Annotated in this window: 49 protein-coding genes, 5 tRNA genes and 1 pseudogene (1 of these 55 running past the window's edge); 27 read left to right on the top strand and 28 right to left on the bottom strand. The window is 72.3% G+C overall.

Translation table 11 applies throughout. The annotated features are described in order from the left end of the window. A pseudogene (locus AB0B85_RS16265) lies at window positions 1–107 on the bottom strand (mechanosensitive ion channel domain-containing protein); the annotation flags it as partial. A 458-nt stretch (window positions 108–565) separates the two neighbouring features. On the opposite strand from AB0B85_RS16265, the gene AB0B85_RS16270 reads away from it, so the two are divergent. Continuing rightward, entirely contained in the window at window positions 566–886 is a 321-nt protein-coding gene (locus AB0B85_RS16270; protein ID WP_357407916.1) for a multidrug efflux SMR transporter, read from the top strand. Window positions 887–930: 44 nt separating this feature from the next. Here AB0B85_RS16270 and AB0B85_RS16275 read toward each other — a convergent pair whose 3' ends face one another. Further along, window positions 931–1350, bottom strand: coding sequence for a hypothetical protein (locus AB0B85_RS16275; protein ID WP_357407917.1), 420 nt, complete (start codon window positions 1348–1350; stop codon window positions 931–933). A 144-nt stretch (window positions 1351–1494) separates the two neighbouring features. Continuing rightward, window positions 1495–2886: a cellulase family glycosylhydrolase gene (locus AB0B85_RS16280; RefSeq protein WP_357407919.1), complete on the bottom strand. Its 1392-nt coding sequence runs from the start codon at window positions 2884–2886 to the stop codon at window positions 1495–1497. Between the two features lie 376 nt (window positions 2887–3262). On the opposite strand from AB0B85_RS16280, the gene AB0B85_RS16285 reads away from it, so the two are divergent. From AB0B85_RS16285 to AB0B85_RS16295, 3 genes are all read left to right on the top strand, one after another. Then, on the top strand, window positions 3263–4225 hold the full coding sequence (locus tag AB0B85_RS16285; protein ID WP_357408133.1) for a TIGR03557 family F420-dependent LLM class oxidoreductase: 963 nt from the start codon (window positions 3263–3265) through the stop codon (window positions 4223–4225). Between the two features lie 74 nt (window positions 4226–4299). Next, on the top strand, window positions 4300–5061 hold the full coding sequence (locus tag AB0B85_RS16290) for an alpha/beta hydrolase (RefSeq protein ID WP_357407921.1): 762 nt from the start codon (window positions 4300–4302) through the stop codon (window positions 5059–5061). Beyond that, window positions 5058–5186, top strand: coding sequence for a hypothetical protein (locus tag AB0B85_RS16295; RefSeq protein WP_357408147.1), 129 nt, complete (start codon window positions 5058–5060; stop codon window positions 5184–5186). The genes AB0B85_RS16290 and AB0B85_RS16295 overlap by 4 nt, the downstream gene beginning before the upstream one ends. A 9-nt stretch (window positions 5187–5195) precedes the next feature. On the opposite strand, the gene AB0B85_RS16300 is transcribed toward AB0B85_RS16295, so the two are convergent. The 7 genes from AB0B85_RS16300 to AB0B85_RS16330 all read right to left on the bottom strand — a co-directional run bounded on the left by AB0B85_RS16300 (window position 5196) and on the right by AB0B85_RS16330 (window position 11543). Then, window positions 5196–6212: a hypothetical protein gene (locus AB0B85_RS16300; protein WP_357407923.1), complete on the bottom strand. Its 1017-nt coding sequence runs from the start codon at window positions 6210–6212 to the stop codon at window positions 5196–5198. Between the two features lie 31 nt (window positions 6213–6243). Further along, window positions 6244–7065 (bottom strand): endonuclease/exonuclease/phosphatase family protein, encoded by an 822-nt coding sequence (locus AB0B85_RS16305; RefSeq protein WP_357407924.1) that lies wholly within the window; start codon window positions 7063–7065, stop codon window positions 6244–6246. A gap of 8 nt (window positions 7066–7073) precedes the next feature. Beyond that, window positions 7074–8564 carry a phosphatase PAP2 family protein gene (locus tag AB0B85_RS16310; RefSeq protein WP_357407926.1) on the bottom strand — a complete coding sequence of 497 codons (1491 nt, stop codon included), beginning with the start codon at window positions 8562–8564 and terminating at the stop codon, window positions 7074–7076. Between the two features lie 68 nt (window positions 8565–8632). Then, on the bottom strand, window positions 8633–9634 hold the full coding sequence (locus AB0B85_RS16315; protein ID WP_357407928.1) for a YihY/virulence factor BrkB family protein: 1002 nt from the start codon (window positions 9632–9634) through the stop codon (window positions 8633–8635). Continuing rightward, window positions 9627–10631: a diacylglycerol kinase family protein gene (locus tag AB0B85_RS16320; protein ID WP_357407930.1), complete on the bottom strand. Its 1005-nt coding sequence runs from the start codon at window positions 10629–10631 to the stop codon at window positions 9627–9629. The genes AB0B85_RS16315 and AB0B85_RS16320 overlap by 8 nt, the downstream gene beginning before the upstream one ends. A 94-nt stretch (window positions 10632–10725) precedes the next feature. After that, window positions 10726–11307, bottom strand: a complete 582-nt coding sequence (locus tag AB0B85_RS16325; protein WP_357408135.1) for a Clp protease N-terminal domain-containing protein — start codon at window positions 11305–11307, stop codon at window positions 10726–10728. Next, window positions 11307–11543 (bottom strand): HTH domain-containing protein, encoded by a 237-nt coding sequence (locus AB0B85_RS16330; protein WP_357407932.1) that lies wholly within the window; start codon window positions 11541–11543, stop codon window positions 11307–11309. The genes AB0B85_RS16325 and AB0B85_RS16330 overlap by 1 nt, the downstream gene beginning before the upstream one ends. A 175-nt stretch (window positions 11544–11718) precedes the next feature. Between AB0B85_RS16330 and AB0B85_RS16335 the strand changes: the two genes are divergently transcribed. Continuing rightward, entirely contained in the window at window positions 11719–12612 is an 894-nt protein-coding gene (locus tag AB0B85_RS16335) for a DUF1963 domain-containing protein (RefSeq protein ID WP_357407934.1), read from the top strand. A gap of 178 nt (window positions 12613–12790) precedes the next feature. Next, the gene (locus tag AB0B85_RS16340; protein ID WP_357407936.1) at window positions 12791–13651 is read left to right on the top strand and encodes a universal stress protein; all 861 of its coding nucleotides are present in this window, start codon (window positions 12791–12793) and stop codon (window positions 13649–13651) included. Window positions 13652–13756: 105 nt separating this feature from the next. Here the strand turns inward: AB0B85_RS16340 and AB0B85_RS16345 are convergent, their stop codons facing one another. Next, the gene (locus AB0B85_RS16345; RefSeq protein WP_357407938.1) at window positions 13757–16282 is read right to left on the bottom strand and encodes a GDSL-type esterase/lipase family protein; all 2526 of its coding nucleotides are present in this window, start codon (window positions 16280–16282) and stop codon (window positions 13757–13759) included. A 609-nt stretch (window positions 16283–16891) separates the two neighbouring features. Here AB0B85_RS16345 and AB0B85_RS16350 point away from each other — a divergent pair. Next, window positions 16892–19285, top strand: a complete 2394-nt coding sequence (locus AB0B85_RS16350; protein WP_357407940.1) for a phosphoketolase family protein — start codon at window positions 16892–16894, stop codon at window positions 19283–19285. Between the two features lie 10 nt (window positions 19286–19295). Then, window positions 19296–20141: a universal stress protein gene (locus AB0B85_RS16355; protein WP_357407942.1), complete on the top strand. Its 846-nt coding sequence runs from the start codon at window positions 19296–19298 to the stop codon at window positions 20139–20141. Between the two features lie 56 nt (window positions 20142–20197). On the opposite strand, the gene AB0B85_RS16360 is transcribed toward AB0B85_RS16355, so the two are convergent. Beyond that, the gene (locus AB0B85_RS16360) at window positions 20198–22543 is read right to left on the bottom strand and encodes a heavy metal translocating P-type ATPase (protein ID WP_357407944.1); all 2346 of its coding nucleotides are present in this window, start codon (window positions 22541–22543) and stop codon (window positions 20198–20200) included. 266 nt (window positions 22544–22809) lie between these two features. On the opposite strand from AB0B85_RS16360, the gene AB0B85_RS16365 reads away from it, so the two are divergent. Beyond that, window positions 22810–23820 carry a nitroreductase gene (locus tag AB0B85_RS16365; protein ID WP_357407946.1) on the top strand — a complete coding sequence of 337 codons (1011 nt, stop codon included), beginning with the start codon at window positions 22810–22812 and terminating at the stop codon, window positions 23818–23820. 40 nt (window positions 23821–23860) lie between these two features. Further along, the gene (locus tag AB0B85_RS16370) at window positions 23861–25594 is read left to right on the top strand and encodes a GAF domain-containing sensor histidine kinase (protein ID WP_357407948.1); all 1734 of its coding nucleotides are present in this window, start codon (window positions 23861–23863) and stop codon (window positions 25592–25594) included. 15 nt (window positions 25595–25609) lie between these two features. On the opposite strand, the gene AB0B85_RS16375 is transcribed toward AB0B85_RS16370, so the two are convergent. Further along, window positions 25610–26248, bottom strand: coding sequence for a response regulator transcription factor (locus AB0B85_RS16375; protein WP_357407950.1), 639 nt, complete (start codon window positions 26246–26248; stop codon window positions 25610–25612). Window positions 26249–26445: 197 nt separating this feature from the next. Between AB0B85_RS16375 and AB0B85_RS16380 the strand changes: the two genes are divergently transcribed. Next, a complete protein-coding gene (locus AB0B85_RS16380) occupies window positions 26446–27420 on the top strand; it encodes a nitroreductase (RefSeq protein ID WP_357407952.1) in 975 nt (324 codons plus the stop codon). A 15-nt stretch (window positions 27421–27435) separates the two neighbouring features. Here the strand turns inward: AB0B85_RS16380 and AB0B85_RS16385 are convergent, their stop codons facing one another. Then, on the bottom strand, window positions 27436–28428 hold the full coding sequence (locus AB0B85_RS16385) for an NAD-dependent epimerase/dehydratase family protein (RefSeq protein WP_357407954.1): 993 nt from the start codon (window positions 28426–28428) through the stop codon (window positions 27436–27438). 176 nt (window positions 28429–28604) lie between these two features. Here AB0B85_RS16385 and AB0B85_RS16390 point away from each other — a divergent pair, with 176 nt between their 5' ends. The 4 genes from AB0B85_RS16390 to AB0B85_RS16405 are packed head-to-tail and all read left to right on the top strand — an operon-like array spanning window position 28605 to window position 36184. Beyond that, window positions 28605–29537: an ABC transporter ATP-binding protein gene (locus AB0B85_RS16390; RefSeq protein ID WP_357407956.1), complete on the top strand. Its 933-nt coding sequence runs from the start codon at window positions 28605–28607 to the stop codon at window positions 29535–29537. Further along, entirely contained in the window at window positions 29534–30256 is a 723-nt protein-coding gene (locus AB0B85_RS16395) for an ABC transporter ATP-binding protein (protein ID WP_357407958.1), read from the top strand. The genes AB0B85_RS16390 and AB0B85_RS16395 overlap by 4 nt, the downstream gene beginning before the upstream one ends. A gap of 7 nt (window positions 30257–30263) precedes the next feature. Beyond that, window positions 30264–33431, top strand: a complete 3168-nt coding sequence (locus AB0B85_RS16400; RefSeq protein ID WP_357407960.1) for an FtsX-like permease family protein — start codon at window positions 30264–30266, stop codon at window positions 33429–33431. After that, window positions 33428–36184 (top strand): ABC transporter permease, encoded by a 2757-nt coding sequence (locus tag AB0B85_RS16405; protein ID WP_357407963.1) that lies wholly within the window; start codon window positions 33428–33430, stop codon window positions 36182–36184. Before AB0B85_RS16400 ends, AB0B85_RS16405 begins: the two co-directional genes overlap by 4 nt. A gap of 83 nt (window positions 36185–36267) precedes the next feature. On the opposite strand, the gene AB0B85_RS16410 is transcribed toward AB0B85_RS16405, so the two are convergent. Both AB0B85_RS16410 and AB0B85_RS16415 read right to left on the bottom strand, forming a co-directional pair. Then, window positions 36268–36342: transfer RNA gene (locus AB0B85_RS16410), tRNA-Val, on the bottom strand. A gap of 48 nt (window positions 36343–36390) precedes the next feature. Further along, a tRNA-Gly gene (locus tag AB0B85_RS16415) sits at window positions 36391–36463 on the bottom strand. Window positions 36464–36610: 147 nt separating this feature from the next. On the opposite strand from AB0B85_RS16415, the gene AB0B85_RS16420 reads away from it, so the two are divergent. Next, window positions 36611–36853 carry a DUF6458 family protein gene (locus tag AB0B85_RS16420; RefSeq protein WP_357407965.1) on the top strand — a complete coding sequence of 81 codons (243 nt, stop codon included), beginning with the start codon at window positions 36611–36613 and terminating at the stop codon, window positions 36851–36853. Between the two features lie 164 nt (window positions 36854–37017). Here the strand turns inward: AB0B85_RS16420 and AB0B85_RS16425 are convergent, their stop codons facing one another. Then, window positions 37018–37599: a TetR/AcrR family transcriptional regulator gene (locus tag AB0B85_RS16425; protein WP_357407967.1), complete on the bottom strand. Its 582-nt coding sequence runs from the start codon at window positions 37597–37599 to the stop codon at window positions 37018–37020. Window positions 37600–37794: 195 nt separating this feature from the next. Between AB0B85_RS16425 and AB0B85_RS16430 the strand changes: the two genes are divergently transcribed. Next, window positions 37795–38301: a winged helix-turn-helix domain-containing protein gene (locus AB0B85_RS16430; RefSeq protein WP_357408137.1), complete on the top strand. Its 507-nt coding sequence runs from the start codon at window positions 37795–37797 to the stop codon at window positions 38299–38301. 74 nt (window positions 38302–38375) lie between these two features. On the opposite strand, the gene AB0B85_RS16435 is transcribed toward AB0B85_RS16430, so the two are convergent. From AB0B85_RS16435 to AB0B85_RS16445, 3 genes are all read right to left on the bottom strand, one after another. Next, window positions 38376–38450 (bottom strand) — tRNA-Val (locus tag AB0B85_RS16435). Between the two features lie 13 nt (window positions 38451–38463). Then, window positions 38464–38534 (bottom strand) — tRNA-Cys (locus AB0B85_RS16440). Between the two features lie 34 nt (window positions 38535–38568). Then, a tRNA-Gly gene (locus AB0B85_RS16445) sits at window positions 38569–38641 on the bottom strand. A 389-nt stretch (window positions 38642–39030) separates the two neighbouring features. Here AB0B85_RS16445 and AB0B85_RS16450 point away from each other — a divergent pair. Together AB0B85_RS16450 and AB0B85_RS16455 are read left to right on the top strand one after the other, a co-directional pair. Beyond that, the gene (locus tag AB0B85_RS16450) at window positions 39031–39633 is read left to right on the top strand and encodes a TetR/AcrR family transcriptional regulator (protein WP_357407969.1); all 603 of its coding nucleotides are present in this window, start codon (window positions 39031–39033) and stop codon (window positions 39631–39633) included. Between the two features lie 80 nt (window positions 39634–39713). After that, a complete protein-coding gene (locus AB0B85_RS16455) occupies window positions 39714–40295 on the top strand; it encodes a TIGR03086 family metal-binding protein (RefSeq protein WP_357407971.1) in 582 nt (193 codons plus the stop codon). Between the two features lie 150 nt (window positions 40296–40445). On the opposite strand, the gene AB0B85_RS16460 is transcribed toward AB0B85_RS16455, so the two are convergent. Further along, the gene (locus tag AB0B85_RS16460) at window positions 40446–41300 is read right to left on the bottom strand and encodes a hypothetical protein (protein WP_357407973.1); all 855 of its coding nucleotides are present in this window, start codon (window positions 41298–41300) and stop codon (window positions 40446–40448) included. A gap of 183 nt (window positions 41301–41483) precedes the next feature. Between AB0B85_RS16460 and AB0B85_RS16465 the strand changes: the two genes are divergently transcribed. From AB0B85_RS16465 to AB0B85_RS16485, 5 genes are all read left to right on the top strand, one after another. Continuing rightward, window positions 41484–42152 (top strand): 50S ribosomal protein L11 methyltransferase, encoded by a 669-nt coding sequence (locus AB0B85_RS16465; RefSeq protein WP_357407975.1) that lies wholly within the window; start codon window positions 41484–41486, stop codon window positions 42150–42152. Window positions 42153–42185: 33 nt separating this feature from the next. Next, the gene (locus AB0B85_RS16470) at window positions 42186–43340 is read left to right on the top strand and encodes a cytochrome P450 (protein WP_357408139.1); all 1155 of its coding nucleotides are present in this window, start codon (window positions 42186–42188) and stop codon (window positions 43338–43340) included. Window positions 43341–43375: 35 nt separating this feature from the next. Beyond that, window positions 43376–44209 (top strand): polysaccharide deacetylase family protein, encoded by an 834-nt coding sequence (locus AB0B85_RS16475; RefSeq protein WP_357407977.1) that lies wholly within the window; start codon window positions 43376–43378, stop codon window positions 44207–44209. An 87-nt stretch (window positions 44210–44296) separates the two neighbouring features. Further along, window positions 44297–45229, top strand: a complete 933-nt coding sequence (locus tag AB0B85_RS16480; protein WP_357407979.1) for an ATP-binding cassette domain-containing protein — start codon at window positions 44297–44299, stop codon at window positions 45227–45229. After that, a complete protein-coding gene (locus AB0B85_RS16485) occupies window positions 45226–46047 on the top strand; it encodes an ABC transporter permease (RefSeq protein WP_357407981.1) in 822 nt (273 codons plus the stop codon). The genes AB0B85_RS16480 and AB0B85_RS16485 overlap by 4 nt, the downstream gene beginning before the upstream one ends. A gap of 37 nt (window positions 46048–46084) precedes the next feature. Here the strand turns inward: AB0B85_RS16485 and AB0B85_RS16490 are convergent, their stop codons facing one another. Genes AB0B85_RS16490 through AB0B85_RS16505 form a run of 4 tightly spaced genes read right to left on the bottom strand, consistent with a single transcriptional unit; the run spans window position 46085 to window position 50280 of the window. Next, entirely contained in the window at window positions 46085–46756 is a 672-nt protein-coding gene (locus tag AB0B85_RS16490; protein ID WP_357407983.1) for a response regulator transcription factor, read from the bottom strand. Then, a complete protein-coding gene (locus AB0B85_RS16495; RefSeq protein ID WP_357407985.1) occupies window positions 46756–48315 on the bottom strand; it encodes a histidine kinase in 1560 nt (519 codons plus the stop codon). Before AB0B85_RS16495 ends, AB0B85_RS16490 begins: the two co-directional genes overlap by 1 nt. Window positions 48316–48368: 53 nt before the next feature. Continuing rightward, window positions 48369–49094 (bottom strand): dethiobiotin synthase, encoded by a 726-nt coding sequence (bioD, locus tag AB0B85_RS16500; RefSeq protein ID WP_357407987.1) that lies wholly within the window; start codon window positions 49092–49094, stop codon window positions 48369–48371. 49 nt (window positions 49095–49143) lie between these two features. After that, on the bottom strand, window positions 49144–50280 hold the full coding sequence (locus AB0B85_RS16505) for an 8-amino-7-oxononanoate synthase (RefSeq protein ID WP_357407989.1): 1137 nt from the start codon (window positions 50278–50280) through the stop codon (window positions 49144–49146). Between the two features lie 156 nt (window positions 50281–50436). On the opposite strand from AB0B85_RS16505, the gene bioB reads away from it, so the two are divergent. Genes bioB through AB0B85_RS16520 form a run of 3 tightly spaced genes read left to right on the top strand, consistent with a single transcriptional unit; the run spans window position 50437 to window position 52163 of the window. Next, window positions 50437–51432, top strand: coding sequence for a biotin synthase BioB (gene bioB / locus AB0B85_RS16510; protein WP_357407991.1), 996 nt, complete (start codon window positions 50437–50439; stop codon window positions 51430–51432). A gap of 4 nt (window positions 51433–51436) precedes the next feature. Further along, window positions 51437–51652 (top strand): hypothetical protein, encoded by a 216-nt coding sequence (locus AB0B85_RS16515; RefSeq protein ID WP_357408141.1) that lies wholly within the window; start codon window positions 51437–51439, stop codon window positions 51650–51652. Window positions 51653–51656: 4 nt separating this feature from the next. Next, window positions 51657–52163, top strand: coding sequence for a GNAT family protein (locus AB0B85_RS16520; protein ID WP_357407993.1), 507 nt, complete (start codon window positions 51657–51659; stop codon window positions 52161–52163). Window position 52164: 1 nt separating this feature from the next. Here AB0B85_RS16520 and AB0B85_RS16525 read toward each other — a convergent pair whose 3' ends face one another. The 3 genes from AB0B85_RS16525 to AB0B85_RS16535 form a co-directional block, all read right to left on the bottom strand. Next, entirely contained in the window at window positions 52165–52692 is a 528-nt protein-coding gene (locus AB0B85_RS16525; RefSeq protein WP_357407995.1) for a DUF488 domain-containing protein, read from the bottom strand. Window positions 52693–52863: 171 nt separating this feature from the next. After that, window positions 52864–55341, bottom strand: coding sequence for a non-reducing end alpha-L-arabinofuranosidase family hydrolase (locus AB0B85_RS16530; RefSeq protein ID WP_357407997.1), 2478 nt, complete (start codon window positions 55339–55341; stop codon window positions 52864–52866). Between the two features lie 202 nt (window positions 55342–55543). Next, window positions 55544–57671: the 3' portion of a glycoside hydrolase family 9 protein gene (locus AB0B85_RS16535; RefSeq protein WP_357407999.1), read on the bottom strand. The gene runs 767 nt beyond the window's last position; only the last 2128 of its 2895 coding nucleotides appear in the window; the start codon falls outside the window, past its right edge — the gene reads right to left on this strand; the stop codon is at window positions 55544–55546.

Genomic DNA, 57671 nt, shown 5'->3' on the forward strand with positions numbered 1-57671 from the left:
ACCACCCGGGACTCGTTCCGGGTCCAGTTCTGGAACGGCCGCTCGGTGAAGTACGTCGTCGGCAGGATGAGCATCCGCTCGTCCCAGAGCCGGATGTCGTAAACGAATCACCCGCCGAACGAGTATCGACGCTTGGCCAGCAGGACCGGCATCCGGACCCACGACGCTGTCCAGCCCGGGCAGCGCACTGGCACCCAGCAGCGTCACTCTGCGGGCCTTGGCATTCAGGCCGACAGCCCGGCCAGTCGGGAGGTCAGCGCTGACGAACGGGGCAAGCGGCCGACCGCCCAGGCAGGCCGGGCAACCGGGCAGGCAGGGCAACCGGGGCGGGCAGGGCAGGCAGGCAGGCGAACAGGGCAGCGGGGCATGCCGCGAGAGTATGCGCGGCAGAATCGTTTGCGACATCAGCTCCAAAGGGGCCGAGTGAGATGTATGCGGGGTCATCGGCAACCCGGCAGCGATCGGCCACCGGGCGATGACGCCTGTCGAATGTCGAGCGGTGCCGGGCACCGACGATAGCCTGGCCACCGACCTTTACCGTCGAGCAATCAGGACCGGGGACCGCATGGCGTACGTGTTGCTGGGGATCGCCATCCTCGCCGAGGTGCTGGCGACCAGCCTGCTCAAGAGCACCGCGGGGTTCAGCCGGCTCTGGCCGACAGTGGGCTGCCTGACCGGCTACGTGCTGGCTTTTCTGCTGCTTGCCCAGGCGGTCAAGGAGATCCCGGTGGGGGTCGCGTACGCACTCTGGTCCGGCCTGGGCACCGCCACCATCGTGGCGATCGGGGCTGTGTTCCTGGATGAGCCGGTCGGGCTGGCCAAGCTTGCCGGAATCGCGCTGATCATCGCCGGGGTGGTCATCGTGAACCTGGCCGGGGAACACTGACCGCACCCGCATCGGTGGTCAGGGCCGGCCAGGGGCGGTGAGCCTCAGTTCTTGTCCAACCAGAACCGATCGCCGTCGCCCACGATGTCGTACGTCATGTAGAGCCGGATCCGACTTCCCCGCCCCGCCAGGGTCAGCGGCATTCCGTACCCGTCTATCTCCACGACCACGTCTTGGCTGTGGTAGCGGTCCGGGGCCGACAGTCGCCATTTCCCCGAGCCGCTGAAGGGCCCGGAGAAACGATCCGACTGGATGTTGAGGGGCAGGTTCCGTGCAGTGAAGGTGTGATCGGGGTTGAGGGTCAGCACGACGTCATCGCGTCCACTCCAGTCGCCCATCACGTCGGCCGCTACCGCCGTCGGTGGTGGCCGCAACAACACCTTCGTCGTGACGTAGACGCCGAACCCCATGAGCAGGACCGACGCCGTCGCAAGCGCCAGGATCCAGGCAGTTCGCCGCTTCATAGGATGATCCTAATGAGCTGAGCGTTACCGACTGTCCCTGATGGATGTGCGACGTCGCACAGTTCGGCGCCCCGCGGCGGTCGCCGTAGCCGGCCACGGTGGCTGGGCCCGCGCGGACCCGGCCACCGTGGTCAGCTTCGTTGATCAGCTCGCCGTGCAACTCACCTGAGGTGCCGGGTTGCTGCCGGTCCAGCCGCCGAGGAATCCGAAGCTGATGCTGGCGCCGGCGGCCAACCGTCCGTTGTACTCCAGGTTGCGCGCGGTCACCGCCGATCCGCTGCTGGTCAGGGCGGCATTCCAGGACTGGGTGACGCTCTGACCGTTGGCGAGGGTCCAGCGGGTGGTCCATCCGGTGATCGCCGTCGCACCCGCGCTCACCCGTACCTCACCCTGGAAGCCACCCTGCCACTGGTTCGTCACCGTGTACGTCGCCGTGCAGCCGCCCGCAGGCGGCGGCGTGGTCGGTGGGGCCGTGGTCGGTGGGGGCGTGGTGGGCGGCGCGGTGGTGGGCGGCGGCGTCGTCGGCGGCGCGGTGGTGGGCGGCGGCGGGAGGGCGAAGACGCTTGCCTCCCGGGCGGTCAGCCGGATGCCGTTCGCGCCGTTGAAGAGCCGCTGGCCCCAGGTGGTCAGGCTGGCCGGGTTGAAGTTGGTGGCGAGGTCGAGGTATTCCACCCCACCGCCGTTGCCGCTCCACGACCAACCAAGCCAGCCGATCCCGTTGGCCTGGCTGTACGCGAGGATGGTGTCCTCGTCCGGGTCCCCGTCGGAGTGGTTGAAACCGAACTCACCGACGACGATAGGCAACCCGGCGGCACGGAACCGACCCAGATAGTCGCTGATCTCCGCCGCGGTGTCGAAGACCCCGTACATGTGGATGGAGAAGACCGTGTTGCGGGCCGGGTCGGCGGCGAAGACCGACGCGGCGTTGTCCCGCATGGTGAAGGACCAGTCCTGACCCCAGTTCGGCGCGTCCACCATGATCGTGTGGGTCAGCCCGCCGGCGCGGAGTCGTTTGATCGCGTTGGCGTTGTCGGTGGCCCAGGAACCGTAGTTCTGGTTGCCGTACGGCTCGTTGCCGATGTTGACGAGGACGTATTTTTCCTGCCCGACGAGGACGTCGGCGAGGCTGAGCCAGTAGTCGACGGCCCGGTCGAGGGTGATCGCCCCGCTCTGCTCGCCGTACCCGGTGGTGTCGTGCACCTCGAGCACACAGATCAGCCGGTTGGCCTTGCAGGTCGCGATGACGTTCGCGACGTCGGCGTTTGTGTTGCGGGTCCAGCGGTCTCCGTTGGAGAGCACCACCCGCACGGTGTTCGCGCCGAGCGCCTTGACGTCGGCGAAGGATCTGGTCTGCTGCGGATACCAGGTGTGCGCGTGGTTGACGCCCCGCATGATGAATTCGGTGCCGTTGGCGTCGTACAACTTGCCGCCCGCGACGGAGAAACCAGCCGCTGCGCGTGCCGGCTGGCCGAACGCCAGCACGGCGACGAGCAACGCGAGCAGGGCCGCGCCCGCGGCGGTGAGTCGAGTCTTCATGGCCTTCCTCAGGGAGGACCCCCGGTGCCCGACAGGGGTGGGGACGTGACAGGGGAAGGCGGCTGCAGCCCGGCAGCCGCGCCCGACTCCCGGCGCGCACGCATCAGCGTAGGGCGATGGATTGGCCCTCGCAACCGGTTCAGTTGGCGGGCCCGAACTCCGGACAGCCGCAACGGCCCGCGCGAACGCGGGCCGTCACGGGGCGATCATCCCCACCACAGGATGTGCGCCACCTCCGGCTCTTAACCGGTTAAGACCGACGGTAGGCAGGCCACCGTCATCCGTCAAGCACTGCCATCCAGAACCGGACGGGAGGGTTGACCACTGCCGACCGGGGTATCCGGGGAACGATCAGACAGTGAGAGGGGAGACCAGGATGGTCAGCGTCGGCTACACCCTGATGGGCGAACAGGCCGGTCCCAAGCAGTTGGTCGACCACGCGATCCGGGCCGAGGCGGCCGGCTTCGACCAACTGGTGATGTCCGACCACTACTACCCCTGGCTGGACTCCCAGGGCCACTCCCCGTACGCCTGGTCGGTGCTCGGCGCGGTCGCCCACGCCACCTCCCGCGCCCAACTCATGTCGTTCGTGACCTGCCCGATCCGCCGCTACCACCCGGCCGTGGTCGCCCAGAAGGCCAGCACCATCGGGGCGCTCTCGGACGGCCGGTTCACCCTCGGGCTGGGGGCCGGGGAGAACCTCAACGAGCACGTGGTCGGTGGCTGGCCGCACGTGCAGCAGCGGCACGAGATGTTCGAGGAGGCGTTGCAGATCATCCGGCCGCTGCTCAACGGGGAGACGCTCACCTTCTCCGGCAACCACTTCGACGTGCCCGACGCCTACGTCTGGGACCGCCCCGAACGGCCGGTACCGATGGCCGTCGCCGCGTCCGGTCGGCAGTCCGCGACGTTGGCCGCCGAGTACGGCAACGGCATCATCTCCACCGAACCCGACCGGCACATCATCGAGATGTACGACGACGCCGGCGGTGCCGGCCAGCCCCGGTACGGCCAGGTGGCCATCTGCTACGGCCCCGACGAGGCGGAGTGCCGCAAGATCGTGCACGACCAGTTCCGCTGGTTCGGAATGGGTTGGAAGGTCAACGCCGACCTGCCCGGCCCGGAGTCCTTCGCCGCCGCCACCCAGTTCGTCCGGGAGGAGGACGTCGCCGAGGGCGTCCCCTGCGGGCCAGACGTCGACGCGCACGTCGAGGCGTTCCGCAAGTTCGTCGACGCCGGCTTCACCCACGTGGCGATCATCCAGGTCGGCGGGGAGACCCAGCCGATGTTCCTGGACTGGGCACAGGAGCAGCTCCTGCCCCGGCTGCGGGCGTTGTGAAGCCGACGCCCGGTGGTCGGTCCGGTCCGGCGCAGCTGAGGCTCGCCCTGGCCGCGCCGCGACCGGCAGCCGGGTTGACGAGCGAGTGGCGGCTCGTCGACGGTCTGCGCACCCACACCCGGCGCGGCACGGACCCGAAGACCGGGGCCCCGCCCGTGGTGCTCGTGCACGGACTGGCCGTCTCGCACCGTTACCTCACCCCGCTGGCCGTCGCGCTCGCCACCACCCACCAGGTGTACGTGCCGGACCTGCCCGGCTTCGGGCTGAGCGAACACCCCGACGGCGCGTACGACGTCCACCGGCACGCCGCGCACCTGGCCGCCTGGCTGGCCGAGTACCGGCTGCCGCCGGTCTGCCTGCTCGGGCACTCGTTCGGCGCCGAGGTGGCCGCCGCGCTCGCGGCGAACCACCCGGACGCGGTACGCGCCCTGGTGCTGGCGGGGCCGACAAGTGACCCGTCGGCCCGGTCCCGCAGGAGCCTGTTCGGCAGGTGGCTGGTGGACTGCCTGCGCGAAGCGCCGTGGCAGGCGCCGATCCTGGTCCGCGACGTCTGGAACGCCCGGCCCTGGCGGGTCCTCGCGACGCTGTCGCACTCGGTGCACAACCCGATCGAGGGGGACCTCGTTCGCGTCACCGCGCCAACCCTCGTCGTGACCGGGGCTCGCGACCCGGTCGTACCGGCACAGTGGCGCGACGAGGCGACCCGGCTCGTGCCGGACGCGCGCCTGGTTGTCGTGCCCGGTGCCGCGCACAACGTCGTCACGACCGCCCCAACGCAGGTCGCGGACGCTTGCCGCCGCCTGCTCGCCCCTCGCCCCGCACTCTCGGACAGGTGACTCTCATGCGCTTCGGTAACACGGAGATCCGCCCGCTCGGCGGCGGCCTCGGCTGCCTCCTGATGATCCTCTTCTCGATCCTCGCCTCGGTGGTGCTCACCGTCCTGGTCAACCTGGTGCTGTGAGGACACCCGTCACGGTGAGCGGCGCAGGCCCAACACGCTGAGCACCTCACGGGAGGCCAACCGGGCCGGGTCGAGCACCGACCGGCGGACCCACCGGGCCGCGGGCGCGACGGTGGCCCGCCAGGCCGCCCTGAGACCGTGCGCAACCGGCACAACCGTCACCGACCAGACCCACCGGACTCCCCGCACCAGCGGGCGCACGGTGTGCCGCCACAACCAACGCAGCCCATGGCCGATCGGGCGCAGCAGCAGGCGGTAGAACAGCCGCACCAGCTGACCGGCTGCCTGCCACGCACCGACCACCACGGCGACGAGCAGCGGGCCGACCCGGACGACCACCCACCAGATCCCCCGGGCCAATCCGACGAGCGCGGCGCTCACCACCCCGGCGAGCGCGCGGACGCCACGGCACAGCAGCCGTCCGGCGGGAGTGAGCACCGCGCCCAGCCAGCGCAGCGGCCGCAGGAGCAGATGTACGGCGAGCCAGGCCAGCACCCGCCCCAGAGCGACGAGAGCCGGACGCAGCCCGTGGCGGGCCAACCAGACCAGCGGCGTCCAGAGCAGCGTGCGGGCCAGCCAGGCGATGCCGTGCGCCAGCCACACCAGCGGCGCCCAGAGCAGCGTGCGCGCCAGCCAGGCGATGCCTCGCCCGAGCCAGACCAGCGGGAGCCAGACGAGGGTACGGGCCGCCCAGGCGAGACCCCGCCCGAGCCAGACCAGCGGGACCCAGAGGAGTCGGTGCAGCGCCCAGGACAGCGGGGACAGCAGCCAACGACGCAGGAAGCGGCCGGCGGGGCTGAGCAGGCTTCGGTACACCAGCCCGCCGGCAGCCGCGATCAGCTCCCAGAGCAGGCGTACCGGCAGCACCACGACCAGCGCCACACCTCGCGCGACGGCCGCGACGAGCGGGAGCGCGACGGCGGCCGGGTCCGCGGCCAGCGGTGCCGGAACCGCCGTCGGTGGTGTGGCGGGGTGCCCGCTCGGTGGGTCGGGCAGCGGCGGGCGGGCGGGCCGGGGGTCGGTCACGGTGGGCACGGTAACCGGCCCGCGCCAGGGCTCAGACGCCGGTCGCGGCCGGATCGAGGTCGAGTGTGGTGAGTAGCGGATAGTGGTCCGAGGCGGTGTCCGCGGTTGCGCCCCGGACCACCCGGCACTCCCGCGTCCGCTCCGCCACGTCGCGCGTGCCGAGCAGGTAGTCCAGTCGCATCCCGGCGAACTCGGCCCCGCCCAGGCGGGTGGGCACGGTCAGGCCCTCGGCCTCGGCCGCGCCGGCGTTCACCGACGGCCAGAGGTCGACCAGGTTGGCGGCGAGCAACCGGGCGATCGCCCGGGTGTCCACCGCCCCACCGAAGCGGCGCAGGTGCCGCCGCCGGTAGAGGGTCGGCATCCCGGCCAGCCGCTCGGTGTGGTCGACGCCCGGGTCGAGCGAGTTGAGGTCACCGGTGACGAGTGTCAGCGGGCCGCGGGCCCGTCGCACCGCCCGGACCAGCCAGTCGGCCTCCATCCGCCGCCGCCCACCGGAGTACGGGTAGAGGTGGGCACCGAGCACTGTGAGCGGGCCGGCGGCGGTCGCCACCACGACCCGGGCGGCGGCGTGGTGGAACGGCCGGCGCAGCGCCCCCGCGTCGAGGACCCGGTACGGCGGCCGGACCAGCACCGCGACCGGCTGCCCGACGCAGGACCGGGCCAGGTGCGGCGTCAGCCCCACCCGAGCGGCGACGCTGTCCATCAGCCCGTCGCGGTCGAAGCCGCGCAACTCCTGGAGGGCCAGCACGTCCGGCGCCTGCTCGTCGATGACCCGGACCACCTGATCCAGCCGGTCGGAACCGCCGCGATCCCGACCGCCGGTACGGATGTTCCAGGTCATCAACCGCAGCACGGCGGCGCTCAGTCGGCTCGGCCGGCGCGCGCCAGCTCGTCGTCGAGGGTGTCCACGTCCTCCGACTCGATTGCCGGTTGGTTGCCTTCCTTCAGGTCGGCGTTCGGGCGGATGACCAGGTAGAGCAGGCCGATCCAGAGCGCGGAGAGCACTATCGCGCCCATGAAGTCGGTCGGGTGGTGCATGCCCCGGTACATCCGCGAGGTGGCGACCCCGACCGGCATGATGACGGCCAGCGCCACGAAGATCCACCGCCACCACCTGTCGGTACGCGGGAACACGATGAGCGTGATGGCCAGCCAGACGCAGATGGTGGCCGCGATGTGCCCGGACGGGAACGACGAGGTGGGCATCTGCCCGTCGAGGTTCTCCACCGGCGGACGCGGCCGGTCGACGGCGCGGGCCGAGGCGAGGAACAGGGTCAGCTCCCCCACCATCGCCAGCGCCACGAACAGCACCGGACGCCAGCGTCGCCACACCGCCAGCACCAGCGGGCAGAACACCAGCGAAATGATCAGGATGGCGTGGGTGTCACCGAACTTGCTCCACCACCAGCTCACGTCCGTCAACACGTCGGTGTGCCGCTCGGCGAACCAACGCGGCACCTCGGTGTCCAGGGTGTCGAAGAAGGTGCCCTTGGCGTAGTAGCTGACGTACGTGCCGAAGCCGTACAGCGCACCGAACACGAGCACCCAGCCCACCAGCAGCTCGGCCACCGCCGAGCGGGGGTGGGCCAGCACGTGTTCCTCGGCGGGGGCGGAGGCGATGTCGTGCCCCGCCTCCGGCTCCAGGCCCTCGCTGAGCGGCGGCACCGGACGGCCGCGCTCGCGTCGCCACAACCGGAAGGCGTACGCGGTGACGCCCAACCAGGCCGCGCCGAGCAGCCAGCCGGCCAGCACGTCGGAGATGAAGTGCACGCCCAGCGCGATCCGGGTCAGGCCGACAAGCGCCACCAGCACGCTGACCCCGACGATCGCCGCCTTGCGCCAGCGGGGTGCCATGGCTGGCAGGAACACCAGCAGCAGCGCCCCGTACGCGACGAACGAGCCCAGCGCGTGCCCGCTCGGGAAGCTGTTGCCGGGTGCGCTGGCGACCGGCACGTCCACGACCGGGCGGAGCCGACCGACAAGCGTCTTCAGCGACGGGTCGAGGATCAGGCCACCGACCCCGGTGATGATCAGGTAGACCGCCAGCCGTGGCTGTTTGCGAATCAGCAGCCCGACCACGGCGACGCTGATCAACCAGATGAGGATCGGCCGGCCACCCAGGTCGGTCACCGCCTGGAGGACTGTGACAAGCGCGTGGTGCGGGGCGACGAGCCCGTTGAACCACTCGGCGGCGGCGTGGTCGGCGTCCTGCAACGGGCTCCACCGCACCCGGACGAGCAGCAACAGCAGCCCGAAGGCCACCCCGGCGCCGGTGACGGCCACCAGACCGGCGATGCTCCGCTCGGCGAAGTGACCGATCGGACGTCGCGCCATCTCCTTGACCGCGGTCACTCCGCACCTCCCTTGTCTGTCTGGCGAGGCGCTTTACCCGATCCGTGCCGCGCGTACACGCATTGTCCCTACAGCGCCGTCATGTCTCCGGTGTCGAGCAGCTCGGCACGGTCGGGGTCGGGTTCCCAGAGGTCCGGTTGAGCCGGCTCCCGTGCACCGATGCGCAGCGCCTCCAGCTGGGCGGCGAAGGCCAGCCCGCCGAAGAGCGCCATCCCGGTCAGGTTGGCCCAGAGCAGCAGCGCCATCATCCCGGTCAACGCGCCGTAGGTCTGGCCGAAGCCGTCGCTGAACCGCACGTACGCGGCGAGTAGCAGGCTGGCCAACCACCACAGCACGGTGGCGATGCCGGCGCCGAAGAACAACCAGGACAGGCCGGGCTGGTTGCGACGCGGGGCGTGCCGGAACAGCACGGCGACGGCGAGGACGGTCAGGCCGAGGCTCAGGGGGAAACGGATGACGTCCCAGATGCCGTTGGCGACCGCACCCCACTCGTAGTGCGTGCGTACCGAGTCGCCCATCGCGCCGCCACCGACCAGGATCAGGAAACCGGCGAGCGCGGGCAGGCCCGCGGCGACGGCCAACACCGCGGCGCGGAGGTATTTCCGCAGCGCCGGGCGGTCCCGTTCGACGCCGTAGATCCGGTTGGCGCCCCGTTCGATCTGGGCCATCGTGGTGGTCAGCGCGAACAGCCCGGTGAGCAGACCGAGGGTGAGTGCCAGCTCTCCCGCGTCCTCGACGCGTTCGCCCTCGCCCAGCAGCTCGGCGACCATCTGCGCGCTCTGGCCCGGGGTGAGCGCCAGGACGGTGTCGGCCACCACCTGACCGCCCTCCTCGACGCCCAGTTCGCTGATCAGGCCGGTGAGGGCGATCAGGAACGGCACCACGGCGAGGCAGAGCTGCAGGGCGAAGGCCCGGGAGTGGCTGAACCCGTCGCCGTAGCGGAACCTGATGAAGGCGTCCCGCAGCAGGCCCCAGCCGCCGTGGCGGCGCAGGGTGTGCCAGGCGTCGTCGGCGGACAGCTCCTCGTCTGCCATCAGCCGGGTCTCCGGCACGATCCGTGTGCTACTCACGGCGCGCCTCCTTGATCAGCTGCTCGCCCCGCTCCCCGGCGCCTTCAGCATCCACTGCCAGATCGGGCGCGTCCTGGGGCTGCGGGACGCAGAGCCAGAGCGCCTGCGGCCGGATTTCCGCAGCCAGCTGTCGGCCCGGGGCGATCAGGTCGCCGTCCAGCTCCCGCGGCTGCGCCCGGTTGCTGGTGATCATCACGCGTCGGCCGCGGAACACCTCCATCCGCGGCACCTGGCCACGGCGGCGGACCACCGCCCACCCGAGCGCCAGCCAGTGCCGCAGGTTGTTCGGGGTGAGCACTGCGACGTCGAGCCACCCGTCGTCCGGTTCGGCCTCGGTGAGCAGGTGCACACCACCCTGGAGCCGGCCGACGTTGGCGATCAGGACCGACCGGGCCCGACGGCGTACCGGTGGGCGGTCGTCAATGCGGATCTTCACCCGCATCGGCCGGTCCCGCAGGTGGCGGGCGGCGCCCATGACGTACGCCGGCCAACCGATGCGGGCCTTCGTGGTCTCGGAGGTGGCGGCGAGCATCTGGGCGTCGAAGCCCATGCCGGCCATCACTGTGAAGTACTGCTGCTCGACGGCGCCGACGTCGAGCAGCCGTCGGCCCCGCTCGACAGCGACCTGCAACCCGGCGGCCAGGTCGGTGCTGAGACCGAGGTTGGCGGCGAGCAGGTTGCCGGTGCCCTGCGGCAGCACGGCGAGGGCCACGTCGGTGCCGACAAGCGCGCTCACGCAGGACATCACGGTGCCGTCCCCACCGCAGGCGAAGACCAGGTCGACACCGGCCTTCACGGCCTGCTCGGTCTGGCCCCGGCCCGGGTCCTCGACGGTGGTCTCGTGCCAGTCCGGCTCGGGCCAACCGGCCGCGGCGAGGGCGTCGTTGACGGTGCGGCGCAACTCGTCGAGATCATCGACCTTCGCCGGGTTGACCACCACGGCGGAGCGCAGCCCGCCGTCGCCCCCGGAGGGCCGTCTGTCCTGTCCAGCATCCACGGGCGCCAGTGTGCAACACCACGGCGGCTTCAGCGACCCAGCGGGGGGCTCGCGTCGAAAGTGCCACAGACAGGTTTCAACGCGAGCGCACCCGTCAGGCCGCCGCTCGGAGCGCGGTCTCCACCCGTCGGCGCAGATCCTCGAGGTCGACGCCGGACTCGGTGAGCACCAGCGCGCCCAGCCCGTGGCCCTCCCGGAGCACTCCGAGCAGGATGTGCTCCGTGCCGATGTGCTTGTGGCGCAGGCGCAGCGCCTCGCGCAGGGACAACTCCAGCGCCTTCTTCGACCGGGGTGAGAAGGGGCCGCCGAGGTACCGCCGGCGCCGACCCCAGCGGCTGCGCGGCGCCGGTACGGCCTCGCGCAGCGCGTCCGGGCCGAAGGACTGCTCGATGCGGGCCACGATCGCGGCCAGGTCGATGCCGATCTCCCGCAGGGCCGCCGCGTCCGCGTCGCCGAGGCCGGCGCCGCCGCTGCCGGTGTGCCTGCGGACGCGCTCGCGCAGGTCGTCGGCGCGCACGCCGGCGTCGGCGAGCACCCGGCTGGCCAGGCCGGCGTCGTCGTCGAGCAGGGCGAGCAGCAGGTGCTCGGTGCCGACCGGCCGTTGCCCCTCGGTGCGCGCCTCCTCCAGCGCCCGGCGCACCACGCCGCGCGCCCGGTCGGTGAACCGTTCGAACATCACGCCTCCCAGGATGAGTTGATCGCCGGTCGCCCGGCGTGCTTCTTGTGCACCGCCTGCCGGCTGACCTCGAGCGCGTCGGCGATCTCCTGCCAGGACCAGCCCTGTCGACGGGCGTTGTCCACCTGGACCACCTCAAGCCGCTCAAGCAGCCGGCGCAGCGCGCGGACGGCGCGCAGCCCGACCCGGGGGTCGGTGCTGCCGGCTGCCGCCGCGAGTTCTGTCGCCTGACTCATGCCGTCAACATACGTTGACAACGCCACCGTGTCAACCCCGGTTGACGCGCCCTGTCCTATCCGGCCTGGGGTCGTTCCCGCGACCCCGGTCACGGCGACAGCGGTGCCGACGACAGCGCGTGCGGGCCACCGGCCTCCGGTCGCCGGGCTCGCCCACGTGGCACCATGTCGCGTTATGGATCATGAGGGGCAGTTTCGCCACGCAGCGCTCGCGTTGGGCATCCCGGACGACGAGGTCAGCCGGTTCATCAAGCACCTCCGCCTGCCGATCCGGCTGAGCGGAGGATCCAGCGGTGTTCCGGTCGGGCGGTTCGGTGGGGCGCCCCGACTGCCGGTGGGCATGGACTGGCCGACCGACGGGGAGAGCCCGTTGCCGTTCATCTTCTCGGTCGACTGTGCGGCGCTGCCCAGAGTCGACGGCTTCGGCCTGCCGGCAGACGGCTCGCTGTTGTTCTTCCTGAACCAGGAGCAGGCCGCCGCCACCGGGGACCGCAGGTATGGGCGAGTCGTGCATGTGCCGGCCGGCACCGACACCGAGGTGGCGGCAGGATCCACCGACCACCCGTTCGTCGACGAGCAGTACGACGTCAGCGCCACGCTACGCGCGGAGGTCCCCACGTGGTTCGGGATGGACGAAGACAACGAGGACGAAGACGAGGACGAGGACGACCTGTCGCCCTTCCAGCAGCAGTTGGCCCGTGACCTCGAGCGTGACCTGCCGCACCTCGACGAGCTCTGCGCCCTGGCCAACGATCTCTGGCCGTCCGACGACGGGTACGCCAGCGCCTACCTCGGCGGGTACGCCGACCAAGAGGTGATCAGGAGTTTCGCGGAGCAGACCCTCGCCTGGCGCGAGAAGCTCGGCGAGATCGTCGTTCCGGTCGCGAAATGGTATTCCGAGGTGGAGCGGGAGACGCACCGACTGACTACCGAGTGGGTGTCGCTCGCCCACTTTCCCGTGGACAACGAGCGCTACTACCGGAGTGACGGGCGTTTCGTGATCCGTCTCGACGACCTGGCCGCAGGCCGGCTGGACGAGGCGCTCGCCATGGCCGAGTTGATCCCGTAGAACAACCGGGTGATCGGGTCGTCGCGGCCGGCGACCACGATCGAGCGGAAGGCGACCCCGGCGGCCATGTCGCCGAGAGTCCACAAACCCACAATCGGCCCACGGCCGTGACCATCCGACTACCCTCGGTCAGAGACAGCGTGGTCGTGCCGGGCGCGACGCCCGGGAGGTGATATCGATGGCCGCACCCGCCGACGCAGCGGTGCTTGTCGGCCTCGGCTCGGATCTCGACCTCCCGGTGGTCGCACAGGCCGCGCAGGAAGCCGCCGGGCACGGCCGTGCCCTGCACCTGCTGCACACCTTCGACTGGCACGCGGCGTTCACCGCCGACACCGTCGCTGCCCCCCGTGACCGGGCCGAACAGCTGCTCAGCCGGGCCGCCCAACTCGCCCACCAGACCGAACCCGGACTGACAGTGGGCGGCGAGATCGTCGAAAGCGCCATGCTGGCCACCCTCATCCGCCGGTCGGAGACGGCGTTCCTGCTGGCCGTCGGCGACAGCGGGATGGCCGGCAGCGGTCAGTGCGTCCCCGCCGAGACACCCGCCGTGCAGTTGGCCGCACGGGCCGGTTGCCCGCTGCTGGTGGTCCGCCGCGAGCCGCCCCCGCAGGGCCCGGTACTGGTCGGGGTGGACGGCTCGCCCAGCTCGCACCTCGCGCTGCAATGGGCTCTGGCGTGCGCGGCCCGCAGGGACGCCCGACTACTGGCCCTGCGCGTGGTGGAGTACGACGAGGACACCGACGCGGTCGCCGAGCAGCTCAGCGAGGCGCTGGCCCGGCACACCGATCTCCACGGCTCGGTGCCCACCGAGTGCCGCGTCGTCCGGGGCGATCCGGCCGATGTGCTGATCGACATGTCCCGCTCGGCACAGGTGGCGCTGGTCGCCGCCCGTGGCGACGAACCGGGCCGCGCGATGCTGGGCGCGGTCGCCCAGTCCCTGCTCTACCACTCCCCCGCCCCGGTGGTCGTCGTCCGCGGCCTGGCCGGGAAGCCGCTGACCGGGACCGACGCGCGCCCGGCGCCGAACCAACGGCCGTGACCCGGGGCGCCGCCAGCCGCGACGGCGCTAGAGCTGACCGGGGGTGAACGATTCCGTAGCCGCGTGGCCGTGGCGCGGTCACAAGACCGCGCCACAGCACGACGGTCAGGACGATCCCACGGGCTTCACGCAGTTGGACATCCCGCTTTCCAACGCACCGTTGACGGCGGTGACGCAGAATTCGTAGTTCAAGGCACCGTAGACCAGGAACCCGACACCCCAGGTCGTTTCCATGATGGTCTGATCACTGGCTGTCATCTCGCTGCCATCGATGAGGTTGCGAACCCAGACGCGATAGCCGGCCGCGCCGGCGGATTTGTTCCAGCTGAGGTAGACGCTTGAGGCGTCGAGGGCATTGGCCTTCAGGCCGCTCGGCGCTGCGGGGGTTCCGCCGCCGACCAGGACGGGGCGGCCGGGATTCGGCACCCCTCCACCGCCGCTGGTGTCCCAACTCGATACCCAGACGAGATAACGGTGGCCGACTTTCAGACCGTCGATATGGGCTGCGTGACCCCTGATTCCGACGGAGCTGAGGAATGCGCCCGGTTCGTCCTGGTCCCAGTAGATGACCCCGTAACGTTCGACCGTCCCGACGGTTTCACCCCAGGTGATGTCGAAGCCGGTGCTGGTGGCCCGGGTGACGATCGGGTACGGGCCCGGAGGAGCCGTCGAGTTCGCCACCATGGGCGCCGTCGGGGACGTCCAAGCGGATTTCTGGTCATCGGTGTCGCCGTTGTCGGTGCGGACCTGGTATTCCCACTTCAGGCCATCGACAGAGAGCGTGTCGTGGCGGTTGGCCGCCGCCCTGGACTCGCTCCAGTTCGCGGAGCCGACAAGACGGGACCGGACGGTGTATCCGTGGGCACCGAAGACCGCATCCCACGTCACCTTGAGGCCCTGGGGGCCGGGCTCGACGACGACGTTTCTCGGCACGGGAGTGGGCCGCGCTGCAATGGTGTTGGGGATGGCTGGCACGCTGGTCCCGATGCGGAAGTTGTTGACGAGCGTGCGTTCGAACGCCTGGGCGATCTTGTACTCGCCACGGGCGTTGGGGTGCAGCCCGTCGTAGCCGTCCGGACAGCTGTCGGGCCCGCAGGCGTAGTTCGCGCGCCAGTCGACCAACGCCACAGGGGACTGGCTGGTGCTCCACGACGGGATCGAGGTGGCCAGCAGCGTGTTGTAGCGATCGGTGTTGGCTGGCAGGTTCGGGTTGACACCGAGCCGGGTGCGCTGAGGGATGTTAGCCAGGGCCAACTTGATGTTGGGGTTGGCGGCACGGGCCTCGCTCACCAGCGTCCTCATGCTGGCGATGGTCCCGTCGGGGCCGTCGACGAACCAGCCCAGGTCGTTGAACCCAAGCCCCACCAGGAGCAGGTCGGGCTTGTGCTCCGCTACCTGCGCATAAATTTCATTCTTGACCTGGGCCGCCTGACGGCCCCAGACCGCGAAGTGGTCAGGGTCGAAGGCCGACGCACCCGCGGCGTACGCACCCCAGGTGCGGGGCATTCCCTCCCAGGGGGCAGGAGCCCCTTGCAAACGCGGCGGGACCGGGCCGGTTGCTTCTCCAGGGGGGTTGGTGCCGAAGTAGGGACCGACGAAGTCGACAGCGACATTCTGACCTTTGAACCACTCCCACAGCCGGTAGCGCCAAGTCCAGTCACCCTCGGCACCCTGGGACATCGAATCGCCCACAACCATGACTCTGAGCGCCCCGACCGGTCCTTCTATCGTTGACCCGACGCCCCGCTTCAAGCGCAGGATCGTGTTGTAAATGATGTCGGCAGTATCCCCGGTGAGCAGGCTGGCTACGAAATTAAGAGGAGTCTCCCAGAAACGGAATTTAGTCGCGAAATTGCGCAACAGCTTCTGACCCTCCGCTATGAAAGGTCGCGTGCTCGAGGAGAGGACTTGCAAGGCCGCCCCGCCGACAGCGCCACCGAGAGCGCCCCACACCGCATTGCCCGCCGCTTTGCCCCAGACGTCGGCGTCAATCGGATTCCCGTCCAACCGGGCGCTCGTCAACTCGCCCACGGCTGAGCCCAGGGCTCCAGAGATAGCACCGCAGACCGGTGCAGCGGCGACAGCCCCGGGGCTGAAGACGGCCATGCAAATGGCACCGACCAGGAGCGATGACCCCACACTGGCGAGACCGACCACCAGCCCCTTCCAGAAGCCATCCCAGAAGCCCGCAGCGCCGATGTCCACCTTGGGCACCACGATCACCAGGCTGTTGCCGAGAGCCTGGATGCTTCCGCCGAACTTGGTGTCGATCCGCGGTGGGTAATAGCCTGCAGCATTTTCTTGGGCTTGGCGCGCGAAAGACTCGCTGAGGAGAAGCCTTGCTTCGGTCTGGTCGCGATGAAAGATCGCGACCCTTTGCAGCAGTAGCTCCTGAAATTGCTCAGGGCGCTGCACGGGATTGAAGTCCAGGATCGCCACGACATCTTCGTCATCGTTCGCCAACTGCCGGAATTGCCCGGAGTCGCGCGCGCAGCCCACGCGCAGCCCCACGCTCTCCGCCTCGACCGGCCTGACGTCGAAGGATGAGCCGTGCACGGAGCACGCGGCATCCGCCGGGGCGGCGGCCGCTTGGGTCACGCCAATATTGGTGGAGCCGGCCACAACCAGCACCAACGCAAGGACGAACGCCGTGAGACGGATGCCATGCCGCCTACTTCTGTGCACCCATGATCGACTATGGGAGTGAGACATGGAAGACTTCTCTCTGTCCGATCACGGCGCGGAGGGTGGAATCAGGAAGTCAGCTCCGACAAGGCATCGCGCCGGACCTTCATGCCCACCCGCTGCCTGACCTGGGACGAGTAGGGGATCCGACGCTCGCCTCGACGTACACCGTCGGTGGTCTGTCGTCAGTTGTCTGTCGTCGGTTCTTCAGGTCTATGATCTTCGTGCGAAACTCATAGATCTACAAGTCTCGAATCGATTACAGCCGTCGGTCCCCCCAGCCCAGCCACGCCGCCCAGTGCTAGCCGGGGGCCCACCGACGGGTACGCCCGGAGCGGAACACGTTGCCCGGCGACCTTCACGCACCGCCGATCCGACCCCGTCGACAGACCGACGCGACTACCCTCGGTCAGGGAAGAGGTGGCGGCATGCATCCGCGCCAGTGGGGACCAACGGCCCTGCCCCATCCTCTCGACGGCGACGAAGCTGGACGTGGCCGGGAAAACCCGGGACACCGGATGCGACGTCCCCGATTTCGCGAGAGGCTTACGCAGCATGGATTCCGCTGTTGACCTGCACAGCCCTCTGACCGAAGACGAACTGCGTCGGCTGGACGCCTATTGGCGCGCCGCGAACTATCTCACCGTCGGGCAGATCTACCTGCTGGGCAACCCGCTGCTACGGGAGCCGTTGACGGTCGACGACATCAAGCCCCGGCTGCTCGGGCACTGGGGCACCAGCCCCGGGCTCAACCTGATCTACGCCCACCTCAACCGGGTGATCGTGACGCGGGACCTCAACGCCATGCTGGTCACCGGCCCCGGGCACGGCGGCCCGGCCATCGTGGCCAACACCTGGTTGGAGGGCACCTGGTCGGAGCGCTACCACGACGTGGCGCGCGACGAGGCGGGGATGGCCAGGCTGTTCCGCCAGTTCTCCTTCCCCGGCGGCATCCCCAGCCACGTGGCGGCGGACGTGCCGGGTTCGATCCACGAGGGCGGTGAGCTGGGGTACGCGTTGAGCCACGCCTACGGCGCGGCGTTCGACCACCCGGACCTGGTGGTGGCCTGCGTGATCGGTGACGGCGAGGCGGAGACCGGCCCGCTGGCCGGCAGCTGGCTCTCCAACGTGTTCCTCAACCCGGCGCGGGACGGCGCGGTGCTGCCCATCCTGCACCTCAACGGCTACAAGATCGCCAACCCGACAGTGCTGTCCCGGATCCCCGAGGCCGACCTGCTCGAACTGATGCGCGGGTCGGGCTACCAGCCGTACGTGGTGGCCGGTGACGACCCGGCCGTGGTGCACCGCACGCTCGCCGCGACGATGGACCGGGCGCTGGACGAGATCGCCGAGATCCAGCGGCGGGCCCGCTCCGGTGGCGTCGTCGACCGTCCGCGCTGGCCGATGATCATCCTGCGTACGCCGAAGGGGTGGACCGGCCCGGACGAGGTGGACGGCGTCCAGGTGGAGGGCACGTACCGCGCCCACCAGGTGCCGCTGTCCGGGGTCCGCGACAACCCGGCCCACCTTGCCGAGTTGGAGCGGTGGCTGCGCAGCTACCGGCCCGAGGAGCTGTTCGACGCCACCGGCGCGCCGGTGGACGAGCTGCGCACGCTGCCGCCGCACGGAGATCGGCGGATGAGCGCCAACCCGGTCACCAACGGTGGTGTGGTGCTGCGCGACCTGACCCTGCCCGACTTCCGCGACTACGGCGTGGACGTCCCCGAACCGGGCCAGCCGATGGCCGGCGCGACAGGGGTGCTCGGCCCGTGGATCCGCGACGTCATAAGCGCCAACCCGGAGACCTTCCGGCTGTTCGGCCCGGACGAGGTCGCCTCCAACCGGCTGGGCGCGGCGTTCGAGGTGACCGACCGGGCGTGGGTCGCCGCCACCGTTGCCGGCGACGACCACCTCTCCCCCGACGGCCGGGTCATGGAGGTGCTCTCCGAGCACCTGTGCCAGGGCTGGCTGGAGGGCTACCTGCTGACCGGCCGGCACGGGGTCTTCACCAGCTACGAGGCGTTCATCCACATCGTCGACTCGATGCTCAACCAGCACGCCAAGTGGCTGAAGGTGACCCGGGCCATCCCCTGGCGGCAGCCGCTCGCCTCGCTGAACTACCTGCTGTCCAGCCACGTGTGGCGGCAGGACCACAACGGCTTCTCCCACCAGGACCCCGGCTTCATCGACCACGTGGTCAACAAGAAGGCCGAGGTGGTGCGGGTCTACCTGCCGCCGGACGCCAACACCCTGCTCGCCACGATGGACCACTGCCTGCGCAGCCGGCACTACATAAACGTGGTGGTGGCCGGTAAGCAGCCGGCACCGAACTGGCTGACGATGACCGAGGCCATCCAGCACACCCGACGCGGCCTGGGCATCTGGGAGTGGGCCAGCAACGACGGCGGCATCGAACCGGACGTGGTGCTCGCCTGCTGCGGGGACGTGCCCACCCTGGAGACGTTGGCCGCCGTCGAGCTGCTCCGCCAGCACCTCCCGGACCTGCGGGTGCGACTTGTCAACGTGGTCGACCTGATGCGACTCCAGCCGGACACCGAGCACCCGCACGGCCTTACCGACAACGAGTTCGACACCATCTTCACCGAGGACCGGCCGATCATCTTCGCGTACCACGGCTATCCGTGGCTGATCCACCGCCTCACCTACCGCCGCACGAACCACGAGAACCTGCACGTGCGCGGCTACAAGGAGGAGGGCACCACCACCACCCCGTTCGACATGGTGATGCTCAACGACCTGGACCGCTTCCACCTGGTCATCGACGTCATCGACCGGGTGCCCGGGTTGGCCGCCCGCGCCGCGCACCTGCGGCAGCGGATGGTCGACGCCCGGCAGGCCGCCCGCGACTACACCCGCCGCCACGGCGAGGACGACCCCGAGGTCGCCGAGTGGCGCTGGGTCCGCGAAACCGACCCGACGAACCCCTGAGGAGGACGACGTGCGCGACGCGGAGATCCTGGTCGGCTACGACGGTTCCACCGATGCGTCAATGGCGGTGGACTGGGCGCTGGAGGAGGCCCGGCGCAGCGGCCAGCCGGTGCGGCTGGCGTACGTCTTCGAGTGGCTGACAGTGGCCGGCTGGGTCGGCCCGGGTGTGGCGCCCGGGGTCTGGCCGGACGAGACCGCCCGCCGGCAGGTCGAGGACCTGGTCGGCAAGGCCGCGGCGGACGCCGCCGCCACCCACCCCGGGCTGACAGTCACCGGCCAGGTGTACGACGGGCCGCCGGCCCTGGTGTTGCAGGAACGCTCGGCCGAGGCGGGCCTGCTGGTGCTCGGCAGCCGGGGCCACGGTGGCTTCGGTGGGCTGCTGGCCGGGTCGACGGCGGTGTCGGTGACGGCGCACGCACACTGCCCGGTCGTGGTGGTCCGCGACGGGACGACCGGCGGGCCGGACGGGCCGGTGGCGGTCGGCGTGGACGGCTCGGACGCGGCGCTGGTGGCGCTCGGTTTCGCGGCCGAACGGGCCGCGCAACGGCGGGCACGGTTGCGCGTCCTGCACGCCTGGACACCGGGTCCCGGCGGGGCGGCCGGGGTCCCCGACGAGCGGGCGTCCGTCGAGGCGGCGCTGCAACCGTGGCGGCGGACGTTTCCCGAGCTGGACATCACCGTCGACCTCGTCGCGGGCAGCCCGGCGGCGATGCTGATCGAGGCGAGCCGCGACGCGCGGCTGGTGGTGGTCGGCAGCCGGGGCCGGGGCGGGCTGACCGGCATGCTGCTCGGCTCGGTCAGCCAGCAACTGATCCAGCACGCCAACTGCCCGGTCGCGGTCGTCCGGGAACGCTGAGGAGCACCGGGGCGCCGCCCACGTCGAGCGCCGCCCCGGAGTCAGCGCCGTCGGCGTCAGCGCCGCTCCGGCACCGGGTCGGCCGGGTCGAGGGTGAAGAACTCCTCCTCTTCCTGCGCCAGGTGCAGGCGGAGCACGGCGTCCAGCCCGTACAGGGTCGCCAGCAGGTCGGGGACCTGGTCCGGGCGGAGCCGACCATCGTCGGTCTGCCCCAGTTGGACGCCGAGCAGGTCGACCTGACGACGGATCTCCACGTGTGCACGGCTCATCGTGGAGGTCGCCTCGCCACTGCCCAGCGGCTCGGCCAGCGCGGGGTAGAGCTGCCGATCCTCGGCCGCCTCGTGCGGCAGCACCTTCTCGGTCAGGCGACGATGCGTCTCGCGTACCGCCGGTAGGCACCTCGGCGAGGCCGGGTCGGTGGCGACCAGGTCGGCGGTGTCGCGCAGCCCGGCCAGCACACCGCGTACCGCCTGGTGCTCCGCCGCGGCGCGGGCGAGCAGTTCCCGGGTACGCGGTGCGACGTCGCGGCGGCGTAGTCCACCCCGCAGGGCCCGCAACGCGTTGAGGATGACAAGCACGTCGATGCCCTCCTGCAGGAACGCGCCGACCACCGGGGGGAGCCGGCCGGCCGCCGCCGCGAGCATCGCCAGCACGGCCAGTCCCATCCCGACGGCGGCGCTCTGCACGGCGATCCGGCGGGCGTACCGGGCGATCTCCACAGCGTCCGCGAGCCGGTCCAGCCGGTCCACGGTGAGCACCGCGTCCGCCACGTCCGCCGAGGCGCTCGCCCCGGTCGCGCCCATCGCCACGCCCACATGGGCCTGGGCCAGCGCCGGTGCGTCGTTGACCCCGTCGCCGACCATCACGGTCACCGCCCGGTCGGCCTCCGCCCGGACCCGGTCCACCTTCTCCTGCGGCGTGCAGCGGGCGAGCGTGTCGTCCACGCCGACGGTCGCGGCGACCTGCGCGGCGGTGGCCGGACGGTCACCGGTGACCAGCACGATCCGCCGCAGCCCCGCCGCGCGCAGCCGGCGCACGGTCCGGCGGGCGTCGGGGCGTACCGGGTCCTCCAGCAGGATCGCGCCGAACACCTCGTCCTCGGCGCTTACCCACACCGCCGACCAGCCGGCCAGCTCGGTGCGGGCCCGCGCCCGGTTCGCCCACTCCGGCAGCTCACCCGTGAACTGACCGACGTTGACCAACCGGCCGTCGACCCGGCCGCTGACCCCTCGGCCCGGTTCCTCGGTCACGTCGGTCGGCTCGGCCAGCGCCAGCCCGCGTTCCCGGGCCTGCGCGACCAGCGCGGCGGCCAGCACGTGCGGGGAGAGCTGTTCGACCGAGGCGGCCAGCCGCAGCACCTCGTTGCGGTCGCCGCCGGGGGCGACGACCGTCTCGGCGGCACGCGGGCGCCCGGCGGTGAGCGTACCGGTCTTGTCCACCAGCAGGGTACGGGCCCGGCCGAGCAGTTCCAGCGAGCCGCCGTCGCGGACCAGCACACCACGCCGGGCCACCCGGGACAGCCCGGAGACGATGGCGATCGGGGTGGCCAGCAGCAGTGGGCAGGGGGTGGCCACCACCAGCACCGCGACGGCCCGGACCACGTCACCGGAGAGCAGCCACGCCAGCCCGGCCAGGACCAGCGTGAACGGTACGAACGCGGCAGCGTACCTGTCGGCCAGCCGGACCATCGGGGCCTTGTGCGCTGTCGCCTCCTCGGCCAACCGTACGATGCCCGCGTACGTGCTCTGCGCCGCGTTCCTCGTCGCCCGCATCCCGAACGCGGCCCCGGCGTTCACCACGCCGCTGGCCACCGTCTCCCCGGCCGCCCGCTGGACCAGCTGCGACTCCCCGGTCACCACCGACTCGTCCAGCGTGGCCGCCTCGTCGACGGTCCCGTCCACCGGCACCACGTCGCCGGGCCCCACGAGCAGTTGGTCGGCCGCCGCCACCCGATCCAACGGCACCACCTCGATCGCGCCGTCCGCCCCACGTCGACGGGCGGTACGCGGGGCCCGGGCCAGCAGAGCGCGCAGGTCCCGGGTGGCGCGACGCTGCGCGTACTCCTCCAGTGAACGTCCGGTCGCCAGCATCACCGCGATCACCGCACCGGCCAGGTACTCCCCGACCGCGAGCGCGCCGGCCAGCGCCAGCACGGCGATCACGTCGACGCCGAACTGCCGGCGCCACAACGAACGCAGCATCGACCACGCGGCGGGCAGCAACGCGACCACCGTGACGGCCGCCCAGATCACCTCGGCCGCGGCCCGCTGCCCGCCGACCCGCAGCGCCGCACCGGCGAGTACCGCGACACCGAGCCCGACCAGGGGCGTCCACGCCCACCACCGCCGGACGCGGCTGCGCGCCGGCTGCTTGTCGACGCACTCGGTCGACTCCGCTGCCATCTGCGCATCGTCGCAGCCCGCAGCCGCGTGGCGACGCCACACCGCCCGATTCGTCCGGCGGACGGGTTGTGCCGCCTGCCGGGCGGTACGCAGGTGGCCCGGCGGCCGGTCCGGGCGGGGGTGAGGGCGGGCCGTCGCGGCCATGGCACAGCCTGGTGCGGGCGGAACAGCCCGGTGCGGGCGGGACCTTCGGCCCCTGCGGGCGGCGCGGGAATGCCACAGGATGGATCGGCAACCCCCCGCGTGGCACCGCGTCGTGCGGCACGATGGGCAGAGACGGAAAGGTCGTGACCATGAGTCAGGAGAGCCAACTGACCACCGCGCTGGCGGAGGCCGCCGCCACCGCTGGCCACGCCCCCTCGGTGCACAACACCCAGCCGTGGCGCTGGCGGGTGCTCCCCGATGCGCTGGAACTGCGCTCGGTCGCCGACCGGCAGCTCGCCGCCTCCGACCCGGAGGGCCGGCTGCTCGCGATCAGCTGTGGCACCGCCCTGCACCACGCCCGGGTGGCCCTGGCCGCGCAGGGTTGGCGTGCCGTTGTGGAACGGCTGCCCGACCCGGGCGACAGCGAGCTGCTGGCCCGGTTGACCGACCTCAGCCACGGCACGGCCGACCCGGACGCCATGCGCCTGGTGCAGTGCATGCAGGTCCGGCACACCGACCGGCGGCCGGTCAGCGACGAGCCGGTCCCGACCAACGCGATCGAGCAGATCACCCATGCGGTGACCGCGGAGGGCTGCCGGATACAGGTCCTCGACCGCGATCAGGTGCTGGAGCTGGCCGCCACGGCCGGGCGGGCCGACACCGTCGAGGCGGAAGATCCGGAGATGCGCGCCGAACTGGCGTACTGGACGGGCCGGGCCTCCGGCGGCACCGGACTGCCGGCGGAGGTGCTGCCGGGGCAGCCCGCGCAGACCACAGTGCCGGGCCGCGACTTCGGCCGCCCCGGCAGCCTGCCCATCGGTCCCGGCCACGACCAGGCGGCGGTGTACGCGATGCTGCACGGCGACGAGGACGAAACGGACAGTTGGCTGCGCGCGGGCGAGGCGCTCTCCGCCGGCTGGCTCACCGCCACCCGGCTCGGCGTGTCGGTGGTGCCGCTCAGCGCGGCGGTGGAGGTGCCGGGCACCCGGCAGACCCTGCGTCAGCTGCTCGCCGGGATCGGCTTCCCGTACCTGGTGCTCCGGTTGGGCATCGCGGACCCGGCGCAGGCGGGGCCCCCGCACACGCCGCGGCTGACGGCCGCGCAGGTGGTCGACACCTCCGCCGTGCGCTGACGGGTTCTGCCGACAAGGTCACCGGGGCTACCATCCCCCGATGACCAGCAGCGTGCCGCCGCCTCGTCAGGACCTCTCGGGCACCCCTTCGCTCGGCTTGAGCCCACTGTCCCGGGTCCATCTCGACGAACTGCTCCAGGAGATGCTGGACCGGGTCGGCGAGGTCGTCACCAGCCGGGAGCGGCTGCGGGCCCTGCTCGACGCGGTGGTCGGCATCGGCAGCAACCTCGACCTGCGTAGCACCCTGCAACGCATCGTCGGGCACGCCTGCGAACTGGCCGGGGCCCGCTACGGCGCGCTGGGCATCCTCGGCCCGGACCGGCTGCTGCACGACTTCATCGTGCACGGCATCACCGCCGAGCAGCACGCGAAGATCGGCGACCTGCCCCACGGGCGGGGCGTGCTCGGCCTGCTCATCGACGAGCCCCGACCACTACGGATGCCGGACATCACCCGGCACCCCCGCTCCTACGGCTTCCCGGCCAACCACCCGCCGATGCACAGCTTCCTGGGCGTGCCGGTGCGCATCCGCGACCAGGTGTTCGGCAACCTCTACCTGGCCGAGAAGCAGGGCGGCGCCCAGTTCACCGACGACGACGAGGAGATCGTCGTCGCACTCGCCGCCGCCGCCGGCGTGGCCATCGAGAACGCCCGCCTCTACGCGCTTGCACACCGGCGGGAACGGTGGCTCGCCGCCACCGCCGAGATCACCTCGGTGCTGCTCGGCGAGGTACGCCGTACCGACGCGTTGGCCCTGGTCGCCCGGCGGGCCCGGGAGGTCGCCGAGGCCGAACTGGCGCTGGTGCTGCTCTACGACGCCGACGCCGCGCAGTTCACCGTCGAGGTGGTCGACGGTGCCGACGAGCAGGCCCACGCGCTGGTCGGCACGGTCCTGCCGGCGGCCGACACCAGTTTCGGCCCGGCGGTCGCGGAGGGCCGACACGACCGGGTGGACGACCTCGCGCACGCCGCCCCGTGGCCGGCGCTGCTGCGCACCGGGCCCACGGTGATCTCACCCCTGGCCACCGCCGACACGCTGCACGGCGTGCTGGTGGTGGCGCACCGCGCGGATCGCGGCGGCGCCAGCAGCGAGGACGACGTGGCGATGCTGGGCAGTTTCGCCGGTCAGGCGGCGCTGGCCATGGAACGGGCCCGCGGTCAGGAGGAACGGGAGCTGCTGGTGGTCCTGGAGGACCGCGAACGGATCGCCCGCGACCTGCACGACGTGGTGATCCAGCGGCTCTTCGCCACCGGCCTGCAACTCCAGAGCACCGCGCCGATGATGGGCCGCCCGGAGGTCGCCAAGCGGATCAACGCGGCCGTCGACGACCTGGACGCCACGATCCGCGACATCCGCCGGACCATCTTCGAGCTGCGGACGCCGATGACCGCCGCGCTGCGCACCGAGATCCGCGAGGCGGTCGAGCTGGCCGCCGAGTCGTTGGGCTTCAAACCGCACCTGGAGGTGACCGGCCCGGTGGACAGCGCCGTCCCCGACGCCATCCGCCCGGATCTCACAGCGGTGCTGCGCGAGGCGCTGTCCAACACGGTCCGCCACGCCCAGGCCACCCGGGTCGCCGTCGCCGTACGCGTCGACGCCGGGTGGGTGAGCGTGACGGTCACCGACGACGGGGTGGGCTGCGACCCGGCCGCCGCCCGTGGCGGGCTGGTCAACCTGCGCGAGCGCGCCGAGGGTCACGCCGGCACCTTCACCATCCGCCCGGTCGAGCCGCACGGCACCGAGGTGAGCTGGTCCGTGCCGCTACGCGACTGACCGGCGCGGCTCGGGTCAGGGGGTCTTGCCGAGCAGCCGGGTGGCCAGGACGGCGGCCTGGGTGCGACGCTCCAGGCCCAGTTTGGCAAGCACGCTCGACACGTAGTTCTTCACAGTCTTTTCCGCCAGGAACATCTTGGCCGCGATCTCCCGGTTGGTGAGCCCTTCCGCCACGTACTCCAGGATCCGCCGCTCCTGCTCGGTGAGTGACTTCAGCTCGCGCGGCTGCTCGACCCCGGTCCGGATGCGCTCCAGCACCCGGGCGGTGATCGCCGGGTCCAGCAGCGACTGCCCGGCCGCCACCCGCCGCACCGCGTCGACCAGGTCGGTGCCCCGGATCTGCTTGAGCACGTACCCGGCGGCCCCCGCCATGATCGCCGCGAACAGCGCCTCGTCGTCCTCGTACGAGGTGAGGATCAGACCCTTGATGGACGAGTCGACGGCCCGGACGTCACGGCACACGTCGATGCCGTTGCCGTCGGGCAGCCGCGCGTCCAGGATCGCCACGTCGGGCCGCAACGCCGGGATCCGGCGTGCGGCCTCCTGCGCGGAGCCGGACTCGCCGACCACCTCGATGTCACCGCTGCTCTGCAGCAGGTCGGCCAGGCCACGGCGGACGACCTCGTGGTCGTCGAGGAGGAAGACACGGATCATCAGTCGTTTCTACAGCCGCACCTCGGCCCAGCGCACGGGCCGAAAGTCCCGACCCGCTCGGGCCGTCGGTCGAGGGCGGTCGGGCCCGGCCGGTCGGGACGTCCGGCCCTGCTCCACAGCCGCCCCGACCAGGCAACGTGGGGGTACGCCAACAGCGGCACCGTCAGCCGTCGGCCCGCCGGGACAGGAGCACCGCCATGGACATCGGCTACACCGAAGCCCAGCTGAGGGTCGCCGCCGTGGCCGCGGTCCGGGCACCGTCGCTGCACAACACCCAGCCGTGGCGGCTGCGGCTGCGCGACGGCGGCATCGAGGTGCTGGCCGACCGGTCCCGCCGGCTGCCGGCGACCGACCCCAGCGGCTGGGGTGTCCGGGTCGCCTGCGGCGCGGCGCTGTTCAACCTGCGGATCGCGCTGGCCGTGGCCGGGACCCCGGCCCGGGTACGGCTACGCCCCGACCCGGCCGAGCCGGACCTGCTGGCCCGGCTGGTGCCGGACCTTCCGCGCCGACCCACCCCCGCCGAGCAGAGCCTGTGCGCGGCCATCCCCCGCCGGTTCAGCAACCGCCTGCCGTTCTGGCCGGACCCGGTGCCGGCCGACGTCCGGTGGCGCCTCGGTGAGGCAGCCCAAGCCGAGCAGTGCTGGTTGGAGTTGCTGATCGGGGTGAGCGCGGTCTCCGCGTTCGGCGAGATCGCCCGCAGCGCACACCGGGTGCTGGAGCGCGACCCCGCGTACCGGGCGGAAACCGAACGGTGGTTGCGCCGGGAGCCGGCACCGGACGGCGTACCCGCCTGGGCCGCCGGTCCGCAACGCGAGCCGCAGGACGTCCTGCCGGCGCGCGGCTTCGGTGGGCGGGACCGCGCCCCGGGGCGCGACTTCGAGCCGGAACCCCTCGTCGGAGTGCTCGGATCGGCCGGCAACACGGCAGTGGACCAGGTGATCGCCGGCCAGGCCCTGCAACGGTTGCTGCTCGTCGCCACCGACGCCGGGCTGGGTGTGTCGATGCTCTCCCAACCGATCGAGGTGCCAACGGCCCGGGAGCAACTGCGGCTGTCGCTGGGGCGGTTCGGCACGCCGCAGATGGTGCTGCGGATCGGCTACGGCCAGCCGGGCCGACCGACCGCCCGCCGGGATGTCGACGAGGTGCTCGACCTGCCGGCGGTGTCGACCTGAACGGCGACCGACCGGTCAGCCGGCGAGCAGCGCCGCCTCCCGGGCCGGGTCCAGGCCGATAGCGCTGCGCTGGGGTCGCCCGGCGCGCGGCGGCACCACGCCGACCTCGCGCAGCCACCGCCAGGTGTCGGCGACGGTCTCGGCCACCGGCCGGCAGGTCAACCCGGCGGCGAGGGCGCGGGTCACGTTCCGCTCCAGCAACCCGCGGTACGGGTGGCCGATCGGCAACCAGATCGGCAGGTCGCTCCACGGCTGCACCCCGGCGGCGACGATCCGGTCCGGGTCGGTCCAGCGCAGCCGGGCGGCTGCTCCGGTGGCCGCCACGCACGCGTCGAGAAGCTCACCCATCGTGGTCTGCGCCCGGGGGCCGACCGCGTTGAACGTCCCGCCCAACCGTCCGGCGCCCGCGTCCAGCATCCACCCCGCCAGGTCGCGGACGTCGACGTACTGCACCGGCAGGTCCGCCGGGCCGGGCGCGAGCACGTCACCGCCGCGCTCGACGCGCCGCAGCCACCAGGGCAACCGGCCGATGTCCTCCCCCGGGCCCAGGATCAGACCGGCGCGGACGACAAGCGCCCGGTCGTCGAACACCTGCCGTACGGCACGTTCGGCACCCGCCTTGAGCTGCGGGTAGTCGCCGTCGACGGCATCCGGCTCGGCGTCCACCACCGGGGACTCCTCGTCCAGCCCGTGCGCCGACGGGTCGCGGTAGACCGAACCGCTGGACACGTACACGTACCTGTCCACCGATGCGGCGAGGGCGCGGGCGGCGTCGCCCGCGATGCGGGGCGCACCGTCCCAGGTGTCCACCACCAGGTCCCACTCGCCGCCCGCCAGCGCCGCCAGGCCGTCCGGGGCGGTGCGGTCACCCCGCAACCGGTGTACGCCGGGAGGCACCACGCCGTGCAGCCCTCGGTTGAACACCGTCACCGACCAACCACGGCGTACGCCCTCGGTGACAGTCGCGCCGCCCACGAATCCCGTGCCGCCCAGCACCAGCAGTCTCATGCCCGCCACCCTGCCGTCGCGGGCCGGCGGACGGCACCCCGTTTCACCGTTGGCAGATCTGCCAGAGGCAGAACCGCGACGAGCGTGACGCGCGGTAGCGGACCGCGCCCGGGATACCCAAAAAAAGCCGCTTCGGAGCATGGTCAACAGAGCCGCCAATTGCGAAACTGCTGACAATGTCCAGCACCCCGTTGTCCCTGCCGCAGCCGTCCGCGCGGGCGCCCGAGTTCGGCCGGGACGCGCTCATCGTCTGCGAGAACCTGGTGCGGATCTACCAGACCGGCTCCATCGAGGTGCAGGCCCTCCAGGGGCTCGACCTGGCAGTGGAGAGCGGTGAGCTGGTCGCCGTCGTCGGTGCCTCCGGGTCGGGCAAGTCGACGCTGCTGTCCATCCTGGCCGGCATCGACGCCCCCACCGCCGGGCGGGTCCGGGTGGACAGGTGGAATCTGCTGACGATGTCCCGCGCCGACCGGGTGGACTACCGGCGGCGCACCGTCGGGTTCGTCCGGCAGCAGACCGCGAGCAACCTGATCCCCTACCTGACCGCGCGGGAGATGGTGGACCTGCCGATGACCGCGGCCCGCACCGCCAAGGCGGAGCGCCGGGAACGCGCGGCCGAACTGCTGGACAGCCTCGGCGTCGCCGACTGCGCCGATCGACGGCCCGGGCAGCTCTCCGGCGGGCAGCAGATGCGGGTCGCGATCGCGGTGGCGCTTGCCAACCAGCCGCGCGTGCTGCTCGCCGACGAGCCGACCGGCGAGCTGGACGCCGCCACGTCCGCGGAGGTCTTCGGCGTGCTGCGGGACGTCAACCGGCGCTACGGCGTCACAGTTGTCGTGGTGACCCACGACCCGGAGGTCAGCGGTCAGGTCGAACGGACAGTCGCGATCCGGGACGGGCGCACCAGCAGCGAGGTGCTGCGCCGCACCACCACCGACGCGGCCGGCGACACCCACCTGATCGCCGAGGAGTACGCCGTGATGGACCGAGCCGGGCGGGTCCAGGTGCCCCGCGAGTTCCGCCAGGCGCTGGCACTCACCCGACGGGTCCGGCTGGCCCTGGAACCCGACCACATCACGATCCGCCCCGACTCGGAAAGCGGCGAATGAGTAGCGAACCGCTGCTGCGCGTGCGCGGCGTACACCGGCGCTTCCACACCGGGCCGACCGTCGTACACGCCCTGCGCGGCGTGTCGTTCGACGTGGCCGCCGGTGCCATGGTGGCGCTCGTCGGCCGGTCCGGATCGGGCAAGACCACCCTGCTCAACGTCATCGGCGGCCTGGACCGCCCGGACGCCGGCACCGTGCACGTCAACGGCACCGACGTCACAGCACTCGACGAGGATGGGCTGTCCCGGCTGCGGCGCGAGCAGGTGTCGTACATCTTCCAGAGCTTCGGGTTGATCCCGGTGCTGTCGGCCGCGGAGAACGTCGCCGCCCCGCTGCGGCTGGCCCGCGCCGCCCCGGCCGAGCGCGAGCGGCGGGTCGAGTTGCTGCTGGAACTCGTCGGGCTGGCCGACCACGCCCAGCAGCGACCGGCCGAGCTGTCCGGCGGCCAGCAGCAGCGGGTGGCGATCGCCCGCGCGCTGGCCGCCTCGCCCCGGCTGCTGCTCGCCGACGAGCCCACCGGGCAACTGGACGCCGAGACAGGCCTGTCGGTGATGGCCCTGCTGCGCGGCATAGTGGAATCCGAAAACGTCACAGTCCTGGTGTCGACGCACGACGCGGTGATGATGGCCCTGGCCGACCGGGTGATCCGCATCAACGACGGGCACCTCGACGACCAGGCGGCCGGGCGGCCAAACGAGCCCGTGCCGGACGCCAGGTGACGCGACGATGCTGAGGCTGGTCAGCCGGCGCGCCCGCGCGCAGTGGCCGTTGCTGGCAGCCCTCCTCGGGATCGTCACGATCGGCGCGACACTGCTGGGCACCTGCACCCTGCTTGTCACCCGCACCGCCGAGCAGGCCCTGGAGGTCGCGATGGCCCGCGCCGCCCCCGCCGACGTCGACGTGACCGTCTACACCGGCAGCGTCGAGGGCCCGGACGCACCGTCCGTCACCGCGGACACCCGCACCGTGATGACCGCCACGCTCGCACCGTTTTCGGTGACGACAACCGCGCGGGCGTCGACGGTGCTGCGGGCGCTGCCGCCCACGCTCGCGCCGGGCACCACCGTCGCGCCCCAAGCGTACCTGTCGGGTTTGGACGATCTGCCGGCCCGGGCCGAGCTCGTCACCGGGCGTTGGCCACAGCACCCTGGCGACGCGGTGCTGCTGGAGTCCACCGCACAAGAGCTCGGCCTCACCCCCGGTCGCCGGGTACGCCTCGGCGCCGAACTGGCCCACCCGCCGGTCCCGGCCATCGACGTGACAGTCGTCGGCGTGGTACGCCCGCTGCCGGGGCGCGGCTGGGACCGCGACCCGCTGGCCGGGGCCGGCCTCGCCATCGACTACCGGGACGGCCGCTTCATGCAGCCGGTAAACGCCTACGGCCCGTTCCTCGTCGACCTCGCCGACCTGCTCGGCACCGGTGCCACGGTCGACCGGATGGAGATCACCGCCCATCCGGACCTCACCCACTCCAGCCGCCGCGACCTGGAGACCGTGGCCGAGGCCGTGGGCAGCGCCGACGGCCCGCTGGCCAGTACCCTCGGCGACCGCGCCGACCTCGCCCGGGTCGCCTCGAAACTGCCGCTGACCCTGCGGAGCGCCGACGACCAACGGCAGGTCACCGCTGCCGTCGTACTCGCCATTGCCGTCCTCGGCGGTGTCCTGGCCGCGACGGCACTCGTCCTCGCCGGCCGGCTGACCGCGGGCATCCGCGCCGACGAGACCGCCCTGCGCTCCGCCCTGGGCACCAGCCGTCGTCAACTCGCCGCCACCGCGACAGTCGAGGCCGGGCTGGTCGCCGCCGTGGCCGCCGCGCTCGCCATACCGGCCTCGTCGGCCCTGCACGCCGGCCTGACCCACCTACCGCCACTGGACAGCGCCGGCCTGACCGTTGCGCCAGCCACCTCCGGTGTCCAGGTCCTCGCGGTCGCCAGCGGCGCGCTGGTGCTCGCCGCGGTACTCACCGTCCTGGCGATCCGGGCCGTCCCGGCCGCCGGCGACCGGCGCACCCGCCGGGAACTGCTGGCCCGGTCCGGCGCCGACCTGTTGCTCGCGGCGTTCGCCGCCGCCGGCTGGTGGCAGCTGTACGCGCAGCCCACCGCCGCCAGCCCACGCGCCGACCTGGTCCGGGTGCTCGCGCCGGCGCTGCTGCTCACCGCCGGTGCCGCCCTGGCGCTGCGAGTGGTCCTACCCGCCCTGCGCGGCGTCGACCGGCTGGCGTACCGCGCCCGTGGGCTGGCGCTTCCGTTGGCGGTCGCCGAGGCCGCCCGCCGGCCCCAGGCGGTCGCCGCCGGGCTGCTCGTCGGGCTGGCCTGCGCGGCCGGCACCTTCGGCCTCGCCTTCGACAGCACGTGGCACCAGTCGCAGCGCGACCAGGCCGCGCTCTCCGTCGGCACCGATCTGGCGGTCACCCTCGGCACGACGCCGGTGGCCGGCGACGGCGCGCTCGTCGACGCGGCCACCGCGGGGGCGGTGAGTCCGGCCCTCAACCGTGGCACCACGGTCGGTCAGTGGCTCGGCAGCGCCGGCAGTCCGCCGCGCCTGGTCGCCGTCGACACCGCCCGCGCCGACGCGCTGCTGCGCGGGCGGCTGGACAGCGACCGCGGCTGGGCGGACGTGGGCGCCAGGCTGGCACCACGCACCCGGGCCGTCGGCCTCGCCATTCCGGCTGGCGCACCGCTGGTCCTGAGCGGGACCGCCGCCAGCGGTGCCCCGCTCAGCGTGACGCCCCGGCTGCTCCTCCAGGACGCCATCGGCCTGCGCACCTCCTGCACGGGTCCCGCCGTACCGCTCGACGGCCGGGAGGTCCGGCTGCCCGACTGCGCGCCGGCTGACGGGTTGCGCCTCGTGGCGGTCGCCCTGCCGGTCAGCGCCGACGCGGCCGGCGGAGCTGTCGACGTAGCCGTCACCCTCACCATGCCGCCCGCCGGGCCGGCGGAGCGCTCCACTGACGGATCGGATTGGACCGCCACGTCCGCGCCGCCGATCCCGAGCAAGGTGGACGAGCCGACCGTCACGGTGTCCGCCACGCCGACCGGAACCGCGCTGCGGATGGCCGCGACAGTCGAGTTCGGCGGCGCCGAGGAGGCCGCCCGGACTCTCGTCGCCACCGCCTTCCCGGACCCCGGCCCGGTGCCCGTCGCCGTCTCCGCCGACTTTGCCAGCGAGGTCGGCGCCGACCGCGGCAGCCGGCTCAGTGTCACGGTCGGCATCACGCCCGTCCCGATCGTCGTCGCCGAGGTCGTGCCGACCGTTCCGTCCGCCCCCGGCGCCGCCGCCGTCCTGGCCGATCTGGACATGCTGTCCCGCGCCCGCGCCGTTCAAGGCGACCTGGCGTTCCCGGTCGACGCCTGGTGGGTCGGCCACCCAGCCGGTCCCGGCGCCGCCGAACGGGCCGACGCCCTGCACCTGGGCACCGTCGCGACCCGCGAGGCGGAGACCGCCCGCCGCACCAGCGGTCCGCTCCGCGCCGGGCTGCCGGCCGCGCTCCGGCTGATCGTTCCGGCCGCGGCCCTGCTGCTGCTCGCCGGCGTCGTACTGCACGTCACCTGCGATCTGCAGCTCCGCGCCGTCGAGGTGGCACGGTTGCGCGGCCTGGGGATGTCCCGGCGCGGCATCCGGGCCGTCCTGCTCGGCCAGCACGCTGGTGTGCTGCTGCCCCTGCTCGCGGCGGGCGCGGTCGTCGGCGCGCTCGCCACCCGCGTCGTCGCTCCCCTGCTCGTGCGCTCGGACACCGGCGCCGCGCCCGTGCCGACCGCCCAACCGCACTGGCCGTGGCCGGCCGAGGCCGCACTTCTCGTCGTACTGCTGGCCGGATGCCTGCTGGCGGTCGCCGTCGTGGTCACCGTCCAGGTCCGCCGGGCCGACGCCGCGCACCTGCGGGTGGCGCCGTGAAGCGGTGGCTGACCCGCCGGTGGCCGGCGCCGCACTGGCCTAGTGTCCGGGGCCGGGGCCGCACCGACGCCGGAGCGCTGCTGCTCACCGCCGCCGTCATCGCGGCCGTCACGATGCTCGTCGGGGCCGCGCCGGCGCTGCTCCGCGCCGCCGCCGACAGCGCCGTCCAGGACACAGTCCGGCGCGTCGGTCAGACCGCGAATGTTCTCGTCAGCGCCCACTGGGAAGGCGACGACGGGATGACCGGCCGGGTCCGGATGCCCCAGCTCGCCAAGGACGTCGACGACTTTCGCGCCCGGGCCGCATACGCGCTCGGGCCCGACCTGGACGCCGCGCTGCGTCCGCCCGTCGCCGTCGTCAACGGTCCGATCCTCAGCATCACCGAGGGCAGCACGCCGCGCACCTTCCAGTTCAGCTACCTGGCCGGTGACCTCGGCGGCCCGGACGTGACCTGGGTCGCCGGCAGCGCCCCCGGTGCCGCGGTCGGCGACGAATTCGTCGAGATCCCCTACGACGGACCGCCCTGGCCGGTGCAGATCGGCCTCTCCGAGGCGGACGCCGCAGCGCTCCACCTCGGCCCCGGCGATCGAATCCCGGTCAAGGACGGCAAGGGTCGCGAGAGAGACGTCCGGATCAGCGGAATCTACCGACCCGCGGACAGCGCCGATCCCGCCTGGCAACTCGCCCCGGCGCTGCTGCGCCCGGTGCCCGGTGCCGACGGTGTGGGGACCACCCGGTTCGGCGGCCTGCTGTCGCGCGACTCGTTACCGGACGCCCGGCTCGCCGTAAGTGAGGACCAACTGCGGCGCACCGTCCACTTCGCCCCCGAACCCGACGCGCTCACCTGGGAGACCAGCGCGGCGCTCGCCCGCCAGGTGGTCAAGCTCAAGGCAAACTCCGGCGCATCGAACGACCGCGACCAGTCCCTGAAGTGGGAGTCGCAGCTCGACACCGCCCTGCGCGACGCCCGCAGGCAGATCAGCGCCGCCTCCGCACAGGCCGCCGTCCTGCTCACCGGGGTGCTGGCCGCCACGGTGCTGGTGCTGCTGCTCGCCGCCGACCTGCTGGTCCGCCGCCGCACCCCGGCGCTGGGCGCCGCCCGGCAGCGGGGGGTGGCCCTACCCGACCTCGGCGCGGAACTCGTCCTCGAGTCCACTGTGGTGTCCCTGTCGGCCGGCGCCGTCGGGCTCGCGCTCGCCCGGGTGGCCGCTCCCGGCGTCTCCTGGACCTGGGCCGTCCCGGTGGTCCTGGCCGGCGCCGTCGCCGGGCCGGCGTTCGGCATCCGCGCCGCCGCCCGCGCCAGCCGCGACCGGCGCCAACCCGCGAACCCGGCCGCTCGGCGCTGGATCCGGGCCACCGGTCAGCTGCGCCGCGCCGCCGTGGAGGCCGCTGTCCTGATCGCGGCGACCGGAGCCTTCGTCACCCTGCACCAGCGCGGGCTCCTGCCCGTCGGCTCCGACGGCGACACGGGTGAGCTGGCCGGAGACCTGATCCTGCCGATCAGCGCCCTCACGCTTGGCGCGCTCGTCGGCGCGCTGGTCCTGCTCCGGCTGCTGCCCCTCGGGGCGCGGTTCGCACTCCGACAGGCAATGCGCTCACGCCGCCCGCTGGCCGTGTTCGGTGCCGCCCAGGCGGCCACCACGGCCGGGCGCGCACTGCCGCTGCTGGTGCTGGTCAGCGCCACGGCGCTCGCATCGTTCGCGCTCATCCTCGGCCCCACCGTCAGCCGGGGTCTGACCGACGGCGCGTGGAGCACCGTCGGCGCGGATGCCCGCCTCGACGTCGACGCCGACGCCGCCGAAACCACGCCGGCACTCGCCGAGCGCATCGCCGCCGCACCCGGCGTCCGGCAGGTAGTTGTCGCGCAGGTGACCGACTCGGCACCCGTCTTCACCGAATCGACGCTGCTCACCCCACGCCTGGTCATCGTGGACACCGCCGCGTTCCAACGCCTGCTGGCCACCACCCCGCTGCCCGACGCACCGGCGCTGGCCCGGCTCACGGCGCCCGGTCCTCGTCCCGGGGGCGTCCCGGCGCTGGTCCGATCGAGCAGCGGCGAGCTGCGGACCGGCATGCGGCTGAAGCTGCGCCGGGACGACGCCCCGGCGGTCCAGCTCGCCGCGGTCGGTACCGCTCCCTCCGTCGGCGGCGCCAACGACGTCGTCATCGTGGACGCCGCGGCCCTCGCCGACGCCGGGCTGCCAGCCGTTCCGAATACCGTCTGGGTGACCGGTCCCGGCGCGGCGCGGGCCGTGTCGGACACCGGCGTCACCGCCGACGTCGTGGTGCGCGCGGACGTCCTGCGGGCACAGCGGGTGGCGCCGCTGACCGCGGGGCTGCTCCGGCTGGCGTGGACGGCCGCCGCGGTGCTGCTGGCGCTGGGGCTGCTCGGCCTCACGCTCGCCGCCGCCGCCGGTGCGTCGCAACGGTGGCAGACCCTGACCCGGCTGCGGACCCTGGGCCTGCGTCCCCGCGACGTGCGCTGGGTCGCCGCCGGAGAGCTGCTGCCGCCGGTCGTGGTCACCGCGGTGTGCGGCCCGCTCCTCGGGGCCCTGCTCGCGCACCTGACGCTCGGCCCGCTCGAGCTGCGGTTGCTCACCGGCCAGGCCGCCGACCCGGTGCCGGTTCTGCCGTGGTGGCTGCTCGGCCTGGTGAGCGTGGCGTTGCTGGCCGCAGCCGCCGCGGTCGTACCCGTCGAGGCGGCGCTGCGGCGACGCGACAGGTTGGGTGAGGTACTGCGCGCCGGCGAGTGACCAGCTGGGGGCAGTGGGAGCAGAACCGCCGAGGCCCGTTACCGGATATCCGGTAACGGGCCAGGCTGAACAGCTCACATAGGTGGTGGGCGATACTGGGTTTGAACCAGTGACCTCTTCCGTGTCAAGGAAGCGCGCTCCCACTGCGCCAATCGCCCGTGGCGACCACCGAACCCGGCGGCCAGGCCCCGATGGGGCAGATCGCGAGCGGACGACGGGATTCGAACCCGCGACCCTCACCTTGGCAAGGTGATGCGCTACCAGCTGCGCTACGTCCGCACGTCCCCGACTTGCGCCGGCGACAGGTGAACTCTACCCGATGCCAAGATCGCTTGGCGCGGCACCCTCGGCGGTGGCGATTGCGCTGGTGGCCACCGGGGTACTGAATCGCTCGACAGCGCACCACACCCCCTTAAGGAGGCTGTCGTGGGTATCGGCACCAGCATCTTCCTGATCGCGCTCGGCGCGATCCTCACTTTCGCCCTGGACGCGAGCGTCGGCGGCATCAACCTCGACGTGGTCGGCTGGATCCTGATGGGAGCCGGCGTGCTCGGCCTGATCATGACCACGATGATCTGGGGCCGGCGTCGCCAGGTGGTCACCACCACCGAGCAGCCGGTGGAATACCAGCGGGTCGAGGAGCGGCGGGACATCGCCCCGCCGCTGTGACCCGACAGTTGGGCACCGCCGGCAAAGTCGGCGGATCGTGCGACGCCGGGCCGGCCACCGCGAGGCGGGCAGTCGGCCCGGCGCGCCGCTGATCCCCGCCCGCGGCCCGGCCCGGCCCGGCGAGCACGTTCAGCGGCGCGGGTACCGCCCACCTCGGCCGGCAGTCAGTCCAGGCAGGTGAGCGCGACCTCGGCATACCGCGTCAGTGCCGCCCGGTCCGGGCTGATGGCGCCCATCACCCGCAGCCCCTGAAGGCTTGTCACAAGGAAGCCGGCCAGGTCGGTGGCGCTGCGGTCGGTGGTGATCTGACCCCGCAACTGGGCCTCGGCGAGCAGGTCGTAGAGGGCCAACTCCAGGGACTGGGTGGTCGAGCGGAGCCGCTCGGCGACCCGCACGTCCTGGTGCGCGCGCTCCATCGAGGCACCGACGATGAGGCAGGAGAGGTGCCGGCCGTCGCCGGTGATGTCGTCCACCGCGCCGATGAAGATCTCCCGGATGACCGCCCGCGCGTCGTTGCCGGAGCGCAGCAGGTCGACCATCGGGGTGGCGTAGCGCTGCCGGTAGAGGTCGAGCACCGCCAGGTAGAGGCCGTCCTTGCTGCCGAAGGCGGCGTAGATCGAGCCGCTGCCCAGGCCGGTCGCCTCGGAGAGGTCGCGCATGGAGGCGCCCTCGTAGCCCTTTCTGCGGAACACGTCCATGGCGGCGGCGACTGCGGCGTCGAAGTCGAACTCGCGGGTACGGGCCATGCGCCGAACGCTACCCGCAATCTGGAACGATCGACAAAGTTTCCCCTGCCACACTCTGAAATCGACGCCCGTGGCCACTGTCATCCGCTGAAACCATTGACTACGGGGGTCGGACAGCGTTGTCTTTCCTGTGGCGCCTGGGGAGGGGGAACGGTGACGGACGACGTGTCCCTCGTGTTCTGCGTAACCGCCGACGTGTCGGTGCGCGAGCGGATGGTCCGGCGCCTGGACGGCCTCGGCACCCTGGTGATCTGCGCCGACCTGGCCGAGTTGCAGGCGATGATCGGTCCGCCCGCGATCGGCGCACAGGGCCCACTGCTCAGTCTCAGCGTCGGAGCCACCGCCGAACCAGATGCGGATCCAGCAGCCGGAGGCCCGGCCCACGCCAGCGCCGACGCGGACGACCGGATCAGCCTCGGCGACCTCGTGATCGATCCGCGCGACCACCTGGTGACCTGGCGCGGACAACCGCTCACCCTCACCCGCCTCGAACGGAACCTGCTCACGCACCTCGCCACCGCACCGACCGGAGTCTGGACCTACCAGCGGCTCTTCGAGTCGGTCTGGGGCGCCGCCTACCTCGGCGACACGTCGATCCTGCACTCGGCGGTGAAACGGTTACGCCACAAGCTGCGCGCGGCTGGCGCGACGGTACGCGTACACACCGTCCGCGGGATCGGCTATCGGCTCAGCCTGACGTGAACCCACCGGGGCCGACCGCCCGGAACAAAACCAGCGGCTCGTCACCGGAATCCGGTGACGAGCCGCTGGTTTACTGGTGGGCGATACTGGGTTTGAACCAGTGACCTCTTCCGTGTCAAGGAAGCGCGCTCCCACTGCGCCAATCGCCCGTGCCTATTGCCGAGGTGGGGACGGGATTTGAACCCGCGTACACGGCTTTGCAGGCCGTTGCCTCGCCTCTCGGCCACCCCACCGAGGTTGCCCCCGTCATGCGTGGCGGCAGCTCCGAGCGGACGACGGGATTCGAACCCGCGACCCTCACCTTGGCAAGGTGATGCGCTACCAGCTGCGCTACGTCCGCACGCCCCCGGACGTTCCCGGGTGACGGATGAGAACTTTAGCCGAGCCGGTGAAAGACTGCCAACTCGGGGTCGCCTCGGCGCGTCCCATTTCCGCCCCAGCGGGATCGGTATCACCGCCGACAGGGCTTCCTAGGGGGCTGACCTGGTGCCGTCGGCCGCCACCGACGGTCACCCTCGGACACCGCCGAACGATTGCCTGCCGTCGATGCGCCGAACCCCGGCCACCAGGCGCTTCGTGCATCATCCACGCCAGCGGAACCTCGGTGAACACCTTCTGAGAAACGACCGACGGGACCCCAAGGAATTGTCCGGCTTCCGACTGTCACAGCGTGAATCCGGCTGCGGTGGTAACTGTTCGTGTTCAGTCGGATGGGCTACGGTAACGGTCGTGACGAGACGTGCGGCCGAGATCCGCCTGGATGCCCTGCTGCGCACCGCCTGTGACGTGATCGTGGAGCGCGGTCTGGCCAACACCCGGACGGCCGACGTGGCACAGGCCGCCGGCGTCAGTCAGGCTCTGGTCTTCTACCACTTCGCCACGAAGGACCGGCTGCTCGCGCAGGCCTTCGCGTACGCGGTCGAGCAGGATCTGGCCCGACTGGACGCGGTGACCCGCTCCTCGGCTCCCCCGCTGACCAAGCTCCGCCGGATCCTCAAGCTCTACACCCCGGCCGGGAGGGCGACCTCCTGGTCGATGTGGATCGACGGCTGGTCCGAGTCGCTGCGTACGCCGGAGTTGGAGAAGGTGTCCCGCCGCCTCGACCTGCGTTGGCGGCAGGACCTGGCCGCGGTGATCTCCGCCGGGGTGGCCGACGGCACGTTCCAGTGCGCCGACCCGGACGGGGCCGCCTGGCGGATCAGCGCGGTGATGGACGGCCTCGCCGTCCAACTCGCCGTGCACGACCGGGTGATCTCCCGTCGGCAGTTCGGCGAGTGGGTCCGGCTGGTCACCGCCCGGGAGCTCGGCCTGGACCCGGCCGACCTGGACTGAGCCGGGCAGCGGCGCAATCGCCCCCACCAGGCCCGGCAAAACGGCTCGGGGGTGCCCCGCCGACCGGAACAATCGGCAGCATGGATCTGCTGGAGGCGTACCGCCGAAGCCTGGCCGAATTCGTCGACCGGGTGGACCAGGTCGGACCCGGCCAGTGGTCCGACCCGACCCCCTGCTCCGACTGGGACGTACGCACGCTCGTCAACCACGTGGTGAGCGAGGACCGGTGGAGCGTCCCGCTGCTCGCCGGCCGGACCATCGACGAGGTCGGCGACCGACTCGACGGCGACCAGCTCGGCGACGACCCGATCACGGCGGCGCGGGAGGCGGCCGCGCAGGCCGAGATCGCCGCCACCCATCCGGGCACGCTCGACCGCACCGTGCACCTCTCCAGCGGCCCGACCCCGGCCACCGAATACCTCAAGCAACTCCTCGCCGAGCACCTCATCCACGGCTGGGACGTGGCGGTGGCGATCGGCGCGCAGCCTCGGTTCGACCCGGACGCGGTGCACGTGGCCGCCCAGTGGTTCGCCAGCCAGCTCGACAACTACCGCCGCAACAACCTGGTCCAGACCGGAGTGCGGGTGTCCGACGCCGCCGACGAGCAGGACCACCTGCTTGCCGCCTTCGGCCGCGACCCCGACTGGACACCTGACGACTGACCCCATGCGCCCGGGCCCGGCGACCGGCAGCAGGCGGCGGCACCGTCGGCGGTGCACGTCGACGCGCGCCGGGTCGCCGTCGTGGTGGCCAGGGTGGTGACCCCGTGGGAGCCGGCGGGCAGTGCGCCGGCCAACCCCCACGTCCCCCGATCAGCGGCGGGCCGGTTGCCAACTGTCGGCCGACATCGGCCGCTCCCAGCGCCGATCCACCGGCGGGTCCTCGGCCTCGTCGGTAGTGGCCCGGGTCAGGTGTCGCAGCCGCAGCAGCAGGCCCATCCCGAGGAAGAGCAGCAGCCCGCCGAGCAGGAACGCGGCCTGCACCACGCCGAACCCACCGGACTGCGAGACCTGGCGACCGGCCGGTGGCGCCGCGTCGGCCGGGTAGCCCCCCACCGGCTCCGCCTCGGACGTGTCAGCCTCCTCGGCCGGCGCGCTCGCCGGGTCGCTGGGCCGCGCCGGGGTGGCGCTCGGCTTCGGCGTACCGGTCGGGGTGACGCCCGCACCCCGCACCGAGCGGGTGGCCGTCTGCCGGGCCAGCAGGCGCGCGTTGGCGTCGTACGCCTCGGCGGCGAGGGTGACCCGCCCCTGGGCGACGTCCTCGGCGAAGGCCACCCGGTAGCGTGCGGTGACAGTGCGGCCCGGGCAGAGCGTGCCCGGGTCGAGCTGCCGGTCGGTCAGCCGGGCCACGTCACCCTCGGTCCGGATCTCCAGGGGAAAGTCCCCGGTCTCCTCCACCCGGTCCATCTTCACCTGGTCGAGTCGGATGCCCTGCACGCTGAGCACCATCGACCAGCGCACCTTCACGCAGCCGCCGCGCCGATCCGTCCGGGACACCACCGCGGAGATCGTCCGCACCTGATCCCCGGCGGTGAACCGGGCCGGCAGGCCGCTCAACTCGGTGGTGAAGGCCGCCTGCGCCGGCGCGGCCAGGGTGAGTACCGCCCCGGTCACGCCGGCAACCAACGCCCCGACCCGCAGCGCGTACCGCCACACGATCACCACCACCTCGCCTCTTCTCGTCGCTCCCGGGAAACGCTAGGAGGAAACGGGCGGGCCGGACAGACGGGTGTCTTCGCAACCGACGCCAAGGACGGTTGGTGATTTCACCGAGAGTGGTGAACCGCTGACCCGGACGGGTGTCTCCCCCTCCTCCCGGCACCCGGGTTGCCGGTGCGCGAGAATCGCCAGGTGTCCGAGCTCTCCAGCACGTTCGTCCGGCTGCACGCCCGGCTGGCCCCGGTTCCTTTCGTCCCCGAGGTGCGCCTGCACCAGGCCGACGAGCCGATCGGGCTGTGGGAGCTGACCGAGGGCGAGTTCTCCACCGACCGGCCGCCACCGTTCTGGGCGTTCGCCTGGGCCGGCGGCCAGGCCCTCGCCCGCTACGTGACAGACCACCCGGAGCTGGTCGCCGGCCGCCGGGTGCTCGACCTCGCCTCCGGCTCCGGTCTGGTGGCCATCGCCGCCGCCCGCGCCGGGGCGGCAGCGGTGCGAGCGGTCGAGGTGGACGAGCTGGCGGTGGCGGCGGTCGCGCTCAACGCCGAGGCCAACGGGGTACGCGTCGACGCCGAGTTCGGCGACATCCTCGACACCGACGCCGGGGACGCCGAGGTGGTGCTCGCCGGGGACGTCTTCTACAGCGACGCGATGGCCCGTCGGGTGCTGCGCTTCCTGCTGCGCGCCGCCCGGGCCGGCGCACCGGCCCTGGTCGGTGACCCCGGCCGGGCGTTCCTGCCCCGCGACCGCTTCGACGAGTTGGCCGCGTACGACGTGCCGGTGCCGGAGGCGCTGGAGAGCGTCCGGGTGAAGCGCACCACCGTCTGGCAGTTGCGCGCCGGCCTGCCGGGAGCCGCCCGCTAGCGTGTCGACGTGCTCTTCTCCAGCTGGGGGTCGGTGGTCCAGGCACCCTGGCCGGACGTCGCCGAGGTGAGCGACCACGTCGGCGGACGCCACCTGGTCGTCACCCGGCACGCGTTGGTCCGTCAGGTCCTGGCCGACCCGGTCAGCTACCGGCCGGACAACGCGTTGGACGCGGTGACCCCGATGCCGGTGGCCGCGCTGCGGGTGCTCGCCGGGCACCGGTTCCGGTTGCCGCCGACCCTTGCCAACAACTCGGGTGCCAGCCACCCCGAGATCCGGGCGACCGTCGCGGCGGCGTTGCACCCCGAGCGGGTCGCCGCGCAGCGGCCCTGGCTCACCGCGCTGGTCCGGGACCGGGTCGCCCGGCTCGGCGCCCGACTCGACAGCGGCACACCTGTCGACCTGTACGCGGACCTCGCCGCCGACCTGCCGCTGCTGGTGCTGGCCCGGCTGGTCGAGCTGCCGGACGCCCCCGTCGGCGCGGTCAAGGAGTTCGCCCGCGCCGCGCTGGAGTTGTTCTGGGCGCCGCTGGACGCCGACCGGCAGCTGGCCCTCGCCGCCGAGGTGGGCCGGTTCCACCGCGTACTGCGGGACTTCGCGGCCACCGGCGGCGGGCTGGCCGGTCAGCTGCGCGCGGCCGGGCACTCGCCGGACGTGGTGGTCGGCGCGCTCTTCTTCCTGCTGGTCGCCGGGCAGGAGACCACCTCGCAGTTCCTCACCCTGCTGCTGCACCGGCTGGCCGGCGAGCCCACGGTGCGGGCCGGCCTGCGCACCGGCGAGGTAGCGGTGGCCGACGTGGTGGAGGAGGGGCTACGACTGGAGCCGCCGATCGTCACCTGGCGGCGGGTGGCGACGACGGACCGCACGTTGGGTCCGACGGCGGTGCCGGCGGGCAGCAGCCTGGTGCTCTGGCTGGGTCGTGCCGGCCGCGACCCGGCGGTGGTCGAGGCGCCCGACGAGTTCCGACCGGGCCAGCGTGGATCCCGCCGTCACCTGGCTTTCGGTGCGGGCGCCCACCGCTGCGTCGGTGACGTGCTGGCCCGGATGGAGGCGGCAGTGGTGGTTGCCGAGGCAGCGCCGCTGCTTGACGGCGTGACAGTGGTCCGCCCGCCCTGGTGCCCGGACAATCTCACCTTCCGGATGCCGGACGCCTTCGTCGTCCGCCGTCCGGTCCGGACACCGGCCTAACCAGATCCTGATCTCGCTTCGGTAGGTTTCCGGGCGTGTCAGCGACCCCCGCACGTCGGATCCTCGCCGCCGTAACAGTTCTGGCCCTGCTGCTGCTGAGCGCCTGCACAGCCGACCGTACGGTGCACGTCCGGCAGATCACCCTGGCCCAGCCGACCCCGTCCGCCACGCCGTCGGCCTCGCCGTCCCCGACGACGAAGCCCGCTCCCGGCAGCCTGGACTGGTACGTGTCGCAGGTGCCGACCTTCCCCGAGGCAGCGCCACCGCAACCGGTGCCGCTGCCGGCGACCGGCGCGGCCCCGTTCTGGCACCGCCTGCCGACCGACCAGAAGGTCGCCTTCATCACCATCGACGACGGCGGGCTGGCCCGGCCGCCCCAGGTGCCCGACTTCATCCGGCGGGCGCACATCCCGGTCACCATGTTCCTCAACTCACCCGCGGCGACGGAGCACCCCGACTACTTCCGGCAGATCGTGGTGGCGGGCGGGGTCGTCGAGAACCACACAATCACGCACACCTCGCTGGCCGGCCGGTCGTACGACCGCCAGAAACACGAGATCTGCGGGGCGGCGGACAAGCTGGAGGCGTTGTTCGGCGCGCGACCGACAGTGTTCCGGCCACCGTTCGGCGAGTACGACAGCACCACGTTGACGGCGGCGCACGACTGCGGCGCGAAGGCGGTCTTCCACTGGACCGAGACCGTGCACGAGGGGAAGGTGCGCTACCAGACCCCGGAGAAGGTGGTGCACCCCGGCGACGTGCTGCTCATGCACTTCCGGCCGGCGCTGATGGACGACCTGCTCGCGGCGCTCAAGGCGATCCACCGCGCCGGGCTCACCCCGGCGCTGCTTGAGGACTACGTGCGCTGACCGCGCACGGCGACCTGACGAAAGTAAGGGTCGGGTGGTGCCGTTCGGGCGCGGTGCGGCCACCTGCCGCGCGCCTAGCGTCAGCGCATGATCACATTACGTGGGTTGACGAAACGGTTCGGGGCGACAGTCGCTGTCGACGCGTTGACAGTCGACGTCGCGCCCGGCCGGGTCACCGGCTTCCTCGGCCCCAACGGCGCCGGCAAGTCCACCACCATGCGGATGATCCTCGGGCTGGACCGACCCACCGTCGGGCAGGCCCTCATCGGCGGACGCGGGTACCGGGAACTGCGCCGACCGCTGCACGAGGTGGGGGCGCTGCTCGACGCCCGAGCCATCCACCCGACCCGCTCCGGCCGGGCGCACCTGCTGGCCATGGCCCGCAGCAACGGCATCCCCGCCCGTCGGGTCGACGAGGTGCTGGACACCGTCGGGTTGGACGGGCGGGCCGCCGGCAAACCGGGTCGGACCCTCTCCCTCGGCATGGGCCAGCGGCTCGGCATCGCCGGCGCGCTGCTCGGCGACCCGCCGGTGCTGATGTTCGACGAACCGGTGAACGGCCTCGACCCGGACGGGGTGCGCTGGGTGCGGCAGCTCATGCGCTCGCTCGCCGACCAGGGACGGACCGTCTTCGTCTCCAGCCACCTGATGAGCGAGATGCAGCTCACCGCCGACCAACTCGTGGTGATCGGGCGGGGCCGGCTGATCGTCGACGCACCGATCGACGAGGTGATCGCCAACAGTGCGGTAGCCGTCCGGGTGCGCAGCCCGCACCCGGACGGGCTGGCCGCGCTTGCCGAGCGCCTCACCGCCACCGGCGCGAGCGTGCTGGCCGCCGACCGCAACGAACTGACCGTCACCGGCACCACCGCCGACCGGGTCGGTGACCTGGCGCACGAGCTGGGGGTGCGACTGCACGAGCTGAGCCCGCACGGCGCGTCGCTGGAGCAGGCGTTCATGGAGCTGACCGCCGACAGCGTCGAGTACGCCGGCGGTCCGACCGAAGGTGGGCACCGATGAGCACGCAGACCGACGCGGGAACCCGCCCCGCCAGCGCGCCGACCGCCGGAAAGCCGGCCGCCTTCCGGGGTGCGGTGGCCGCCGAGTGGACCAAACTGCTCTCGGTGCGCAGCACCTGGTGGACGGTGCTGGCCGGGCTGCTGGTGATGGCCGCGAGCGCCGGGCAGCTCGCCATCTACGCCGCCAACGCCAACACCAACGACGACCCGGCCGACGACCCGGGGATCGTCACCGTCGGCAGCGTGCTCATCGACGCGGTCGAGTTGACCCAGTACGCGGTGCTGGCGTTGGGCCTGCTCGCGATCACCGCCGAGTTCACAAGCGGCACCATCCGGACCACCTTGCAGTGCACCCCGTCGCGGGGTCGGGTGCTGCTGGCCAAGGCCGTGGTCACCGGTGCTGTCACCTTCGCCCTCGGGCTGCTGCTCGGCGGCGTCGGCACAGTGGTCGCCCGGCCGGTGCTCGGCGAGTGGGGCAACGCACCGGTCGGCGGCACCATCGCCGACATCGTGGCGGTGGCCGCGTACCTGGCGTTGGTGAGTGTGTTCGCGCTGGGCCTCGGTGCCGCGCTGCGCAGCGCGGTGCTCACCATCGTCGTGCTGTTCGCCACCCTGACGATCGTGCCGCTGTCCCTTCAGGAGCCGGACATCGACCTGCTGAACCGGATCGCCGACGGGTTTCCCGGCGTGGCCGGCGGGCACTTCATGGTCGGCGACACCGAGCCGTACCCGAGCCTGGTCGGGCTGCTCCTGCTCGCCGGGTGGGCCGCTGCCGCGCTGCTGCTGGGCCGGGCCGTGCTGCGCCGCCGCGACGCGTAGCGCGCACCGGCTGGGCGGGGGCCGCGCTGGCCCCCGCTCAGCCGTCGACGAGCCCCGCCTCGTACGCGAGGATCGCCGCCTGCACCCGGTTACGCACGTCCAGACGAGTGAAGATGCTCGTCAGGTAACTCTTCACGGTGCCCTCCACCAGGTGCAGCCGGCGGGCGATCTCGGCGTTCGACAGCCCCGCCCCGACCAGGGCCAGCACCTCCCGTTCCCGCTCGGTCAGCCCGGCCGTACGGTCCCGCGCGGCGGGCCGGCGGGCCAACCGCCCGGCACCCAGCTCGATCACCCGACGGGCCACCCTCGGCGACAGGTACGCGCCGCCCTCGGCGACGGCGTGCACACCGGCGAGCAACTCCCGCGGGTCACCGGCCTTGAGCAGGAACCCGCTGGCACCGTGCCCGAGCGCGCGGGCCACCTGGTCGTCCTCACCGAACGTGGTCAGCATGATCGTCGCGGTCTCCGGCACGGCCCGGCGGATCTCGGCGGCGGCGGCCAACCCGTCCAGGCGCGGCATCCGGATGTCCAGCAGCGCGATCCGAGGTCGGTGCGCACGGACCAACTCCACAGCGGCGTGTCCGTCACCGGCCTCGGCGACCACCTCGATACCGGGGTCGGTGGCGAGGATGGCCCGGACGCCGGCCCGGATCATCGCCTCGTCGTCGGCGAGCACCACCCGTACCGGCCCTGCGCTGTCGGCGTCCACTACGCGATCGACTCCTTGCTGGCCAACCGGCCGTCGGTGAAGCAGAGCCGCCAGGTCGGCTCGGCCAGGGGGAAGTTGCCGTCGGTGTAGTACTCACAGCCGGCCCGGTCGGATCCCGCGGGCCGTTCCAACTGCCGCCGGGGCAGGCCGGCCAACTCCGAGCGGGCCGTGCCGACGCGCATCCGGTCGAAGGTGGCCCGGTCCAGCACCGTCCCGGCGGTCGCCACCGGGTAGTAGACGAACGAGAGCACCAGGGCGAAGCCGGCCGGTGCCAGCAGCGCCACCACCAGGCTGCGCCGGACCCGCCGGCGGGCGTCGCGCAGCCGCCGTTCCGCGTCCACCGGTCGCTCCACGGGCGCACCGGCACCGGTTGGGGCGGCCCGACCGATGGGCCCGATCGCCTCCACCGGCGGCGCGCCTGCCGGCAACGCCGCCACCACGGCGAACCCGCCGCCCGCGCGGGGACCGGCGTCGAGCGTGCCACCGGCGAGGCGGACCCGCTCGGCGAGGGCGAGCAACCCGCTGCCCTGCGACGGCGGGGCCGGCAGCGGTTCGGCCGGCGGAGCACCGTTGACCACGCTCACCTCGACCCGCTCACCGTCGCGGGTGACCCGCACCTCGACCGGGGCGCCCGGCGCGTACCGGGCGGCGTTGGTAAGCGCCTCACGCACCACCCGGTGCGCCGCGTGGCCGGTCATCGCCGGCAGGTCCGCGACCGCCGAGGCGGCGTCCATCCGTACCGCGAGTCCGGCCTCCCGGGCATTGTCGACCAGGTCGGCGACCGTCTCCCCACGCGGACGCGGCGACGCGTCACCGTCCTCCCGGAGCACCCCGATGATCTCGTGCAGCCGCTCGGTGGCGGCGGAGACACTGGCCCGCAACTCCCCCGCCGCGGCCCGGTGCCGGTCGTCGAGGTCGGCGGCCACCTCCAGGGCGGCGGCGCGCAACGCGATCAGGCTGAGGTCGTGACCGAGGGAGTCGTGCATCTCACCGGCGATCCGGGCCCGTTCCCGCAACCGGATCCGCTCGGCGGCGCCGCGCTCCTCGCGGGTCAGCGCCTCGACGTGGCGCCGACCGGCGTCTGCCAACTCCTGCTGCTGACGCCGGTACCGGCCCACCAACCAGGGGAACACCGCGGCGAACAGCAGCACCGAGGCCAGCAGGAACCAGGTGGCCGCGCCGGTGCCGAACAGGCCCAGGTTGAGCGCCGTACCGCCGGCCGCGATCAACACGAAGACCCCGACGGCGGGAGCGGCGGAAGCGGTGCGCCGCCCCGCGAGGTAGCTGAGCACGGGGATGGCGAAGACGAAGTTGCCGTCGACCACCGACCCGGACACCGCCAGCACGAGGGCGACGAGCGGTCTGCGCCGACTGACCAGCACGGCAACGCCGAGCAGCAGCAGCTTGCCGACGAGCATCGGCACGGCGTACCGCTGGTGGGGCGGGCTGATCCCGGCGTAGCCGACCGGGGCCGCGACCACCACCCAGAGCAGCGCGTCCAGCAGCAGGCGACGCCGCCGATCCAGCGGGTCGGGCGGCGAGCAGTCGAGGATCCGCACGGCGGCCAGGCTACCGACGTCCGACCTGCGCGGACACCGACGAAAGTCAGGTGTCAGCCGCTCTCTTCGGCCCACACCCGCCAGTCGTCGAGCACCCCGTGCAGGGCCGGCGTGAGCCAGCCCGGCGCGGAGCGCCGGAACACCCCCGGGTCCATCGCGCCGGCCCCGTCCGGCAGCGCGCCGAGCAGATTCGGCACCAGATCGGTGAGGTTGGTCCAGTGCACCAACTCCGGCCGGCCCGGCCAGGCGCCGATCACCACCCCGGCCGGCACCGCCCGCCGGTCGAGCGCCTCCAGGGTCAGCGCCGTGTGGTTGAGCGTGCCCAAGCCGGCGCGGGCGACCACAACGGCGGGCGCGCCGAGCGACACCGCCAGGTCGGCCATCGTCCACGGCTCCCCCGACGGACGCAGCCCCATCGGCACCAGCAACCCACCCGCGCCCTCGATCAGCACCAGGTCGTGTTTGTCCGCCTCCGCGCGGACCGCGTCCACCGCCTCGTACAACTCCAGCGGCGGCAGGTCCGCCACCCGGGCGGCGGCCAGCGGGGCGAGCGGGTCGGGATAACTGGCCAGGGTGCGGCCGGTAAGGGGGGCAGCCAGCCGGTTCACCGCGTCCACGTCGCCCGGTTCACCGCCGGCCGTACCCGTCTGAGCCGGTTTGACCACCGCGACCCGCAGCCCGGCGGCCTGCGCCGCGGCCGCGATGGCCGCGGTCGTCACCGTCTTGCCGACCTCGGTGTCGGTCCCGGTAACCAGGACCGGCCCGGCCCACCCGGTCATGGGAGAACCTCCGCCCGCGGGGCTGGCACACCCGGCACACCCCTCGCGCTCACGGGGCACACTCCACGATGACCTCCACTGCCTGCTCGAAATCCGCCCGGGGCACCCCGGCACTGACCGTGAGGCGCAGGCGGGACCGGCTGTCCGGGGTGGACGGCGGTCGGAAACAGCCCACCGCGACACCCAACTCCCGGCAGTCGGCCGCCCAGGCGGTCGCCGCCTCCGGCCCGGGGGCGGTCACCGAGATCACCGCCGCGTCCGGCGCGGAGACGGTCAGGCCGGCTGCCCGCAGTCGACCGACCGCCAGCCGCACCCGGTCGGAGAGCTCCGCGCGCAGGTCGTCGCCGCCGCGGGCCAGCCGCAGCGCGGCATGCACCCCGGCGGCGACCGCCGGGGGCAGGGCCGTGTCGAAGATGAAGGTACGCCCGGTCTCGACCAGATGCCTGACGAACTCGGCCGGGCCGGCGACCACACCACCGGCACCACCGAGCGCCTTGGACAGGGTGGCGGTCACCAGCACGTCCGGTTCGCCGGCCAGCCCGGCGGCGGCCACCGCGCCGGCGCCGGCCGGACCGGTCACGCCGAGCGCGTGCGCGTCGTCGATAAGCAGCAGCGCACCGTGGCGGCGGGCGACAGCGTGCAGCCGGGTCAGCGGCGCGAGGTCACCGTCGACCGAGAAGACCGACTCGGTCACCACCACCGCCGGGCGGCCCGGAGCGGCAGCGAGCGCGGCGGTCACGGCGTCCACGTCGGCGTGCGGGGTGACCACTGTCTCCGCCCCGGAGATCCGGCAGCCGTCGATCAGGGAGGCGTGGTTGTGGGCGTCGGACACGAGCAGCGTCCGAGGCTGCACGAGCGCCCGCAGCGCACCGAGGTTGGCCAGGTAGCCGGAGGAGAAGACGAGGGCGCGTTCGGTGCCCAACCACCGCGCCAGCTCGTCCTCCAGCGCCTGGTGGGCGTCGGTGGAGCCGCGCACCAGGCGCGACCCGGTGGCTCCCAACCCGTACGCCGACAGCGCCGCCGTGGCCGCGGCGGTGACCTCCGGGTGGGTGGCCAGGCCGAGATAGTCGTTGCCGGCCAGATCGGTCACCCCGTCGCCAGCGGGTCGCGGGTGCAGTCGCCGGGTCAGCCCGGCCTTCGCCCGCAACTGCGCGCGGCGGTCGAGCGCCGCCAGCCAGTCCGCCACCGTCACCCCTTCGCCGCCGTCCGGGCCGGTCAGCCCGACACCCGCCGGGCGAAATTACCACCCGCCACCGTCGGTCCGACGGATCCACTCGGTGCGGGCGGCCGGCGGGCTGCCAGGCCATTCCGGCTGATCCGGGGGCCTTGTAGGGTACGAGCCATGCCAGAGATCCTCGACCAGGCCCGGACCCAGGTGCTGGGTGACGGTGTCGGCCTCGACCAGGCCGGCATCCTCGCGGTGCTCAACCTGCCCGACGAGCACCTGCCCGCCGCGCTGCAACTCGCCCACGACGTGCGGATGCGCTGGTGCGGTCCCGAGGTCGAGGTGGAGGGCATCGTCTCGCTGAAGACCGGCGGCTGCCCGGAGGACTGCCACTTCTGCTCCCAGTCCGGCCTGTTCACCTCCCCGGTGCGCTCGGTCTGGCTGGACATCCCGTCGCTCGTCGAGGCGGCGAGGCAGACCGCCAAGACCGGAGCTACCGAGTTCTGCATCGTCGCGGCCGTGCGCGGCCCGGACGACCGGCTGATGAAGCAGATGCGCGAGGGTGTCGCCGCCATCAGGGCCGAGGTCGACATCCAGGTCGCCGCGTCGCTGGGGATGCTCTCCCAGGAGCAGGTCGACGACCTGGTCGACATGGGTGTGCACCGCTACAACCACAACCTGGAGACCTGCCGGTCGTACTTCCCCAACGTGGTCACCACACACACCTGGGAGGAGCGCTGGGAGACGCTGCGGATGGTGCGCGACTCCGGCATGGAGGTGTGCTGCGGTGGCATCCTCGGCCTCGGCGAGACCGTCGAGCAGCGGGCCGAGTTCGCCGCGCAGCTCGCCGAGCTGAACCCGCACGAGGTGCCGCTCAACTTCCTCAATCCCCGGCCCGGTACGCCGCTCGGCGACCGCCCGGTGGTGGAGGGCAAGGACGCGCTGCGGGCCATCGCCGCGTTCCGGCTGGCCATGCCACGTACCATCCTCCGGTACGCCGGTGGTCGCGAGATCACCCTCGGTGACCTGGGCACCCGCGACGGCCTGCTCGGCGGCATCAACGCGGTGATCGTCGGCAACTACCTGACCACGCTGGGCCGGCCGGCGACCGCAGACCTCGACCTGCTCGACGAACTGAAGATGCCGGTCAAGGCCCTGTCCGCGACCCTCTGAGCTGATCGGTGAGGACGACGTGACCGAGCTTGTGGCAGCGCAGCGCTGGTGTGACCGCTGCGGCGAGGACGCGTCGGCCGCCGGGCACGAGTCGTGCGCGGCGGCCCGCGCGCTGGAGCCGCCGCGCTACTGCCCGCAGTGCCGACGCCGGATGAAGGTGCAGGTGCTGCCGGTCGGCTGGTCGGCGGTCTGCGTCGAGCACGGCGAGAACCGAGGCTGAGCCGGTGCTGCGCGGGCGGGCGGTGACCCTGCGACCGGCGACGGTCGCGGACGTGCCGACCCTCGCGGCGATCCGGGCCGCCCCGGAGGTACGCCGGTGGTGGCGTGGCGGCGACGACCTCGCCGACTCCGTCCGCGCCGACCTCGGCGACGACGACCTGCACGTGTACGCCGTCGAGCACGACGGCCGGGTGGTCGGCGCGATCCAGTGGCACGCCGAAACGGACCCGGACTACCGGCACGCCAGCCTGGACGTCTTCCTCGACCCGGCGGTGCGCGGCGCGGGGCTCGGCGTGGACGCGATCCGCACCCTCACCCGGCACCTGATCGACGAGTACGGTCACCACCGCTTCACCATCGACCCGGCCGCGGCGAACAGCGCCGCGATCCGCGCGTACGCGAAGGTCGGTTTCCGCCCGGTGGGTGTGCTGCGCCGTTACGAGCGCGGCGAGGACGGGCGCTGGCACGACGGCCTTCTGATGGATCTGCTCGCCGACGACCTGGTGGAGTGACTCAGCCGTCCCAGCACAGGTTCCCGTCGGGGAGCCGGCGGGCGCCCTCGGCGGGTTGGTGGGGGCTGAGCCGCCCCTCCGGCATGAGGTGCGCCACCGGCGTTCCCCGACCGAGGGTCACGACGTCGGCGATCACCCGGCGGTGGCAGCGCCACCAGAGGCTCTCGCTGCACATCACGGCAGTGGTCCGCTGGGCCGCGTCGGTAAGCACCTTGGTCAGCGCCACGTCGAACTCCGGGCTGCGGGTGTACGCGGCGTACGCCCGGAACGCGGCGACCTTCCACCAGGTGTCCGGCTCGGGGTCGCCGGCCCGGACGTGCCGGCGTCCGCCCAGGTCCGGCTCCCAGCGGTAGTCGATCCCGCACTCGGGTAACCACCGCTCAAGTTCCGCGCGGTTGACGTCCGGGTTGGTGCGGCTGGCCGGGTACCGTCGCACGTCCACGAGCACTGTCACCCCGGCACCGGTCAGCAACTCTCCCAGCCGCACCCGGTCGGCTGTGCCATGCCCGACGGTCAGCAACTCCCCCACGCAGATGACTTGCCCGAAATCCCGGACGGTTATCCCCGGTCCCGGGCGAGATCTTGGACAGTCACCGCTCCACCCGAGGACCGGAGACTCTCCAGGACCTCGACTCAGGCGGGGCGTGCCCGGCACCCACGGTGCCGGACACGCCCCGGTCCTGCGCGAACGGATCTGCGCCTAGCGCTGGAGGGTCAGGACACCCGGCCGCCACGGCAGCAGGTTGTAGTCGCCTCCCGCACTGGGGTTCTTGCCCTGGTACAGGAACTGCAGGTTGCAGGCGTCGATGGTCTTGGTCTGGTCGGGGTTGGTGCGGACCAGGTCACCGTGGCTGATGTCGTTGGTCCACGTCGCGCCGCTGTTGGCCTTGCCGGCGAAGGGGTTGCTCTCGCTGGCGGCCTGCGGGGTCCACGAGCCGTTCAGGCTGCTGGACGTGAACGACCGGAAGTAGCGTCCCTGGCTCCCGATCGCCTCGACGATCATCAGGTACTGGTTCTGGCCCGCCACCTTGTAGACCTCGACGCCCTCGAACAGGTTGTTCGTCGAGTCCGTCATGATCGTCGTGTAGGTCGAGCCGAAGCTGCCCGGGAAGTTCCCCAGCGGCATGCTCGACCGGTAGATCTTGCCGTTGTCCCCGGCGAAGAACAGGTACATGTTCTGGTCGTCGCCGATGAGGGTCTGGTCGATCACCCCGTACGGGGCGTCGCTGAGGGTGGCGGTGGACAGCGTCTGCGCCGAGGACCAGCCGTTGGCGTTCGTCGGGTCGCTCGACGTCTTGTAGCTGAACGAGGTCGGTCCCCACTGGTACGCCAGCACCCAGATGTTCTTCGGGGCGAAGTACAGCAGCGTGGGTGCCACGGTGCCCTGGCTCATACCGTTCTGGCTGGCCGAGGCCATGTCGGACCAGTTGGTGAACGGGCCGAAGTTCATCGAGCTGTACTGGCCGCTGCTGTTGACGTACGACCCGTAGACCAGGTGCTGGCCGTTGTAGACGACGTTGGTGAAGTCCTTGAGCGAGACCCAGCCGTTCTTCGGGTTGGTGAGTGCGCCGGTCGACGACCACCGGTAGGTCGACGGGAGCGCGCAGCCGCTCGCCGGGGGCGTGGTCGGTGGCGGCGTGGTGGCCGGGGGCGTGGTCGGCGGCGACGTGGTGCCGCCACCGAAGTCGGTCCGCCACTGCTGGTTGGTCTGCCCGTGGCAGTCGTACAGCTGGACCTGCTGGCCGTTGCCGGTGCCCCAGACGTCCAGGCAGCGGCCGGACTGCACGCCGCTGATGGTGCCGTTGGAGTTGATGTTCCACTGCTGGTTCGACTGGCCGTTGCAGTCCCAGATGATGACTCCGGTGCCGTTCGCGGAGGCCCCGCCGTTGGCGTCGAGGCACTTGCTGCCGTAGACCATCAACTGCTTGCTCGCGGTGTACGTCCACTGCTGGTTCGACTGGGTGTGGCAGTCGTAGAGCTGGACGCGGGTGCCGTTGGTCTGCGTGGCGTTGGGCACGTCGATGCACCGGCCCGACTGCACGCCGACGATCCGACCGGCGCCGCCACTCGGCGGCGGGCTGGTGGTCGGACTCACCGTCGGGGTCACCGTCGGGGTCGCGGTCGGGCTCGACGTCGGGGGGGCCGCGTTCAGCGCGTTGAGGACGGAGTTGTAGGCGGCCTTCTTGTTGCCGCTGCCGTCGAAGAGCAGCGGGCTCTCGTTCGAGCGCCAGGAGTCGCTGTCGCGTACCCCCCAGACGGTGATGCCGATGCAGCGCGGCACGTTCAGGCACGCCTGGGTCAGCCCGGCGTACTGGGTGGTGGAGGAGTTGGTGACGTCGACCTCGGTCAGCGCCACGTCCACACCGAGCGCGGCGAAGCTGGACAGCGTGGTCTGGAAGTTGCTCGGCAGCGAGCTGCCGCCGGTGAAGTGGGTCTGCAAACCGACGCAGTCGATCGGCACGCCCCGGGACTTGAAGTCCTGGATCATGCGGTAGACGCCCTGCGTCTTGCCGTACGACCAGTTCTCGATGTTGTAGTCGTTGTAGCAGAGCTTGACCGACGGGTCGGCCGCCCGCGCGGTGCGGAACGCCACCTCGATCCAGTCGTTGCCGGTGCCCTGGAGGTTGGACGAGCGGCGGCTGCCGTCCTCGTTGAACGCCTCGTTGACCACGTCCCACGCGGCGAGCTTGCCCCGGTAGTGGCCCATCACGCCGTTGATGTGGTCGATCATCGCCTGCCGCAGGCTGCTGCCGTTCAGGCTCTGCATCCAGCCCGGCTGCTGCGCGTGCCAGGCCAGGGTGTGCCCACGGACCTGCAGGCCGCGCTGGGTCGCCCAGTTGTAGATCTGGTCACCGGAGTTGAAGTTGAACTGGCCCCGCTGGGGCTGCGTCGCTTCCGGCTTCATCTCGTTCTCGGCGGTGATCATGTTGAACTCACGCGCCGCGATCGTGCTGTACGTGGAATTGCTCAGCCGGCTTGCCGCGATGGCGGTGCCGAAGTACCGGCCCGACTGCGCGGCGGCCGCGCCGAGCGTGCTCGCGGCGGCGTTCGCCGAGGGCATCATCACCGCGACGGCGGCCACAGTCACGACGCTGAACGCGCCGGCGAGCAGCGCTCGGACGGCGGTTGAGCGCCGTCGCCGAGTGCCGCCGCGATGAACAGATGGGCTCATTTCCATCTCGGCCTCCTTACTGGCCTACACCCGGGCCGCCGAGGCGGAACGACCGGACGTCTGGGGTGGGATATCCAACTCAGTCGATGCTAACGACGCGCCGGTCCGGGCAATGGTTTTACGGAAAAGTTTCGGAAATGTTTTCGTCTTGCGCGGCGTGGCCGGTCGCCCGGGCGCGGTACCGGCCACGCCACGCCGCGTCGACGAGTCAGGAGACGGTGCAGGCGGCGCCGTTCAGGGTGAAGGTGGCCGGCCTGGTGGTGCTGCCGGTGTGGGTGCCGTTGAAGCCGAAGCTCGTCGACGCACCCGGCGCCAGTGTCCCGTTGTAGGACAGGTTCGACGCGGTCACCGCGGTGCCGATCTGGGTCACGTTCGCCGACCAGGCCTGCCCGATCTTCTGCCCGCTGCTTGCGAACGTGAACGCGAGCGTCCAGCCGTTGATCGCCGTGGTGCCGGTGTTGGTGATCGTGATGTTCGCGGTGAACCCGGTGTCCCAGTTGTTCGCCGTCCAGGTCAGCGCGCAGCCGCCGCCGGCAGGCGGGGCCGTGGTGGTGACAGTGACGCCGGGCGACGCGGCCGACACGTTTCCGGCCGCGTCCACGGCCACCACGTAGAACTGGTACGACGTCGACGCGGTCAGCCCGGACACCGCCACGGTGGAACCGGTGGGTGAGCCGACCAGCACGTCTGTCGTGCCGGCCTCGCGGTAGACCCGGTACCCGGTGACCCCGACGTTGTCGGTCGACGGGGTCCAGGCCAGGGTGAGCCCGGTGGCGGTGACCGCCGAGGCGACCGGGGTGCCGGGGGTGCTCGGCGCCGTCGTGTCGGTGGAGCCGGTCGGCGGTGTGGTCACGGTGAGCACCGGTGAGGCGGTCGACCTGTTGCCCGCGCCGTCGAGGGCCACGACGGTGAACTCGTACGACGTCGCCGGCAGCAGCGTGGAGATGGTAAGCGTCGTGCCGGTGACCGGCCGGACCACCACCGTGTCGCTGCCGACCTGCACCTCGCGGACCTCGTAACCGGCCAGGCCACTGCCGCCGCTGTCGGTGGACGCCGCCCAGGTCAGGGTGACCGAGCGGGACGCGAGACCAGACGCGGCGGGCTTGCCCGGCGCGGTCGGGGCGGTGGTGTCCGGGGTGGCCGGTCCGGGCTCCACACCCCAGACGCGGGTGCTACCGGCGTAGAGCGGAACCTTGCGGTTCGGGCCGGCGGTCGCCTGGTACGACGGGTCGTTTGTCGGGTCCCAGGTGCCGCCCTCCGGCACGCCGATCTTGAACTGGACCTCCATCCGGTGCTGCGACTGCCCGGCCGGGGCGATGGTGTAGCCGGTGCAGTCCACCTCGACGTACCAGATGTCGCCGCTGAACTGTTTGGCAGTGGTCGGCGACGGGCAGCCCTGGGTGTAGCCGGAGGTGACCTGCACGGGGCCGGTGCCGTCGGGCCGGAAGTAGTACCGGAACTTACCGTTGGTCAGTGCCCGGGCCGGGAACGCCGACTTGTTGTAGACGATCGCCTTGAGCCCGGTGGCCCGGGGTTCGGCCTGCATCACAGTGGTCTCCACTGTCATCTCGTCCATGTCGGGCGTCTCGGCGACCGGGAAGTTCGCCAACGGGCTGCCGCCGTACTCGGAGGTCAGCCGGACCAGCGACGAGGTGAAACCGGCGTTGTAGTCGGTGGCGACCTCGTTCATCACGTAGTCGGACCGGCTGTCGGTGTACGCGTCGTTGGCCGAGGACGGGCCGCCGACAAGCGCCCCGTAGAGGGTGTGCCGGGTCTCGACGGGCACGGTCTGGCTGTCCCACCAGGACCCGTGCGCGGTGCGGTGGTGCGGGTTCTTCGGTGCGTTGGCCCCGAACCCGATGACGTAGCTGGAGTTGCGCGGGTTGTCGCCGAGCGCGTAGTTGATCTGCCGGACGGCGAAGTCGTGGTAGCGCGCCTTGCGCGTGGTGTCGGTGGTCTTGTCGCTGTAGACCAGCGCGGCGAAGGAGGTGTTGGCGGCGTAGCGAAGCGCACCCCAGGAGTCGAGCACCGCCATCCCGCCCGGCGAGTACGGCACCCGCTGCCCGTTCACCCCGACGGTCCAGTAGTCCAGCCAGCGGTTGGCGTCGTCGACGTACTTCTGCTTACCGGTCAGGTTGGCCAGCAGCACGTACGCGCCGAACTGCTTGTTGTCCCAGGCGATGGTCCACTTGTAGGAGCGGGTGGTGGACTGCGGCTCGGTGCCGAGCTTGTCGTACTCACTCTCGGCCTTGGCCAGGTAGCTGGCGTCGCCGGTGGCCCGGTAGAGCCAGATGGCACCCCACACCAGCTCGTCCTGGTAGCCGCTCCACGACTTG

This window comes from Micromonospora sp. NPDC049044 (assembly GCF_040649215.1).
GTDB lineage: Bacteria > Actinomycetota > Actinomycetes > Mycobacteriales > Micromonosporaceae > Micromonospora.

What these genes read in the sequence shown, in the direction of transcription:
- AB0B85_RS16380 (WP_357407952.1), top strand. Translation starts at nt 26,446, where the DNA reads ATGGACATCGGCTACACCGAAGCCCAGCTGAGGGTCGCCGCCGTGGCC.
- AB0B85_RS16280 (WP_357407919.1), bottom strand. Translation starts at nt 2,886, where the DNA reads ATGAAGACTCGACTCACCGCCGCGGGCGCGGCCCTGCTCGCGTTGCTC.
- AB0B85_RS16370 (WP_357407948.1), top strand. Translation starts at nt 23,861, where the DNA reads ATGACCAGCAGCGTGCCGCCGCCTCGTCAGGACCTCTCGGGCACCCCT.
- AB0B85_RS16350 (WP_357407940.1), top strand. Translation starts at nt 16,892, where the DNA reads ATGGATTCCGCTGTTGACCTGCACAGCCCTCTGACCGAAGACGAACTG.
- AB0B85_RS16385 (WP_357407954.1), bottom strand. Translation starts at nt 28,428, where the DNA reads ATGAGACTGCTGGTGCTGGGCGGCACGGGATTCGTGGGCGGCGCGACT.
- AB0B85_RS16530 (WP_357407997.1), bottom strand. Translation starts at nt 55,341, where the DNA reads ATGGAAATGAGCCCATCTGTTCATCGCGGCGGCACTCGGCGACGGCGC.
- AB0B85_RS16270 (WP_357407916.1), top strand. Translation starts at nt 566, where the DNA reads ATGGCGTACGTGTTGCTGGGGATCGCCATCCTCGCCGAGGTGCTGGCG.
- AB0B85_RS16425 (WP_357407967.1), bottom strand. Translation starts at nt 37,599, where the DNA reads ATGGCCCGTACCCGCGAGTTCGACTTCGACGCCGCAGTCGCCGCCGCC.
- AB0B85_RS16360 (WP_357407944.1), bottom strand. Translation starts at nt 22,543, where the DNA reads ATGGCAGCGGAGTCGACCGAGTGCGTCGACAAGCAGCCGGCGCGCAGC.
- AB0B85_RS16400 (WP_357407960.1), top strand. Translation starts at nt 30,264, where the DNA reads ATGCTGAGGCTGGTCAGCCGGCGCGCCCGCGCGCAGTGGCCGTTGCTG.
- AB0B85_RS16375 (WP_357407950.1), bottom strand. Translation starts at nt 26,248, where the DNA reads ATGATCCGTGTCTTCCTCCTCGACGACCACGAGGTCGTCCGCCGTGGC.
- AB0B85_RS16485 (WP_357407981.1), top strand. Translation starts at nt 45,226, where the DNA reads ATGAGCACGCAGACCGACGCGGGAACCCGCCCCGCCAGCGCGCCGACC.
- AB0B85_RS16330 (WP_357407932.1), bottom strand. Translation starts at nt 11,543, where the DNA reads ATGAGTCAGGCGACAGAACTCGCGGCGGCAGCCGGCAGCACCGACCCC.
- AB0B85_RS16390 (WP_357407956.1), top strand. Translation starts at nt 28,605, where the DNA reads ATGTCCAGCACCCCGTTGTCCCTGCCGCAGCCGTCCGCGCGGGCGCCC.
- AB0B85_RS16365 (WP_357407946.1), top strand. Translation starts at nt 22,810, where the DNA reads ATGGGCAGAGACGGAAAGGTCGTGACCATGAGTCAGGAGAGCCAACTG.
- AB0B85_RS16275 (WP_357407917.1), bottom strand. Translation starts at nt 1,350, where the DNA reads ATGAAGCGGCGAACTGCCTGGATCCTGGCGCTTGCGACGGCGTCGGTC.
- AB0B85_RS16340 (WP_357407936.1), top strand. Translation starts at nt 12,791, where the DNA reads ATGGCCGCACCCGCCGACGCAGCGGTGCTTGTCGGCCTCGGCTCGGAT.
- bioB (WP_357407991.1), top strand. Translation starts at nt 50,437, where the DNA reads ATGCCAGAGATCCTCGACCAGGCCCGGACCCAGGTGCTGGGTGACGGT.
- AB0B85_RS16285 (WP_357408133.1), top strand. Translation starts at nt 3,263, where the DNA reads ATGGTCAGCGTCGGCTACACCCTGATGGGCGAACAGGCCGGTCCCAAG.
- AB0B85_RS16325 (WP_357408135.1), bottom strand. Translation starts at nt 11,307, where the DNA reads ATGTTCGAACGGTTCACCGACCGGGCGCGCGGCGTGGTGCGCCGGGCG.
- bioD (WP_357407987.1), bottom strand. Translation starts at nt 49,094, where the DNA reads ATGACCGGGTGGGCCGGGCCGGTCCTGGTTACCGGGACCGACACCGAG.
- AB0B85_RS16455 (WP_357407971.1), top strand. Translation starts at nt 39,714, where the DNA reads ATGGATCTGCTGGAGGCGTACCGCCGAAGCCTGGCCGAATTCGTCGAC.
- AB0B85_RS16395 (WP_357407958.1), top strand. Translation starts at nt 29,534, where the DNA reads ATGAGTAGCGAACCGCTGCTGCGCGTGCGCGGCGTACACCGGCGCTTC.
- AB0B85_RS16480 (WP_357407979.1), top strand. Translation starts at nt 44,297, where the DNA reads ATGATCACATTACGTGGGTTGACGAAACGGTTCGGGGCGACAGTCGCT.
- AB0B85_RS16335 (WP_357407934.1), top strand. Translation starts at nt 11,719, where the DNA reads ATGGATCATGAGGGGCAGTTTCGCCACGCAGCGCTCGCGTTGGGCATC.